Raw genomic sequence first — 56,335 nt, 5'->3', positions numbered from 1 at the left:
GGTCCTGCCCCACCGTGCCCACCAGATCGGCCAGTTCACGCGGCTTGTGGGTGCGGGTGTCCCGCCCGCCCACCGTGACCCGGCCGCCCAGCACCCCGCCCGTGAAGTGCGGCACGAGCCCCGAGACCGTACCGAGAAACGTCGACTTGCCGACCCCCGACGGCCCGACGAGCAGCACCAACTCCCCTTCCGGGACCGCGAGATCGACACCGGAGAGGGTGGGCCGGTCCGTCCCGTCGTACCGCACGGAGACCTGCTCGAACCTGATCACGCCTGCTCCTTGCCGCGAGGGTCGTGTTCTTCGGGGCCGCGTGGGGACGGCGGTACGGGGGCGGCCAGCGCGGGCACCAGCCCGATCAGCACAGCCCCCGCCGGCCACAGCGGCAGCACGGGCGCGGTCAGCGGGACGACGCCGGGGTGCAGCGCCTCCGGATCGACCGAGCCCGCCCAGATCATCGCGGCCGCCACCACCGCTCCCGACCCCGCCACCAGCCAGGCCCGCACCCCCCACCGGTCCGGCCGGTAGCGGGTCCGCACCGAGCGCCGCCCGCCCAGCCGCAGCCCCGCCATCGCCGCGACGAGCCCCGCCAGCAGAACGGGCAGCCCGTACACGGCCCCCTGCGCGGCGAGCAGCCCGTACGTCCCGGCGCACACCCCGAGCAGCCCGCCGAGGGTGAGCACGTCCGTGGTGTGGCGGACGGCGGGCGGGACCTGGGCGGTACGCCCGTACCCCCGCGCGTCCATCGACGCGGCCACCGCCACCGACCGCTCCAACGCCCCTTCCAGCACCGGCAGTCCGATCTGCGCGACCGCCTTGACGCCACCGGTCGGCCGCCCCCGCAGCCGCCGCGCGGTCCGCAGCCGGACCACATCGGCGACCATGTTCGGGGCGAACGTCATCGCGACGACGACGGCGACCCCGACCTCGTACAGCGCACCGGGCAGGGACTTCAGCAGCCGGGCCGGGTTGGCGAGCGAGTTGGCCGCGCCGACGCAGATCAGCAGGGTGGCCAGCTTCATCCCGTCGTAGAGCGAGAAGACCAGCTGCTCCGCCGTGACCCGGCCACCGATCCGCACCCCCTGCGCCCAGTCGGGCATCGGCGCCTCGGGCAGCGTCAGCACGGTGTGCGAGCCCGGGATCTGCGAGCCGAGGAAGACGGAGAAGACCAGGCGCAGGGCCACGACGAAGAGGCCGAGCTTGATGAACGCCCCGTACGAGCGGGCCCAGGGTGCGTCCGTGCGCCGGGCCGCCACCACATATCCGGCCACGCCGACCAGCAGGCCGAGCAGCAGGGGGTTGGTGGTCCGGGAGGCGGCGGTGGCCAGCCCCAGAGCCCACAGCCACCACGCTCCGGCGGGCAGCGCGTTGGAGCGGCCCGCCTCGGGCGCGTGCAGGGCACGGCGGAGCAGCCGGGCCGTCCCCGGGGAGCGGGTCATCGGCGCCGGCGGGCCTGGAACACGGCGGCGACGCCGAGGAGCAGGACGGCGCCGATCCCGAGGAGGAGACCGGCGGAGGGGCCGCCGCCGCTGCCGCTCCCGTCGTCCGTTGCCGGGGCGGAGGAGGGGGAGGGGGCGTCGGTGGGCTTCCCGCTGCCGTCACCGTCCCCGGAGACCTGCTCGCCGCAGCCCGTCTTCGGGTAGCCCGAGATCGCGCAGATCATCGCGCTGCTGTCGTACCGCAGCGGCTTCGCCACCGAGGCGAGCGCCTCCGCGCTGCTGGCGTCCGGGGCGACCTGGGCGCAGGCGGTGCGCGGCGCGGGCGGCCTCTCCCCGTCCGGGGCGTCCTCCGCCGTACCGGGGTCGATCACCAGGGCGACCCGCTTGGCGCCGTCCTTCGCCGGGGTGGAGGCGCAGATCGCTCCGAAGTCGGGGGCGTGGCGCGGCCGGTGGGCATCGGCGGAGTCCTCGCTGACGGCGAACCGGAAGCCCTGGACCGTACCGTCGTCGGGGCGCACGAGGGACGGGCCCTGGGTGGCGTACGCCCAGCTCTTGCCGTCGCTCTCCCAGAAGGACCAGTAGCGATACCCGGCGGCCTGCGCCCCACCGGCCCCGAGCAGGGTGCCCGAGGCGGCGAGGAGGACGGCGAGGAGCGCGGCGACCGGACTCCGGAGCAGCGCCGACGAGGTGCGTGTCACGGCTGCTGCTTCTTCCGGCGCATGCTGAGCAGGAGGCCGATGCCCGCGCCGAAGAGCAGACCGAGGCCGATCAGCCACCCCACGCCGAGCCCGCCGTCGTCGCTCTCGGTGCCGCTGGAGGGCTGCGGACCGGTCGGCGTCGGGGAGGGGGCGGCGGTCGCGGCGGGGGCGGGGCCGGTCGTGTTGAGCTGCTTGACCAGGTCGACCCCGCCGAAGCTGCGGGCGTCGGTGCCGGTGGCGTGCGCGGCGAAGATCAGCTGCGCGGTGGCGGCGGGACCGCCCTGCTGCGCCCAGCCCTTGGAGTTCTTCTCCAGCCACGCCACCGAGGCGGCGGCCTTGTCCTTGTGGCCGGAGGCGGCGAGGGAGACGACCGCGTCCGCCGTGTTGCCGAAGTCGGGCTGCGGCTCGCTCGCCTCGGCGCCCGGCATCGGCGGCTGCTCCAGGTAGGGGGAGGCGGCCAGGGTCGCGGCGAGGTAGTGGGCGCCGTTCTGCGCGCTCTGCTCGGCGGTAAGGCCGTCGCCCTTGGTGCAGGCCGGGTCCTTCACCGCGTTGGCGTTGCCGATGGCCATGCCCTTGCCGAGCAGCCCGAGCACGGCGGCGGCCGAGGCGTCGTCGTTGGCGACGAGCTCGCCCTTCTTACCGGGCTGGTAGGCGAAGGCGCCGCCGTCCTTCTTCCCGCACGGGATGGCGAGGGCCTGGAGCGCGGTGTACGGGGTCTTGCCGTCGGCGGTGGTGAGCTCGCTGACCGGGACACCCGTACGGGCGAGGGCGCCGATCACGACGGCGGTGGAGTTGGCGTCGCTGGGGCTGCCCGGGTTGTACCCCCAGCCGCCGTCGTCGTTCTGGACGGACTTCAGCCAGTCGGCGCCGTTGTCGGCGGCGTCACGGTGCTGGCCCAGCTCCACGATGGCCTGGACGGCGGCGGCCGTGGCGTTGGTGTCCATCACGGTCGAGGCGTCGCACGCCACGGAGGCGTCGGGCCGGAAGGAGGTGAACGCGCCGCTGTCGCACTGCTGCTCCACCAGCCAGTCCACGGACTGCTTCGCCGGCGTGACGTACTCGATCTTCTGCGCGAGGAAGGCCAGCGACTGCCGCCACACCCCGTCGTACGTGGGGTCCGTCGTCCCGTAGAGCCCGAGCGGCAGCTTGGCCGACGGGGACGGGCTCGGTGCGGCGACCGCGAGGGGTGCGACCGCGACGGGTGCGGCCGCGCCCAGAAGAACGGCGGTGGTCGCGAGCGCGGCTGCGCTGCGGCGTACGGTCATGGCGGGCTGTGCCTCTCCTGCGGGGGCCGGCGCTCCCGGGCGCACGAGGGCACCGGGCTCCGGCCCCGTAAACCTCGACGGTGCCGGTCACCGGGGTTCCGGTGACCCTGGCCACCGGGTTCCCGATGGCCCTGGGGCCCGTGGTCACACTGCCCCTGGCCGCTCACGCTCCGCGGACAGGGCGCTCCGGCTGCCGTCGGGCGGACGGTTCGGACGGTTCACGGCCGGGGCCGGCGCCGGTTCGCACCGACTTTCCCCTGTGCGGGCATGATGACGACCTGCCCACTCTACCGGGCCGTAGCGCTCCGCCCCGGGGCGGCAGACCGCGGGAGTCGTCCGGAGGGAGCAGCGCGCGGGCTCCTCCCCGTGGACGCACGCGGCGTGGGTGACCGGGTGGGGGTCACGCCGAGATGTGTGTGAGCGGGCGTGGGCGACACCGCCATGTACGTGACCGGGTACGCGTCACACCGCCCTGTACGTGACCGGCTCGCTGCCGGGCACAGCCTCCGCGCGCCCGAGCTTCACGAGCCGCCGCAGATGGGACTCGGCCTCCGACACCGCGATGGACCGCGAACCGTGCGGGATCTGCTCCCAGGGCCGGTTCCACTCCATCCGCTCGGCCAGCTGCCACGGGGTCAGCGGGGTGGCGAGCAGGGCGAGCAGCCCGGTGAGCCGCTCCTCGTGGTGGTCCAGCAGCTCCCGCACGCGTCCGCCCGCATCGGTGAACGCGTGCTGGTGGGCGGGCAGCACCTCGGCCACCCCGAGCCGCCCGATCCGCTCCAGGGAGGCGAGGTAGTCGCCGAGCGGATCGGTGACGGCGGTGTCGTCCGGGTCCTCGTACAGCCCGATGTGCGGGCTGATCCCGGGCAGCAGATGGTCCCCGGAGAACAGCCGCCCGTGCCCCGGCAGGTCCGCCGGATGCCGCTCCTCCAGATGGAGGCAGACATGGCCCGGGGTGTGGCCGGGGGTCCAGACGGCCCGCAGCCGCCGCCCGGCGAGGGGGAGCAGCTCTCCGGGCACGATCTCCCGGTCCGGGAGGGCGGCGCGCAGCCCGGGCAGGGTCCGCAGCCGCCCGCCGGTCCGGGCGGCGATCAGCGGGGCGAGGTGGTCGTCGGGGGCGCCGACGGCGGCGAGCTTGCGGGTGAGGTAGCCGAGCCAGGTGCCGGGCTCGGCCTCCCGGGTACGCCGGACGATCGCGGTGTCCGCCTCGTGCATCGCGATCCAGGCCCCGGACGCCTCGCGGACCTGGCCGGAGAGGCCGTGGTGGTCGGGGTGGTGGTGGGTGATGACGACGCCGTGGATGTCGGTGACGGAGGTGGAGAGGGCGGTGAGCCCGGCGACGAGCGTGTCCCAGGAGGCCGGGTCGTCCCAGCCGGTGTCGATGAGGACGGGTCCCCGGTCGGTGTCGACGAGGTGGACCAGGGTGTGGCCGAGAGGGTTGTCCGGGATGGGGACCTTGATGCTGTGGACGCCCCCGCCGTGGTCGGCCACGTGGGCCACCTGCGTCACCTGAGTCATGGGCTCCCCATCTCTGCTCGGCGGCGGCGCGAACTGCCCCCACTCTAACGAGAACTCGTTCCATTGGTAGCCCGGGCCGACCATATCGCCGCCTCTCGGGTACGGTCCACGCCGTGGACTCCTGGAACGGGAACTGGTATCAGTTCTGACGAGCAGTCAGTTGCGGTGCACGGGTTCGCTTCGCGGGAGGCAACGGCCATGACGGAACGTACGGAGCTGGTGGAGCACGGACAGCTGTTCATCGGCGGCGAGTTCACCGATCCGCTCTCCACCGAGGTCATCGAGGTGATCTCCCCGCACACCGAACAGGTCATCGGCCGTGTGCCGCACGCCTCCGAGGCCGACGTGGACCAGGCGGTCGCCGCCGCCCGCCACGCCTTCGACGAGGGCCCGTGGCCCCGGATGACGCTGGACGAGCGGATCGCGGTGATCACCCGGATCAAGGACGCCTTCGCCGTGTGGCACGAGGAGTTCGCGCGCCTGATCAGCGTCCAGAACGGCACCCCGTACAGCGCGAGCGTGATGGTGCAGGCGCTGGCCGCGATGATGGTCTGGGACTCGGCGATCACGGTGGCGCGCACGTTCCCCTACGAGGAGCGCCGCGACGGAGTCCTGGGCCCGCTGCTGGTGCGCCGCGAACCGGTCGGAGTGGTGGCCGCCATCGTCCCGTGGAACGTCCCGCAGTTCACGGCGGCGGCGAAGCTGGCCCCCGCGCTGCTGGCGGGATGCACGGCCGTCCTGAAGGTGTCGCCCGAAACTCCTCTGGACGCCTATCTGCTGGCGGAGATCGTGGCGGAGGCGGGGCTGCCGGAGGGCGTCCTCTCCATCCTCCCGGCCGACCGCGAGGTGAGCGAGTACCTGGTGGGCCACCGGGACGTGGACAAGGTCTCCTTCACCGGCTCGGTCGCCGCCGGGCGGCGCGTGATGGAGGTGGCCTCGCGCAACCTGACCCGCGTCACCCTGGAGCTGGGCGGCAAGTCGGCGGCGGTGATCCTCCCCGACGCGGACCTGGAGGCGGCGGTCGCGGGCATCGTCCCCTTCGCCTGGATGATCAACGGTCAGGCGTGCGTGGCCCAGACGCGCATCCTGGTCCCGCGCTCCCGCTACGACGAGATGGCGGAGGCGTTCGCGGCGGCGGCGGGCGCACTCCGCGTGGGCGACCCCCTGGACCCGGCCACCGAACTGGGCCCCCTGGTGGCGCGACGCCAGCAACAGCGCTCCCTGGACTACATCAGGCTGGGCCAGGAGGAAGGCGCCAAGATCCTCACGGGCGGCAACGTACCGGCCTCCCAGGAGCGCGGCTGGTACGTCGAGCCCACCCTCTTCGGCTCGGTGGACAACTCCATGCGCATCGCCCGCGAGGAGATCTTCGGCCCGGTGATCTGCCTGATCCCGTACGCCGACGAGGCCGAGGCCGTCCGCATCGCCGACGACTCCCCGTACGGCCTCAGCGGCAGCGTCTGGACCGCGGACACCGAACGCGGCATCGACGTGGCCCGCCGCGTCCGCACCGGCACGTACAGCGTGAACACCTTCAGCCTCGACATGCTCGGCCCCTTCGGCGGCTACAAGAACTCCGGCCTGGGCCGCGAGTTCGGCCCCGAGGGGTACGGCGAGTTCTTCGAGCACAAGATGATCCACCTCCCCGCCGGCTACCGGGAGGCATGATGGGCGACCGCTGGCACGTGGAGGTCGACCGCTCCGTCTGCATCGGCTCCGGCATGTGCGTCAACCACGCCCCGGACGCCTTCCAGCTGGACACCGCCCGCCAGTCCCACCCCCGCGAAGAGGACCGCGACGCCGGCGAACAGGTCCTCGCGGCGGCGGAGGGCTGCCCGGTGGAGGCGATCACGCTGACACTGGTGGGGTCGGGTGAGGTGGTCTTCCCGCCGGAGGAGTGACGGGCGCCCGGTACGCCGGAACGCGGCCGTCCGGCCGTCCGGCCGACGGGAGCCGGGCGACCCCCGCCGGGCGACCTCCCACCTGGCGGCTCCGGCCGAGCGCGACGCCCCGTTCCGCCGGCTCAGAGCGCCGGCTCGCCCTCCGCCTTGCGAAGGAGGGTATCCGGTGCCCGCCGCAGCGCGCGGATGGCCGGGACGCTGAGCATGACGGCCAGCAGGACGCACGACATGACCGAGGAGAAGATCAGCACCTCGTTCGCGCCGAACATGTCGGCCGCCGGGCCGGCCAGCGCGCGACCGAGCGGGATGACCATGATGGAACCGGCGACGTCATAGGCGGAGACGCGGCTCAGGACCGTCAGCGGGATGTGCGACTGGACGCTCGTCGCCCACATGACGCCCCAGAAGGCGAAGCCGTACCCCGCGATGACATGGGCGATCGCCGTGGCCTCGAAGGACCACTCCAGCGCCGGGGCCAAGGGGTTGAGCGCGAAGCAGAGCATGGCCAGGGCGCCCGCGACGAGGGGGCGCCGCGGGCGGACCCGCATCCCGATCAGGCCGCCGATGATCGTGCCCGCGCCGTCGGCGGAGGCGATCCAGCCGTAGCCGTTCGCCCCGTGCTGCTCGATCATCAGCGCCGCACCCAGCGGAAGCGCGGGGCCGAACACGAACAGGCCGTAGACGGACCAGACCGCGATGACGCCCCACAGCCACTGACGGGACCGGAACTCCTGCCACCCGGTCGCGAGCCTGCGCCACATCGGCGCGTCGCCCTCGTCCCGCTCCGTGTGCAGCTTCCGCAGGGGCAGCAGCACCGCCGCGCTGAGGGCGTAGGCCGCCGCGATGACCAGGTACGACCCCGAGACCTGCCAGTACGCGACGAGCAGACCCGCGAGGCCGGGGCCCAGCAGGGTGCTCAGGGCCTCGGATATGCGCAGCAGCGCGTTGGCCTTCTGGATGTCCTTCGCCACCCGGGGGACCATGCTCGCCATCCCGGGCTGGAACATCGCCGTGGCGGCCCCGCTCAGCGCCATCAGCCCCATGATCTGCCACAGGGGCACGCTGTCCGAGGAGAAGAGCAGCACGGCCATCGTGAGCATGGCCGCCATCCGCGCCACGTCGGCGCAGATCATCATCACCTGCGGGGTGAAGCGGTCGGCCAGCACCCCGCCGAAGAGCACCAGCAGCACGATCGGGGTCATCCACGCGGCCAGCGCGTACCCGACGCCGCTCGCTCCGTGGCCCGCTCCCAGGACGGCTGTGGTGAGGGAGACCATGAGCATGCCGTCGGCCAGGAGCGAGGCGCTGCGGGCGGTGAAGAACAGCCGGAACCGGCCCGACCGCCAAGGACTGGGCAGCGGGTCCGGCTTCTGCTGGAGGGTCGTGTCGTCAACGCTCATGTCACACCTGCCGGCCGCGGCCGGTCCCTTCTTCGATGGTCTTCGTCCGACGCCAGGCACCGCTCCGGTCCGGGTCGGCCGGCGGGTCCGTGACGAGCACATAGCGGCCCGGCGCGAGGACGCCCGACCCGGCGGCGGGGATCAGGGCCGTCAGCGCCCGGTGGGCATCGGCGGGCGTCAACGGGGCGTCGCCGCGGGCGATGTAGGCCGTGAGGCCCGGTCCCGCGCCGTCCGCGTCCTCCGGTTCCGGCTCCTCGGCCACGTGCACCGGCAGCCCGCCCACCGCCTGGCCCAGGGCGTCCCGCACGGCCTCGGGCGAGACCCAGCAGCCGTCCAGCCGCAGCCATTCGGGGCCGCGTTCGGCGGGGCGGACCCCCGTCACCTCTGTCAGCGCCGCCATCGGCACGTCCCCGTCGGCCGCCGCCTCCAGCAACAGGACCAGCCCGGAGAGGAAGCCCTCCGCCTCCTCGGGGGTGAAGAGGGAGGGGGCGGCCCAGAGGGAGATGTGGAGCTCGGGGGCGGTCCGGTAGGTGAAGGCGAGCAGCCGGGTCGGCAGCGCCTGGGGCGGGCCCCATGTCAGCTCGTGCTCGACGGCGTCGTGGTCCTGCGTGTCGGTGCCCAGGAGCGGGGCGGGCAGTGCGCTCACGTCGTTGAAGACGACGTCCCGGCCGAAGTGGCTGCCGCGCTCGGCGGTGACCCGGCCGATCATCTCCCACAGGCGTACGGAGTCGAACTGGCTGTGCCGGTAGGCGTTGAGCACCGCGCCCCAGGTCCGGGCTACCAGGGCGTCGAAGGCCGGTACCCCGGTGTCCAGGTGGAGCAGCGCGTCCTGGGCGGTGGTGGTCACCGAACGGGCGACCCGGGGGTGGAACCGGTTGGCGGTGGGGACGGCGGTGACACAGCTGTCCTGGCCCGCCCGGTGGGCCACCAGGGCGCACCAGGCGGCCATCAGTACGGTTGCCTCGGGGTGCCCGGTGCGGCGGGCCGCTTCCGCGAGCGCCCGGCCGCCCCGGCGGGAGCGCAGCGTCAGCTGCCGGGCCTCCTCGTCAATTCCCGGGCGCCTGCCGCGCGGCTCGGCGAACATCTCCTGCGGACCGCTGCGGATGATCCGCTCCCAGTACCGCAGGGACGCCTCCGGCTTCCGCAGTCCGGCCGGGGAGGCCTCCACCGCGGCCAGGTCGACCGGGGGCAGGGAGGCGAGTTCGGGCAGCTCCTTGCCCGCGAGCAGTTCGCCGAACTCCTCCCGCAGGATGGCCAACGCGCTGCCGTCCGCCACCGCGTGGCTGCACGCCAGCGCCGCGTAGGCCGGCGCACCGGCCACGGTGAGCAGCGTGATCCGCAGCGGGAACTCCCGGTCCAGCGCGTAGCGCCCGGCCCGTGCCGCCCGCGCCACCGACTCGGCGTACTCCGCAGGGTCTCCGGGGAGTTCGGTGTGGTCGAGGACGGTCACCGTGAACGTGCCCTCCGCCGCCACGGCCTGCTCGACCGGCGCGGCCCCCGGCGGGTGCGGGAAGGTGGTGCGCAGCCCCTCGTGCCGTACGGCCAGGGCGCGCAGGGCGTCGGTCACGGCCTCCAGGGCGGTGCCCTCGGGGACCGGCCACACGTCGTGGATGTTGATGTGGGTGGGGTCGTCCCGCAGGATGCAGCGGATCATGTTGGCCTGGCCCATGGTGATCGGGCCGCGGCGCTCCTGGCCGCCCGTGTAGGCGACGGTGAGGGTACGCGGGGGGATCGGGTGCACGGTGTCCTCGGGGCGGGGGAGTTCATCGGTTCACGGACAGGCCCGCGTCGGCGCAGGCGCGGGTCAGCGCCGGCCAGTGGTCCAGCAGGAAGGCGAAGTCGGCCATGCCGTCGCGTACCTCGGCCGGCAGGCTCTCGCGGCGGGCGGCCAGGGCGTCGGCGACCTCCGCGTACCGGCCGCCCAGGCGCCGGTAGGCACGCTCCACGCCGTCGAGGCGCCGGGTGTCCTCCTCCGGGTCCCGCGCCAGGCTGTCCCGGACGAACTGCGCGACCAGGGCGGTCCGCAGCCGGTGCTCCCCGTCCAGCAGGGCGTCCCCGGCGGCCTTGGTCCGGGCGTGCACGTCGTTGAGGTAGGCCTTCGCCAGCAGGAACCGGGCGAAGCGCAGCTGGTAGGCGAGGAACCCCGCGTCCGTACGCCGTTCCTCCGTATGGAAGTTGACGATGTGCCGGTTGTGCTCGACGCCGGGCAGCCGGGCGTCGTGGGCCAGGCCGAGCAGGAAGTAGTCGGTGCCGATGGTGTCCGTGGCGGGGGGCAGCGGGACCCGGCGGTAGACCTCGTGGTCCAGCGCGATGTTGCACATGTCCACCCGCGTCGGGCTGACGGGTGCGAGGAGGGTGCGGTCGCCGTCGAAGGCGGTGTCCCCGGCACCCCGGAAGGACTCCTCGACCAGATGGCCGCGCCAGATCGCGGGACAGTCGTCGGGGATCGAGAGGCCGACCAGCTCGCGGTAGACGTCCGGGTCGCGGCCGTGGATCTCCGCGATGTCCACCGACATCTCCCCCACGAAGGAGCCGCCGACGACCGCCACCGGACGGTCACCGGTCCCGGGCGCGATCCGGTGGCGGGTGGCCGGCTCCTTCACCTCGTCGGCGGCCCGGCCCAGGAAGGCGAGTTCCTGGTGGAGGGGGAAGACGGGGCGGCCGTCGAAGGTCTGGTAGCGGCTGTCGGAGTCCCGGCGGTGCACCGAGGTGCAGCCGAGCGCCTGGGCGATGAGGAACGCCCGGTCGGTGCAGGAGCCGTAGGAGACCCGGGAGGGCAGCAGCAGCTCCAGCAGCCGGTCCGGGTCGGCGGTCCCCGACCGGCCGATCGCCTCGCGCAGGATGCCGCGCTGACCGTCCTCGTCCAGGTGGTGGACGGCGACCCCGGGCGCCGGGGGCAGCGCGGCCACCGCCGCCCGGTGGGCGGCGAGCACCGGCGGGGGAGAGGAGTCCAGCACGAGGAACCGCACCTCGACGCCGAACTCCGCCGCCCCGTAGGCCGCTTCCTCGGCGACCGCCGCGATGGTGGCGGCGCACTCCCGGTGGGTGGGCAGGGTCAGGCAGATACGGCGCACGAAGGCTCCTCGGTCCCCGTGGCGGGCGCCGTGTCCTCGACCGGGTCCTGCCACGAGGCGAGCCCCAGCAGCCGGCTGCCCAGTGCGTTCAGCTCGGCCGTGGGGTAGCGCTTGGACTCGTGCAGCACCGGATCGCCGACCAGGGTGCGGTTCCAGCGCGGGGTGCGCAGGTGCCTCCAGGACTCGACCCGCGACTTCCGCAGCCGCTCGTGCTCCTCCAGCGCGGGCATCATCGACAGGTACTGCACGGCCCGTACGCCGCTCTCGGAGAGGTTGCGCGCCACGCCGTGGGCCAGCAGGCCGTTCCAGATCAGCAGGTCACCGGGGCGCAGATCCGGCCGTACGACGGGGAGTTCGTCCCGGTCGATGGCCGGACGCAGCGGGTCGCGGTCCTCGGGCTGGCCCACCTTCCAGGTCTCGAACTGCCGGAACAGCTCCGGGCAGCACTGGAAGCCGCCGGTCTCCGGCCGGGTGTCGTTGAGCGCGATGATGCCCTGCACCCGCTGCGGCGGCACGCCGATCGTGGTGTCGATGTCCCAGTGCAACTCGATGTCGAAACCCCGGTCGGTGGGGTCGATCAGCGCCCGGTCCCGGATGCCCCGGTTGGGCGGGTTGAGGTTGAGCCGGTCCAGGGTGACCCACAGCTCCTCGCAGTCCCAGACGTCGACGAAGGCGTCGTACACCCGCTGGGACTGCCGGTTGTCCCACAGCAGTTGGTGGTGGTACGCCTCGACGAAGCCGTAGATGAGCAGCTGCTGGTCCAGCTCGGAGCGCAGCGGCCGCTCCTCGTACCAGCTCTCCGGACGCCCGGGGTCCAGGCCCTGGAAGTCCCAGGTGAAGTCGAGCAGCCGGCCGGCGACCGCGGCGGGGACGGCTTCCCGGACGATGACGTAGCCGTAGGTCTGCCAGTGGGCGAAGTCCTCCTCGGAGAGGACTCTCAGCGGCCGGGACTTCTTCAGCTCCCGCAGGGTCGTCTGGGCCAGGTACGACTCACCGTCCGCGCTGAAGTACGGGATGTCCGAGGCGGCGCGGTGCAGGCGCGGCCGACGGCGAGGGGTGGGGGTCGTCATGGGGTTCATGGCAGGTTCTTCTCCTCGGCCGGCCTGTGCGGCGGCCCCGGGGAGGGGGCGCCGTGGTCGGCAGGACAGGTTGCAGCGCCGTGGCGGGAGGAGCCGTGACCACGTCGATCAGCAGGATTGGTCCAGACCGCCCGAACTGTCAAGTGCCATGCACATATGGGGATATGGGATGCGCTTATGCGTCTGCCCGGCCATGGATCGATACCTGGCGTTCGGTATTTTTGGTCTAGACAACAGGAGAGCGACAGGCCTACTGTCCACAGGTGCGGTCGGCGACGCGACGGGCCGTCGGCCCGCCCTTTCGCCTGCACTCCGACCGGTGACGGCCCCGCCCGGAAGGCCGGCGCCACGGCGGCGCGATCCCTTCGTCCCTGTGGGGTGCCCCGATCGCCGGCCTCCACCGAGAAAGACGCGGTTTCATGAACACATCCAGCATCACGGCCCTGCCGGGCATCGAGCTGAAGAGCCCCGGTGCCGGGCTGATCACGCTGGACCCGGTCCGCACCGCACTGCTGCGGGGCCTGGACGAGCTGCTGACCGGCCTGGCCGCGCGGCTCGCCGCCCCGAGGTCGTGGGGCCGCCGCTCCTGTCCGCCGAGGGGCTGGCGCGGCTGGACTTCTTCCGGAACTTCCCCCATCTCGGCGTCTCCGCCGGAAAGTTCGGCCCCGACACGCTGGACGGCCTGGCATCGGGCGGCTCGCCGCAGGGCCTCCCGCTGGACCCGACCGGCCACCTGCTGCCGTCCGCGACCTGTTACGGCCTGCTGCTCTCCCTGGAGGGCCAGGACGTCGGCGAGGACGGGCTGCGGCTCTCGGCGGTCGGCCGCTGCTTCCGCAACGAGACCCACTACGACGGACTCCGCCGCCTGTGGGGCTTCCACATGCGTGAGGTGATCTACCTGGGCACCAAGGACGGTGCGAGCGAACACCAGGAGCGCGGCGGGGAGTTCATCCAGGAGGTGGCCGGACGGCTGGGGCTGGACCTGACCCGGGCGGCCGCCGACGACCCGTTCTACGACAACGGCGGATCGCGCGCCCGCCTGATGGCCCTGGACCCGGTGAAGTTCGAGTACAGCGCCCCCGACGGCACGGCCATCGCCTCCGTGAACCGCCACCGCAACTTCTTCGGCGAGCGGCTGGGCATCGGCGCGGGCTCCCACGGGCCCGCGTACAGCTCCTGCGTGGCCTTCGGGATGGAGCGCTGGGTCCACGCGATGATCCTCGCCCACGGCTCCGCCGAGCAGGCTCTGGAGCGGCTCCGCGCCGCCGGATCCTGACGTCGGCCGCTCCGGCGGCCGACGACGCGACACCACCGGCCTCCACGGCCACTGCCGGGATTCCCGAAGTCACCAGTACCGCCGCCCCGGCCGGCGGAACAGCAAGAGGAGCGATCTCCCCATGGAACAAGTCATCGCGTGGCTCCACGAGAAGAACCCCGGACTCGACGGCCCCATCGCCGCCGACGAGGACCTCATCGAGGCCCGCCTCATCGATTCGATGGACTTCCTGGAGTTCATCGATCTCCTGGAGGAGATATCGGGCGCCACCATCGACCTCCAGGAGGTCACCATCGACGACTTCCGCACCCTCACGCGCGTCGGCGAGCGCTTCCTCGGCTCCGCCGGTCTCGCGGAGGCGGCGGCGGAGTGAGCGGCCGACGGTGACCCGCCCGCCTGCGCCGTACGGGCAGGACCCGGCCACCGTCGTCCTGGTGGCCACCACCGCGGAGGTGCTGTCCTGCCGGGAGGTGGACGAGGCCATGCTGGCCCCGTGGGAACGCCGTCGGCTGGCGGGCATCCGGGTGCCGGCCCGGCGCGACGACGTGGTGGCGGCCCGGCTGCTGCTGCGGCTGGCCGTCTCCCGGGCCACCGGGCTGCCGCCCGGGGAGGCGGAGCCGGCCCAGCGCTGCCCCGGCTGCGGTCAGGAGGGGCACGGGCGGCCGTACCTCCCGGGCCGCCCCGGCCTGGGCGTCAGCTACAGCCACGCCGACGGTCTGGTGGCGGCGGTGGCCGGGCCCGCGCCGGTCGGCATCGACGTGGAGCCGCTGACCCGGCGGCCGGGGCCCCTGTCCGTCCTGCGGCTGCTGCTGCCCGCGGCCGACGTGGAGGCCGCCTGCGCCGAGCCGGACCCCGGCCCCGCACTGCTGCGGCTGTGGGTCCGCCGCGAGGCCCGGTTCAAGGCCGGGGCCGACGACGTACGGCTGACCTCGTGGACGGACCGGCGGCGTGCGGCCGTGGTGGCCCTCGCCTGCCCGGTCCCCTCCCCGGCGTCGCTCGCCGGCGGGGAGCCCCTCAGCCCTGATCCGGACGGGCCCCGGCAGGGCTGTCCCGCCGCCTCGGCAGCGACTGGCTGACGAGCAGCAGGAGCATCCCGCCGAGCAGCAGCGCGTTCCCGCCGGCGGAGCGGGCCTGAGGGGAAGGGCTCGGCAGGGCCCCGAAGTACGTGAGGCTCTGCACGGCCAGGGTGGCGCCCATGAGCAGGACGCCGCATCCGTGAAGCCGGGGCCTCGTCACATGGCGGCGCGCGGTGGGCACGATCCAGCCTGTCCGGAGCGCGGCCGTCCCCATGGCGATCATCAGCAACCCCAGGAGCAGTCCTGCTCCCACTACCCACGCCATGGGGCCGATCCGCTCTCCTCGGTCAGGTCGATCAGGCGGCAGACCGTCTCGATGTCGATCTTGACCTGGGCGATCGACGCCCGGCCCGACAGCCAGGTGATCAGCGCCGAGTGCCAGGTGTGCTCGATGACCCGGACCGCCGAGAGCTGCTCCGGCGTCGGGTGCTCCAGGCCCATCGCGTCCAGGATGATCGCCGTCGTGAGGCGGGAGACCGTGTCCACCTCGGGGCTCACGCTGCGGTCCGCGAAGGTCAGGGCGCGGACCATGGCGTCCGCCAGGTGCGGTTCGCGCTGGAGGGCGCGGAAGGCGCGCATCAGCGTCTCGGCGACCCGCTGGGCCGCGTCGTCCCCGGCCGGGGGGCGCTTGCGGAGCGTGGTGTGCATGTGCTGGAGCTGGTCCTGCATGGTGGCGACCAGCAGGTGGATCTTGGAGGGGAAGTAGCGGTAGAGGGTGCCCAGGGCGACCCCGGCCGCCTCCGCCACCTCGCGCATCTGCACCGCCTCGAACCCGCCACGGCTGGCGAGTTGGGCGCTGGCGTGCAGGATGCGGCGGCGGCGGGCCTCCTGCCGCTCGGTGAGCGGCGGTGTCGCGCGGTCCGTCGGCGGCTGCGCCACCGGTCTGGCGTCCGCGGTCATGCCGCCCCCCTCCGCGATCCGTGAGTGGTCATGCTGTCCCCGTTCACGTTCCATGGCGTTGATCCCGCGCCCGGGCCGACGTACCGAATGCGTCCGGGCGCGCACAGCATGCCAGGGCGCCCGCCGTGGCGCGAATCACCTGTTCCGGACCTCACACCGTCGCTACCTGCCGGTAGATTCGATGCACGTCGAACGATGAAGTCTGGAACTTGTTCTAGATTAGCGCTACCGGTTACGCTCCGGCGAACACGCAGTCAGAAGGGGGCCGAGTGTGACCGCTGAGGCCATAGAGACGAGTCCCCGCACGGGCGACAGCAGCTCCTCCGACGGGGCCGGTGACCGGCCGCTGCGCATCGCGCTCCTCACGTACAAGGGCAACCCGTTCTGCGGTGGCCAGGGCGTCTACGTGCGCCACCTCGGGCGGGAGCTCGCGCGGCTGGGCCACAGCGTCGAGGTCATCGGCGCGCAGCCCTACCCCGTGCTGGACGAGGGCGTTCCGCTCACCGAGCTCCCCAGCCTCGACCTCTACCGGCAGCCCGACCCGTTCCGTACGCCGAAGTGGGGCGAGTACCGGGACTGGGTCGACCTGGCCGAGGTCGCCACCATGTGGACCGGCGGCTTCCCCGAACCGCTCACCTTCAGCCTCCGCGCCCGCCGCCATCTCCTGGCCAGGCGCGGCGAGTTCGACGTCGTCCACGACAACCAGACCCTCGGTTACGGGCTCCTCGGCGACCTCGGGGCCCCGCTCGTGACGACGATCCACCACCCCATCACCGTGGACCGCAGACTCGACCTGGCGGCCGCCACCAGCCGCCGCCGACGCGCCTCCGTACGCCGCTGGTACGCCTTCACCCGGATGCAGAAGCGCGTCGCCCGCAAGCTGGACACCGTCCTCACCGTCTCCGGCTCCTCCCGTGCCGAGATCGTCGAGGACCTCGGCGTACGCGCGGACCGGATCAGCGTCGTCCACATCGGCGCCGACACCGGCCTCTGGTCGCCCGACCCCTCGGTCGCCGAGGTGCCGGGCCGCATCGTCACCACCTCCAGCGCCGACGTCCCCCTCAAGGGCCTGGTCCACCTCGTCGACGCGCTCGCCAAGCTCCGTACGGAGAACCCCGCCGCCCACCTCGTCGTCGTCGGCAAGCGGGCCGAGGACGGGCCGGTCGCCCGGGCCATCGAGCGGCACGGGCTCACCGACGCCGTCGAGTTCGTCAAGGGCATCAGCGACGCCGAGCTGGTCGGCCTGGTGCGCAGCGCCCAGGTCTCCTGTGTGCCGTCGCTGTACGAGGGGTTCTCGCTGCCCGCCGCCGAGGCCATGGCCACCGGCACCCCCTCGTCGCCACCACCGGCGGAGCGATCCCCGAGGTCTCCGGCCGCGACGGGGAGAGCTGCCTCGCCGTGCCCCCGGGGGACGCGGACGCGCTGGCCGGGGCGCTCGCCCGGCTGCTCGCCGACCCTGAGCTGCGCGCCCGGCTGGGCGCGGCGGGCCGGGAGCGGGTACTGGCCAACTTCACCTGGGCCCGGGCGGCCGCCGGAACGGCCGAGCTGTACCGTCAGGCGATCGCCGTCCGCGAAGCCGCGGCCCGCAGGTGACGGCGATGCCGTGTCCCGGCGGCCGTAACCCGCTTTCCTGAACCCGTACCTCCGACCTCGAAGGCAGGCCCTCGTGCTGACCGTCGACTTCACCCGCTTCCCGCTCGCCGCAGGCGACCGAGTGCTCGACCTGGGCTGCGGTGCCGGCCGGCATGCCTTCGAGTGTTACCGGCGCGGCGCGCAGGTCGTCGCCCTGGACCAGAACGCCGAGGAGATCCGCGAGGTCGCCAAGTGGTTCGCGGCGATGAAGGAGGCCGGTGAGGCCCCCGAGGGTGCCACCGCCACCGCGATGGAGGGTGACGCCCTCAACCTGCCGTTCCCCGACGACTCCTTCGACGTCGTGATCATCTCCGAGGTCATGGAGCACATCCCGGACGACAAGGGCGTCCTCGCCGAGATGGTCCGGGTCCTCAAGCCAGGCGGCCGCATCGCCGTCACCGTCCCGCGCTACGGCCCCGAGAAGATCTGCTGGACCCTCTCCGACGCGTACCACGAGGTCGAGGGCGGGCACATCCGCATCTACAAGGCCGACCAGCTCCTCGCCCGCATACGCGAGGCCGGGCTCAAGCCGTACGGCACCCACCACGCCCACGCCCTGCACTCGCCCTACTGGTGGCTGAAGTGCGCCTTCGGCGTCGACAACGACAAGGCGCTGCCGGTGCGGGCGTACCACAAGCTCCTGGTCTGGGACATCATGAAGAAGCCGCTCGCCACCCGGGTCGCCGAGCAGCTGCTCAACCCGGTCGTCGGCAAGAGCTTCGTCGCGTACGCCACCAAGCCGCACCTTCCGAAGGCCGAGGCGTGAGCACTCCCGAACAGACCGAGCACCTTGTCCTTCCCGGGGTCCTGACCGCCGCCGAGGCCGCCGAGACCGTCGCCGCGCTCCTGGCCGTACAGCGCGAGGACGGGGCGCTGCCCTGGTTCCGGGGCCACCACCTCGACCCGTGGGACCACACCGAGGCCGCGATGGCGCTGGACGCGGCAGGCGAGCACGAGGCGGCGGCGCGCGCCTACGACTGGCTGGCCCGCCACCAGAACGGCGACGGTTCCTGGTACGCCGCCTACCACGACGGCGACCCGCGACAGCCGACCGACCTCAGCCGTGAGACCAACTTCTGCGCGTACGTGGCCGTCGGTGTCTGGCACCACTATCTCGCCACCGGGGACGACGCGTTCGTCGACCGGATGTGGCCCACGGTCTTCGCGGCGATCGAGTTCGTGCTCCGGCTCCAGCAGCCCGGCGGGCAGATCGGCTGGAAGCGGGAGGCGGACGGGACGGCCGTGAACGACGCGCTGCTGACCGGCTCGTCCTCCGTCCACCAGGCGCTGCGCTGTGCGCTGGCCATCGCCGAGCGGCGCGAAGAGCCGCAGCCGGACTGGGAGTTGGCGACCGGGGCGCTGGCCCACGCGATCCGCGACCACCCCGAGCGCTTCCTCGACAAGAACCGCTACTCGATGGACTGGTACTACCCGGTCCTCGGCGGCGCCGTCACCGGGGCCGAGGCCACCGCCCGTATCCAGGAGGGCTGGGACCGCTTCGTCGTCCCCGGCCTCGGGGTGCGCTGTGTGCTGCCCAACCCCTGGGTCACCGGCGGCGAGAGCTGCGAACTCGCCCTCGCCCTCTGGGTGACCGGGGAATCGGACCGGGCCCTGGAGATCCTCCAGTCGATCCAGCACCTGCGCGCCGAGGGCGGGCTGTACTGGACGGGATACGTCTTCGAGGGCAACAAGGCCTTCTGGCCCGAGGAGCTCACCACCTGGACGGCGGGCTCCCTCCTGCTGGCGGTGGCCGCACTCGGGGGGACGAGGCGACCACCGCGGTCTTCTCCGGGGAGCGGCTGCCGGTCGGCCTGGAGCCGGACTGCTGCCGGTAGCCGGTAGGCGCTGACCGTTGGTGCGGCCGGCCCGCCGTCAGCGGCGGATCCGGCCGGCGATGGCGTGCCCGATGAACAGGTAGACCACGGCCGCGAGACCGTAACCGGCCACGACCCGCGCCCATGCCGCGTCGAACGTGAACAGGTCGTACGACCAGCCCGCCAGCCAGGTGGCCGCGTCGTGCACCCACTGCACGAAGTCGTTGCCCCGGTTGGCGTCCAGCAGGTACATCAGGATCCAGAGAATGATGATGAAGGCCAGGATGTCGGCCACGACGGCGATGATCCTCGCCGCTGAACTGCTGCCAGAAGAACGGGTTCTGTAGGACATGGGGTCCTGGTTACCGCTTTACCCTCAGTGAAACCCGAATGGCGGTACCGGGTGGCGGGCCGTGCGGGGCCGGGCGAGTCTGACCGGGAGTGCCGAGGTTCGTCACTCCCCGTGACGCGCCCTGCCCGGGAGGCCGCTGTGACCCGTTCCGTACCGATCCGTCGCCCGCTGGTGGCGCTCCTGCTCGCCTGCGCCGTCCTGGTCTCCGCCACCGCGTGCGGTGACTCCGGTGATTCCGGCAGCGCGACCGGTACGGGGGTGCGCACCGGTGCGAGTGCCTCCGCGTCCGCCCCCGCCGCCAGCCCGTCCGCCTCCACCGAGAAGCAGCGGCTGGCCAAGACCCGCTTCGTGGCCAACGCGGGGCTCGCGGCCGGGGCGACGTACCAGTGGATCGTGAAGCCGTACCGGGCCGGGACCTTCAAGAAGGGGGCCGAGGGGCGCCGCTTCGCCCTCGTCAAGGCCGGGCTCGCGGGCGGGTTCGCGTACAACCGGCTCAAGGCGGCCGCGGAGAACGCCAAGGGCGACCCGCTGCTGTCGAAGGCCGTCGCCCCGCTGACGGCCGGGATCGAGTCGCTCAAGGGGATGGCCACCAAGCTCCGCGACGGGAAGGCGGGCGAGGGGGACATCGGGGCCTTCGAGAGCGTCATCGACAGCATCAAGAACGCAGGGAAGGACGCGGGCGCCGAGGTGAAGGAGAAGGTCCCCTCGACCTCGCAGCTGACCGGATAGCGGTTGCCCGGTGGCTGCCGCCCCGCGGTCGGTTATCGAGGTGACCCGCTTCCGCGGCCCGGTTAGGGTCCCGGGCATGACGCTTCTTCCGTACGGCCGTTACTGCGACGAGGTCCTGGCCCAGACCGACGCCCTGCGCGCGACGCTCAGGGGCGCGGACCTCGCCTCGACCGTCCCCACCTGCCCCGACTGGAACCTGCGGGAGCTGGCCGTGCATGTCGGCGGCGCCCACCGCTGGGTCGGCGAGATCGTGCGCGGGCGGGCCGCCGCGGACGTTCCGGAGGAGAAGGTTCCGGGGTTCGAGGGGCCCGGGACCGACGACCCGGACGCGCTGGACGGCTGGCTCGCCGATGGGGCGGCCGCCACCGTCGCCGCGCTGCGGGAGGCGGGGCCGGACGCCGAGGTGTGGACCTGGGCGTGGGAGCGGCGTACGGCGTTCTGGGCGCGGCGCATGACGCACGAGACGGCGGTGCACCGGGCGGACGCGGCGCTCGCCGCGCGGGTCCCCTACACGGTCGACCCCGAGGTGGCCGCCGACACCATCGACGAATGGCTGCGGATCGTCTCCTTCGCCCAGGAGGGCGGCGACCCGGAGGCGGACGAACTGCGTGGCGGCGGGCGCTCGTTGCACCTGCACGCCACCGACGTACCGGGTGCGGAGTGGCTGATCGAGTTCGGCGAGGACCGCTTCACCTGGCGGCACGCGCACGAGAAGGCGACGGTCGCCCTGCGCGGCCCGCTCACCGACCTGATGCTCGTCTTCAACCGCCGCCTGGAGCCGGCGAGTGAGCGGGTGGAGGTGCTCGGCGACGCGGAGCTGCTGGACTTCTGGCTGGACCGGTCGTCGTTCGGGTGAGCCCGGCCGGCTAGGCGTTCAGCTCGGCCAGCACCCGCAGCGTGTGCGGGTCCGGGGCGGTGAGCAGGAGGTCGGTCACCGGGCCCTTGCGCCACTCCGCCAGCTTCTCCGCGATCCGGGCGCGCGGGCCGATCAGGGAGATCTCGTCGGCGAAGGTGTCCGGGACCGCCTGGATCGCCTCCTCCTTGCGGCCCTGGAGGAAGAGGTCCTGGATGCGCCGGGCCTCCTCCTCGAACCCCATCCGCCCCATCAGGTCCGCGTGGAAGTTGCGGGCCGCGTGGCCCATCCCGCCGATGTAGAAGCCGAGCATCGCCTTCACCGGCAGCAGCCCCTCCGCCACGTCGTCGCAGACGTGTGCCCGGGCCATCGGGGCGATCATGAAGCCCTCGCTGAGTCCGGCGAGCGATGCCTCGTACACGTCCGTGCGGTGCGGGGACCAGTACAGCGGGAGCCAGCCGTCCGCGATCTCCACCGTCTGCGCGATGTTCTTCGGGCCCTCCGCGCCCAGCAGGATCGGCAGCGAGGACCGCAGCGGGTGCGTGATGGGCTTGAGCGGTTTGCCGAGGCCGGTGGCGTCCGGGCCGGTGTACGGGTGGGAGTGGAAGCGGCCCGCCACCTCCACCGGGCCCTGCCGGGCCAGCACGCGGCGGATCACCTCGACGTACTCGCGGGTCGCGGTGAGGGGGCTCCTCGGGAACGGGCGGCCGTACCACCCCTCCACCACCTGCGGCCCGGACAGGCCGAGGCCGAGGAGCAGCCGGCCGCCCGAGAGGTGGTCCAGGGTCAGCGCGTGCATGGCCGTGGCCGTCGGCGTACGGGCCGCCATCTGCGCGATGTCCGTACCCAGCCGGATCCGCGAGGTGTGGGCGGCGATCCAGGTCAGCGGGGTGAAGGCGTCCGAGCCCCACGCCTCCGCCGTCCACACCGAACCGTAGCCGAGCCGCTCCGCCTCCTGGGCGAGGGCGAGATGGCCGGGGTCCGGGCCGCGGCCCCAGTATCCGAGTGCCAGTCCGAGCCGCATTCCGTTGCCTCCGGTTCCGTTGCCTCCGGCCGCAGGTGACGGTCCGTCAGACGAGGAGCGTGCGGGACGGACTGTACGGCAGCGGCCCCCCGCCCGGAAGGGCGAGGGGCCGCGGGTGTCACGCGTGCGGGATCAGCCGCGCTGGATGCCCGTCGTGTCCTGGAGCACACCGCGACGGCCGTCCTGCGTCTGGGCGATGAGGCCCTGACCGCGCTGCTCCACCGCGAGGTACCAGGTGCCCGGCGCCAGCTCGGCGATCGGGTTCGGCGCGCCGTCCTCGCCGTACAGCGGGCGGGCCACCGGAACGGCGAACCAGAACGGGGTGAAGTCGCCCGCCGGAGCCGCGCCGCCCTGCGGGGCGGCCTGCTGGGCGTGGGCCTGCGCCGGGTCGGCCTGACCGGGCTGACCCGGCTGGCCACCGGTCTGCGCACCCGGGTAGCCGTAGCCCTGGCTCGGCTGGCCGCCGTAGGGCTGCTGCTGGCCGCCCGGGTAGCCGTAGCCCTGGCCGGGCTGGCCACCGTGCGGCGGCTGCACGGCCTGCGCCGGCTTCGGGGCGCCGACGAGCGGGGCCTTCAGCGCGGGAACCAGCGGGCCGGCGACCGCACCGGCGGCGAGCACGATGGCCGCCAGCAGGCCGAGGATCAGGCCGGCGCCGGCACTGTTGACGTCGATGATCGTCCAGAACGCGGTCCACAGCGCGAAGACGGTGAACGCGGCCCCGAACTGGCCGAGGTCGAGCCCGGCGACCTTACGGCCCGGCATCATGCGGCTCACGATCAACAGTGCCGCGCCGATGATTCCGGCGAGGTAGACGCTCATCAGGAGTCCGAGGGAGTCCCAGGCGTTCGTGTTGAAACGGGAGCAGTCCACACCGGCGGGGCAGTCGTAGTTGGCGAGGTTGAGGAAAGAGGCGATGAACAGCACGACCGCTGCTCCGATCACCACGCCGTCGCCTCGAGTGAGGGAGCGGATATTCACGTGAAGGTCCTTAGTCGGTCGTCTCGTCGGGGCGGTCGTCGCTGCCGCCTGTTCGGCGGGCACGGCATGAAGCTCGGGGGTGGCTCCCCATCGTACGGATGAATCTATCGTCTGACCGGGCGGGTTGTGCCCGTGCCCGCTTCTTGAACAGTTATCCCCCCAATATCCCCGCAGGCCCGCCCCTCCCGGCTGGGCCCCCGCCCCTCCCCGGCCGGGCGGACCGGGCCGTCAGGAGGTCAGGACTACCCCGTCAGGTGGTCGGCGATGCCGTCCGCCATTCCCTGGGCCGCCTTCTGGCGCCAACTCGCGTCGGTGAGCAGGGCCGCGTCCTTCGGGTCACGCATATTGCCGCATTCCACGAAGACTTTGGGCACGGTCGACAGATTCAGTCCGCCGAGATCATCGCGGGTGTCCAGTCCGGTACCGCCGCCGATGTAATTGGAAGGCGCGCTTCCGGTCGTGCGGACGAGATGCCCGGCGATACGGGCCCCGAGGTCGGCCGAACTCTTCACGATCTTCGAAGTGTCCGCCCCGCCGCCCTCCACCGCTGCGGGCAGGATCACATGGAAGCCCCGGTTGCCCACCGCCGAGCCGTCCGCGTGCACCGAGACCACCGCGTCGGCCTTCGCCTCGTTGCCGATCCGGGCCCGCTCGTCGATGCAGGGCCCGAACGGCCGGTCGTCGTCGTGCGTCAGCAGGACCCGGGCCCCCGCGCCTGGAGCAGCTCCCGCAGCCGGTGCGACACATCGAGGGTGAACAGGGCCTCCGCGTAACCGGCGTTCGTGGACGTACCGGTCGTATCGCACTCCTTGCGGCCCGTGCCGATGTCGACCTGTCGGTTGATCTCCACGGAGTGCTCACGGTTACGGGGGTTGTGGCCCGGGTCGATCACCACGGTCCGGCCGGTCAGGGGCCCTGGGGGAGCGGCTCGGTGGGGGAGGCCTTCGCGCCCGGCGTCGCGGAGACGGAACCGGAAGGAGAAGCGGAACCGGAAGCGGCGGCGTCCGTGCCCTTCCCGTTCGTCGTGTCCGGGCTCTCGCCGCCGCCGCATCCGGTGGCGGTCGTCAGGCAGAGCGCGGCCAGTGCGGAGGCCACGAGGAGCGGCCGGGCGCGGCGGGTGGGGGGAACGCTGTCGTCGTACGGCACGCGGCGATGCTATCCGTACGGGGGTGGCGTACCCGGGTACGCCTCAGACACCCGCGCCCGTGCGTCGCAGCACCCGCAGCGAGTCCGTCACGGAGACCTCGGTGAACGCGCCCGAGGCCAGCGCCCGCCGGTACACGCGGTACGGGGCCTGTCCGCCGTCGGCCGGGTCGGGGAACACGTCGTGGATCACCAGGAGGCCGCCCTCGGCGACATGCGGGGCCCAGCCCTCGTAGTCGGCGTTCGCGTGCTCGTCGGTGTGCCCGCCGTCGATGAAGACCAGGCCCAGCGGCCCGGCCCAGACGGCGGCGACCTGCGGGGAGCGGCCGACGAGCGCCACCACGTGCTCCTCCAGCCCGGCCCGGCGCAGGGTGCGGCGGAACGTCGGCAGGGTGTCCATCAGCCCGACCTCGGGGTCCACCACGCTCGGGTCGTGGTACTCCCAGCCCGGCTGCTGCTCCTCGCTGCCCCGGTGGTGGTCCACGGTGAGCGCGCCGACCCCGGCCGCCCGGGCCGCGTCGGCCAGCAGGATCGTGGAGCGGCCGCAGTACGTGCCCACCTCCAGCAGGGGCAGCCCCAGCGCCCCGGCCTCGGTGGCGGCCGCGTACAGGGCGAGCCCCTCGTGGGCCGGCATGAAGCCCTTGGCGGCCTCGAACGCGGCGAGCACTTCCGGGGAGGGCGCGGGCGCGGTCACGGGGTTCCTCCAGGTGGGACGGGTTCTGCTGACGACGGCGCCCCATCGTGCCGTACGGTCCGGGCCGCGCTTCCGGCGGGGGCGGGAGCGGGCGCCGGGGCCGCGCTGCTCGCCAGCAGCACCGGGTGGCCCGACGGCCGCTGCGAGGGCAGGAACGCCGCCAGCGCCAGGCCCACCAGCACCGCGCCCATGGCGATCAGGAACGAGATCCGGAACCCCTCCATCGACGGGACCCGGACCGAGCCCGTCGTCACCGAGGTGTTGGCCAGCACCATGCCGATGACCGCACTCGACACCGACGTACCGATGGACCGCATCAGGGTGTTGAGGCCGTTGGCCGCACCGGTCTCCGACGGGTCGACGGCGCCGATGATCAGGGCGGGCAGCGAGGAGTAGGCGAGGCCGATCCCGGCGCCCAGCACGACCGCGATCAGCACGGTCTGCCAGGCGGCGCTGAGCAGTCCGAGCCCGGCCCCGTAACCGATCGCGATGACCAGCATCCCCAGCATCAGCGTGGTCTTGGGGCCCCGGCGGGCCGAGATCCGGGCGTAGAGCGGGGCGACGAACATCATCGTCACGCCCAGTGGTGCCACGCAGAGCCCGGCGACCACCATGGACTGCCCGAGGCCGTAACCGGTCGAGGTGGGGAGCTGGAGCAGCTGCGGCAGGACCAGGGAGACCGCGTAGAAGGCGACGCCGACCATGATCGAGGCGAGGTTGGTGAGCAGCACCTCGCGGCGGGCGGTGGTGCGCAGGTCGACCAGGGGCGCCGGGGTGCGCAGTTCGAACAGGCCCCACGTCACCAGGACCGTGACGGAGGCCGCGAGCAGGCCGAGGGTGAGGGCCGAGGTCCAGCCCCAGTCGCCGCCCTTGGTGACCGGCAGGAGAAGGAGGACCAGGCCGAGCGAGAGGCCGAGGGCGCCGACGAAGTCGAAGGTCCCGGGGGCGCGGAGCGGGGGTTCGGGGACGAGCGCGTACGTCAGTGCCATCGCGAGCACGCCGAGCCCGGCCGAGCCGAGGAAGAGCGCGTGCCAGTCGGCGTGCTGGGCGACCAGCGCGGCGGCGGGCAGCGCGAGGCCGCCGCCCACCCCGATCGACGAGCTCATGAGGGCCATCGCCGAGCCGAGCTTCTCGCGCGGCAGCTCGTCGCGCATGATCCCGATGCCGAGCGGGATGGCGCCCATGGCGAAGCCCTGGAGCGCGCGCCCGGTGATCATCACGACCAGGTCGTCGGTGGACGCGCAGACCAGCGAGCCGATCACCATGACGGCGAGCGAGGCGAGCAGCATCCGGCGCTTGCCGTGGAGGTCGCCGAGCCGGCCCATGATCGGGGTCGAGACGGCGCCCGCGAGCAGGGTCGCCGTCATCACCCAGGTGGCGTTGGCCGGGTCGGTGTCCAGCAGGACCGGCAGGTCCTTGATGACCGGGACGAGCAGGGTCTGCATGACCGCGACGGTGATCCCCGCGAAGGCGAGGACCGGCACGATGGGGGCGGAGCGCGTCTTCGGCGGCTCGGGGAGCTCCCCTGCGTGCCGTATCTGTTTCGTCCGTCGCATCCGTGGGGCCTCCCGGGCAGCCGTCACCACCCGGGCTCCCCCCAAGTGTGTGCATGGTGAACGCTTCCCCGGCGCGCCCTATTCCGGTTCGGGCTCCCCATGTCCTGACGTGCCGTCAGGACTTTCGCCGCGAGCCCTTCCGTCGAAATGAAACGTGTTCTACTCTTGCCGCCGTTCCAGTGGCTGCGACCGGCGAGGATGCGCATGGGCATCGGCACAGGTATCGGCACCGGCATCGGGATCACCGAGGAGCACCGCGCGCTGGCGCACTCCGTACGGGGGTGGCTTGCGCGGGCCGTCCCGCCCGGCGAGGTGCGCAAGCTCCTGGACGCGGGGAGCCCGGCTCCGTGCGGGGTGCGCCCCGCGTACTGGGAGGCGCTCGCCGGGCAGGGGCTGACCGGGATCCAGCTGCCCGAGGGGTGCGGGGCGGGGGCGGCGGCCTCCTGGACCTCGCCGTGGTCCTGGAGGAGGCGGCCTACGGGTCGCTGCCGGGGCCGTACCTCGCGACCGTGCTGACGGGGGCTGTGGTGCGGCGAGCGGCGGGGGCCGGGGCCGGCGACCTGCTCCGGGGCCTCGCCGCCGGGGAGCGTACCGCCGCTCTCGCCCTCACCCCCGGCACCCTCACCGCCACCCCGGCCGAGGGCGGCCACCGTCTCGACGGGGCCGCCCCGCCCGTCCTCTCCGGCGAGGCGGCCGACCTGCTGCTCCTGCCCGCCGCCGATCCGTCCGGCGGGGTGCTCTGGTTCCTCGTGGACGCCGGGGCCGAGGGGCTCACCGTGCGCCCGCACCGCAGCGTCGACCCGACCCGGCCGACTGCGGAGGTGCGGGCCGACGCCGTCCTCGTACCGGAGCTCCGGGCCCTGCCCCTCGACTCCGCGCTCGTCCGCGACCTGGCCGCCGTCCTCCTCGCCGCCGACGCCTGCGGGACCGCCGCCCGGATCCTGGACACGGCCGCCGAACACGCCCGCGTGCGTGAGCAGTTCGGGCGGCCCATCGGGGCGTTCCAGGCCGTCAAGCACCTCTGCGCCGACATGCTGGTCCGCCTCGAACAGGCCCGCGCCCTGACCTGGGACGCGGCCCGCGCCGCCGACGAGGAGGCCGCTGTCCCGGGGGCCCGCGCCGGTGGAGGGGCCGCCCGGTCCGCCGACGAGGCCGCCCGGTCCGACGGCGGGCAGCACCACGTTCGCGGGCTCACCGCCGCCCTCGCCGCCGCCACCGCGCCGGAGGCCGCGTACAGCTGCGCCAAGGACGCCATCCAGATCCTCGGCGGCATCGGCTTCACCTGGGAGCACGACGCCCACCTCCAGCTGCGCCGGGCCGTCCTCGCCCGCCAGCTCCTCGGCCCCGCCGACACCCACCGGCTGCGCGCCGCCCGCCTCGCCGAAGCGGGCGCCCGCCGCGAACTCGCCCTGGAGCTCCCGCCCGAGGCCGCCCGCCACCGAGCCGAGGCCCGCCCCCACCTCGCCGCTGCCCGGGGCCTGCCGCCCCGCGAGGCCCGCCGCGCCCTCGCCGCCACCGGTTACGCCGCCCCGCACCTCCCGGCCCCGTACGGACTGGGTGCGGGCCCCGTACAACAGCTGGCCATCCAGCAGGAGTTGCGGGAGCAGTCCATCCGGCTCAGCGACCTCTCCATCGCCACCTGGGTCGTGCCCTCGCTCATCGCGTACGGGACCCAGGCGCAGCGCGAGCGCTATCTGCCGGCCACCCTGCGTGGCGACCTCCAGTGGTGCCAGCTCTTCTCCGAGCCCGGCGCCGGGTCGGATCTCGCCGCCCTGCGCACCCGGGCCGTACGGACCGACGAGGGGTGGCGGATCACCGGGCAGAAGGTCTGGACGAGCGCCGCCCGCACCGCCGACCACGGCATCCTGCTCGCCCGAACCGACCCGGACGCGCCCAAGCACCAGGGGCTGACCTACTTCCTGATCGACATGAAGAGGGCCCGGGGCATCGACATCCGGCCGCTGAAGGAGATCACCGGCGAATCCCTCTTCAACGAGGTCTACTTCGACGACGTGCTCCTGCCCGCCGACGCCGTCGTGGGCGAGGTCGGCGGCGGCTGGCGCGTCGCCCGCAACACGCTCGGCAACGAACGCGTCCACATGGCCGACCAGATGACCTTCGACAGCGGGCTGGAGATGCTGATCGCGCGCTCGGGCGGACTCGACGACCCCACCCGGGCGCGTATCGGCGCACTCGCCGCCGAGGCCCACGCCCTCGCCTGCGTCGGGCTGCGCACCACACTCCAGCAGGTCTCCGGCCTCGAACCGGGCGCCGGGGCCTCGGTGCGCAAGCTCGTCCAGACCGTCCACCAGCAGAAGGTCGCCGAACTCACCCTCGAACTCCTCGGCCCGGCAGGCGCGGTGGACGAACCGGCGGCCGGGGAGCGGGCCCTGCACGGCTTCCTGATGTCCCGCTGTCTGACCATCGCGGGCGGCACCACCCAGATCCAGCTCAACGTCGTCGCCGAGCGGATTCTCGGCCTGCCCCGGGACTGACCACGGGGACGTAGAAGAGGAGTCGGAAGATGAAGGCGTACATCGTCGGCGTCGGCATGACAAAGTTCGAGAAGCCCGAGACCCGCGACCGGGGTTACGGCGACATGGTCCGCGAGGCGGGCACCGCCGCGCTCCAGGACGCGGGCGTCCGCTACGACCAGGTCGAACAGGCCCCTGTCGGCTACTGCTTCCAGCCCTCCACCGCCGGACAGCGGGCCGTCTACGAGCTGGGGCTCACCGGCATCCCCGTCTACAACGTCAACAACAACTGCGCCACCGGCTCCACCGCCCTGATGCTGGCCCGGCAGTTCGTCGAGGGCGGCACCAGCGACTGCGTCCTCGCCGTCGGCTTCGAGAAGATGGCGCGCGGCTCGCTGGGCGGCGGCACGGAAGGCGGCGGTGACCTCGCCTCCTCGCCCGTCGCCCGGCACTACGGGATCATGGCCGCCGCCCATGGCTTCGAGATGTCGCCGCCCACCGCGCAGATCTTCGGCAACGCGGCCCGCGAGCACATGCAGCGGTACGGGACCACGCCCGCGCAGCTCGCGGCGGTCGGGGCCAAGAACCACCGGCACTCGGTGCACAACCCGTACGCCCAGTTCCAGGACCCGTACACGGTGGAGGAGGTCCTCGCCGCCCGTACCGTCCACGACCCCCTCACCAAACTCCAGTGCTCGCCCACCTCCGACGGGGCGGCGGCGGCCGTGGTCGTCTCCGAGCGGTTCGTCGAGGCGCACGGTCTGGGGGAGCGGGCCGTGGAGATCGCCGCCCAGGCCATGACCACCGACACCGACGCCTCGTTCGCCTCCGGCACCTGCGTCGACGCGGTCGGCGCCCCGATGTCCCGGGCCGCCGCCCGGCAGGTCTACGAGAGCTCCGGCCTCGGCCCCGGCGACCTCGACGTGATCGAACTGCACGACTGCTTCTCCATCAACGAGCTGCTCACCTACGAGGCGCTCGGCCTCTGCGGCGAGGGGGAGTCGGGCAAGCTCGTGGAGTCCGGGGCGACCACGTACGGCGGGCGGTGGGTGGTCAACCCGTCGGGCGGGCTGATCTCCAAGGGGCACCCGCTGGGCGCGACCGGGATCGCCCAGGCCGCCGAGCTGACCTGGCAGCTGCGCGGCGAGGCGGGCCCGCGCCAGGTCCCGGGCGCCCGCACCGGCCTCGCCCACAACATCGGGCTGGGCGGGGCGGCGGTGGTGACGCTGCTGCGGCGCGGCTGAACCGCGCCACGGCGGCGTCAGCTCCGGGTGTCCCGGTCCTCCTCGCCGCCGTTCGCACGGGCCGCGGCGGCGCGGCGAAGGCGGTGGTGGCGGGAGGTCGGGGAGTTGCCCATCTCCTCGCCGACCATGACGCGTACGGCGTCGCGCATGCCGTGCAGCCCCTCACTGCGCTTGGGTCCGCCGCCGGGGTCGACGCGCAGCTCCCGCAGCAGGGACCAGCACAGGAAGAGCATCACCACGACGAAGGGCAGCGCCACCAGGATCGTCGCGCTCTGGAGCGACTCCAGCCCGCCGGCCACCAGCAGAGCCGCCGCGACCGCCGCCATGAGCAGCCCCCAGGTGACGACGAGCCAGCGCCTGGGGTGCAGGGCGCCCCTGCTGGTCAGCGACCCCATGACCAGGGACGCGGAGTCCGCGCTGGTGACGAAGTACATCATGATCAGGATCATCGCGACCCAGGCCGTCACCGTGCTGAGCGGCAGGGCGTCGAGCATCGCGAACAGGGTCGCCTCCGTCCCTTCCTTCGACTTCTCGGCCATGTCGACCACCCCGGTCTCGGCGAGGCGGATACCGGTCCCGCCGAGCACCACGAACCACAGGGCGGTCGCACCGCTCGGCACCAGCAGCACGGCGAGCAGGAACTCGCGGATCGTGCGGCCCTTGGAGATACGGGCGATGAAGGTGCCGACGAAGGGGGCCCAGGACAGCCACCAGGCCCAGTAGAAGATCGTCCACATCCCCAGCCAGCTCTCGCCGCCGAAGGCGCCGGTGCGCGAGGCCATGGGGAGGAGCTGGTCCAGGTAGCCGCCGACCGAGGACGGCAGCACATCCATGAGGTAGACGGTCGGACCCGCGACGAAGACGAAGACCATGAGGGCCGCGGCGATGACGAGATTGATCGAGCTGAGCCACTTCACGCCGCCGTGCAGGCCGGTGAAGGCGGAGATCACGAAGGCCGCGCTGAGTACGGCGATGATCACCAGCTGGACGCCGGTGCTCTGGTCGAGACCGGCCGTCAGATCGAGCCCGATGGCGATCTGGAGAGCGCCGAGCCCCAGGCTCGTCGCGGTGCCGAAGACGGTGGCGAAGACGGCGAGCAGGTCCAGGACCTTGCCGAAGACGCCGTTGGCCCGGCGCGCGCCGATGAGGGGGACGAACACGGCGCTCAACCGGTTGCCCCGGCCCTGGCGGAAGCTCGCGTACCCCAGCGCCAGGCCCACGATCCCGTAGATCGCCCAGGGAGTCAGGGTCCAGTGGAAGAAGGAGTACTCCATGGCGGCGCTCGCCGCCCCGGCCGTCTGCGGTTCCGCACCGCTGGAGGGCGGCGGGCTCAAGTAGTGCGCGACCGGCTCCCCGACGCCGTAGAAGATCAGCCCGATCCCCATGCCGGCGCTGAACATCATGGCGATCCAGGAGAAGTTGGAGAACTCCGGAGGGGAGTCGTCCCTGCTCAGCCGGATGGTGCCGAAGCGGCTGAAGGCGATCATGAGGCACAGCACCAGGAAGACGTCGGCGGCGATGACGAAGAGCCACGCGAAGTTGGAGAGCACCCAGGGCAGGGCCGCGTCCGACGCGCTCTCGAAGGAGTGCTTCCCGAAGGCCGCCCAGAGCACGATCCCGATGATGCCCAACGCCCCGATCGCCACCACCACGCGGTCCGGTGAGGAGTCCGTTCCCGGGCCGGGGCCGTCGTCGGATTCCGCCGGATCGTGGGGGGAGTGGCCGGGGGGCGGTGGGGCGTTCTCCGTACTCATAGCGCACCACTATGGTGGTTGATGCGGAGATATGGGGGATATGCCGCGCCGCCGCCCGGGATCGACGTCCGTGGACCCGGGATCCGGGACCGGTGTCCGTGGGCCGGGGCTCCGGGATCGACGGCCGTGGTCCGGGGTCCCGGGACCGACGTCCATGGTCCAGGGCTCCGGGCCCGAGACCTGGGACTCATGCCCGATGTACGGGCCGCGCCCCACCTGCGACCATGACCTTCATGTCCGACGTCACCGCCCCCGCCCCCGTCCCGCCGGCCGCCTCCCGTATACGGCCCGGCGCCTGGGCCGTCGTCCTCGCCGCCTGCACCGGGCAGTTCCTCGTCGTCCTCGATGTCTCCGTGGTCAATGTGGCGCTGCCCTCCATGCAAGCCGACCTGGGGCTGAGCCACGGCGCGCTCCAATGGGTCGTCAACGCCTACTCGATCGCCTTCGCCGGGTTCATGCTGCTGGGCGGGCGGGCCGCCGACATCTACGGGCGCAAGCGGATGTTCCTCGTCGGTCTCGGCGTCTTCACCGCCGCCTCCCTCGCGGGCGGCCTCGCGCAGGAGGGCTGGCAGCTCCTCGCGGCCCGGGGGCGCAGGGTCTCGGGGCCGCCGTCCTCGCCCCCGCCACGCTCACCATCCTCACCGCCGCCGTACCCGAGGGTCCCGCCCGGACCAAGGCGATAGCGACCTGGATGGCGGTCGGCGCTGGCGGCGGCGCGGCCGGCGGGCTCATCGGCGGGGTCCTCACCGACGCCTTCTCCTGGCGCTGGGTCCTCCTCATCAACGTGCCCGTCGGCGCCCTCGTCCTGGCCGCCGCCGCCCTGTGGATCACCGAGGGCCGGGCGGGCGACCGCCGCCGCATCGACCTGCTGGGCGCCGTCCTCGTCACCGCGGGCCTCGCCACCGCCGCGTACGGCATCGTCCAGACCGAGGCCGAGGGCTGGACGGCCGCCGCCACCCTCGTGCCGCTGCTGTCGGGAGTGGTGCTGCTGGCCGCGTTCGTCCTGGTCGAGGCGCGGACGCCGGTCCCGCTGATCCCGCTGCGGGTGTTCGGCGTACGGGCCGTCTCCTCGGCCAACGTGTCGATGTTCCTCATGGGGTCGGCGACCTTCTCCATGTGGTATTTCATGACCGTCTACGCCCAGAACGTGCTGGGCTATTCGCCCTTGCAGGCCGGGCTCGCCCTGATGCCGACCTCGGCCGCCGTCATCATCGGCTCCAAGGCCGCGCCCCGGATCATGGGGCGTACGGGAGCCAAGAGCCTCGCCGTCGGCGGGGTGCTGATCACCGCCGCCGGATTCGGCTGGCAGTCCACCATGGGCGTCGACGGCTCCTACCTCACCGCGATCATGTTCCCCGGCGTCCTGATGATGGCCGGTGCCGGGCTCGCCTCCACCCCGCTGGCCACTCTCGCCACCTCCGGCGCGGCCGCCGGGGACGCCGGACTCGTCTCCGGCCTGGTCAACACCTCCCGCACCATGGGCGGCGCCCTCGGCCTCGCGGTGCTCTCCACGGTCGCCGCCGCCCGTACGGCGGGCTCCGTCGACCCGGCCGAGGTCACCGCCGGGTATGCCGCGGCTTTCCGTACGGCGTGCGGGGTGCTGCTGGTCGGGGCCCTGGTGATGCTGGCGTGGCTGCCGAACCACCGGACACCCCGCGTACGGCAGGAGCAGGCGGCGAAGGTGAAGGCGCAGGAGCGGGTCTGACCAACCGCGCTCGGGCACCAGTCATCTGACGCAGTGTCAGCAGTCTTCCCAACGTCCGGGGGCTGCGTTATACATGGGCCATCGGCTAGAACGCGTTCTAGGACGGCGCGCCCTGCCGGTCCCCGCGCGGCCTCGGTGCGGTCGGCGGTGCGGACAGCCGCACCGAGGTCTCCACCGTCGGTCTCCCACCGTCAAGGAGCGGCTTCGCCATGCCCATCGATGCCCCAGCGGCCCTCGCCGCCGACCCCCGCCGAGCCGAGATCGCCTGGAACCACAAGGACGTCCAGCTCTACCACCTGGGCCTCGGCGCGGGGACCCCCGCCACCGACCCGGACGAGCTGCGCTACACCCTGGAGTCCCGGCTCCAGGTACTGCCGAGCTTCGCCACCGTCGCGGGCGCCGGAACGGCCGCGTTCGGCGGGATGGGCGCGCCCGGGATCGACGTGGACCTCGCCGCCGTCCTGCACGGCGGGCAGACCGTCCGTGTGCACCGGCCGATCCCCGTCACCGGCCGGGCCGTGCAGACCTCGAAGGTCGCGGCGGTGTACGACAAGGGCAAGGCCGCCGTCATCGTGCTCCGTACCGAGGCGAGCGACGACGACGGTCCGCTCTGGACCAACGACGCCCAGATCTTCGTACGGGGAGAGGGCGGCTTCGGCGGCGAACGCGGCCCCGCCGACCGGCTCGCCGTCCCCGACCGGGCCCCCGACCGCACGGTGGAGCGTCCGATCCGCGAGGACCAGGCGCTGCTCTACCGGCTCTCCGGGGACTGGAACCCGCTCCACGCGGACCCCGCCTTCGCCAAGCTCGGGGGCTTCGACCGGCCGATCCTGCACGGGCTGTGCACGTACGGCATGACCCTGAAGGCCGTCACCGACACCCTGCTGGACGGCGACGTCTCCCGGATCACCGCCTACCGCACCCGCTTCGCCGGAGTGGTCTTCCCCGGCGAGTCCCTCCGCATCCGGATGTGGACGGGGGAGGACGGCCGCGTCCAGGTGACGGTCACCGCCGCCGAGCGGGACGACGCCCCGGTCCTCGCCGACACGCTCGTCGAACACTCCTGAACCCAGCAGCACTCATTCTTGGCAGCCGATTCGAGGGGAGCCCCACCCATGCGCGCAGCCGTACTGCACGAGACAGGCCAGGAGAAGCTGGAAGTCCTCGACGACGTCGAGGCGGTGGGGTTCGGCCCCGGAAAGGTCAAGCTCCGCATCCGGGCCACCGGGCTCTGCCACTCCGACGTCTCCGCGATGAGCGGCATCCTCCCGCAGCCCGCCCCCTTCATCCCCGGTCACGAGGGCGCGGGCGAGGTCGTCGAGGTCGGGGACGGGGTGAGCGGCCTCAGCGCCGGTGACCGGGTCCTCGTCTGCTGGCTGCCCGCCTGCGGGGCCTGTCCGTCCTGCAAGCGCGGCCAGACCCAGCTCTGCCTGGCGGGCTTCATGAACGCGGGCACCCCCAACTTCAGGCGCCCCGGCGGCGATGTCTTCGGCTTCGCGGGCACCGGTACCTTCACCGAGGAGGTCGTCGTCGGCGCGGGCTGCGCGGTACCGATCCCCGACGACGTCCCCTTCGAGATCGCGGCCCTCATCGGCTGCGGGGTCACCACCGGCCTCGGCGCCGCCATCAACACGGCCGAGGTGGAGGCCGGTTCGTCGGTCGCCGTGATCGGCTGCGGTGGCGTCGGCATCTCCACCATCCAGGGGGCGCGCGTCCAGGGCGCCGCCCAGATCGTCGCCGTCGACCCGGTCGCCTCCCGCCGCGAGGCCGCCCTCCGCTTCGGCGCCACCGAGGCCGTCGCCCCCGACGGGCTGGCCGACGCCCAGCAGCGCATCACCGGCGGCGAGGGCTTCGACTACGTCTTCGAGGTCGTCGGCAAGTCCGCCACCGCCCGCACCGCCTACGAGCAGACCCGGCGCGGCGGCACCCTCTGCGTGGTCGGCGCCGGGGCGATGGACGACCACTTCCAGGTCAACATGTTCGAGCTGTTCTTCGACGAGAAGCGCATCCTCCCCTCGATGTACGGCGGCGGGGACGTGCTGCGCTCCTACGAGCGGGCCATCGCGCTCTGGCGGGCGGGCCGGATCGACCTGGAGTCGATGATCACCCACCGGGTCCGGTTGGAGGAGGTCAACGACGCCCTGGACCAGATGCGGACCGGCGAGTCGCTGCGTACCTGCATCGAACTCTGAACCCGGCCCCGGAACAACGACGTTGAGGAATGCCATGTCACTTCCCCTCCCGCTGGACGGGCTGTCCGCGATCGTCACCGGCGCCGGCCGTGGCCTGGGCCGCGCCGAGGCCCTCGAACTGGCCCGGCTCGGCGCGGCCGTCGTCGTCAACGACTACGGGCAGCCCGGCCGCGACGGCTCGGGCGAGGCGTCGGCCACCCCCGCCGAGGAGGTCGCCGCCGAGATCCGCGCGGCGGGCGGCCGGGCGACCGCCCACCTCGGAGACGTGTCCGACCACGAACAGGCCCGGGAACTGGTGGAGCTGGCGGTCGCCGCCTACGGGAAGCTGGACATCCTGGTCAACAACGCGGGCATCCTGCGCGACCGGATGATCTTCTCGATGAGCGAGGACGAGTGGGACGCGGTCATCCGGGTCCACCTCAAGGGCCACTTCAACACCACGCACTTCGCCGCCGCCCACTGGCGCTCCCGCTCCAAGGAGGCGGGCGGCCCGGTGTACGGGCGGATCGTCAACACCTCGTCGGAGGCGTACCTCGCGGGCTCCGCCGGGCAGCCCAACTACGCGGCGGCCAAGGGCGGCATCGTCGGCCTCACCACCTCCACCGCCCTCGCTCTGACCAAGTACGGCGTCACCGTCAACGCCATCTGCCCGCGCGCCCGGACCCGGATGACCGAGGACGTGTTCGCGGGCTTCCAGGAACCGGCCGACGGCACCCTCGACGCACTGGCCCCCGAGCATGTGTCCCCGCTCGTGGGCTATCTCGCCTCACCGGCCGCCGCCGGGGTCAACGGGCAGCTGCTCGTCGTCCACGGGGGCATGGTCGCGATCGTCGAACGGCCCAGGGTGGCGGCCACGTTCGACGCGGCGAAGGAGACGTTCACCTTCGCCGAGCTGGACGAGCTGATCACCCCGTACTACGCGGACCGGCCCCGCGGCGAGACGTTCGCGGCGGCCGAGGTGCTGGGCCTCAAGCGGGAGCAGGGGGCATGAGAGGGGCCCGGTACGGCCGACCAGCCGTACCGGGCCCCTCCCCTCGCTGTGCCGCCGCTCAGGCCGCCCTGGCCTTCTCCTGGGCGGGCCGGCGGTGGCGCCCGTGCGGCTGCACCGACGTGTTCTCCATCGACGCACCCCCTCGGTGCTTTCCGGAACCGCCGGTCACCTCCGCGTCGCCCCCCGGCGTGCGCGGCGTGTTCGTGTCGGTGCGGGTCTCAGACATGTGGGAAGTCACCCCGTTGTGATCGCTTACTTGTGTCGCACGTACGTATGCGCGTGTACGTGTGTCGCGTGTTCGTGTCTCCGGGCCCCGCAGGCGCGCCGTCCGATGCGGTCACCGTCGGCGTCCGCCCGGTACGGCTGCGTAGCCCGGGCACCGAGTTTAGTCAGGCGACGCCGCCCGGTGCAGAGGCGCCTGCCCCAACGGAACCGGCTTACACACCACAGGAGGGGTGATGGCCGCGGACGGTTCCGTTCCGCCCGCTCCGCCCGTCTCCGGAGGCGGTTCCTCGTCGCCCGGCGCCTCGCACAGCGCCACACCGCAGGGCGTCGAGGCGTTCGCGTACGGCAGGTGAAGTACGCCGTCCCGGCTCCAGTAACCGGCCCCCGCCGACCAGCCCTCCGGCGCCGCGAACTGGTGCAGCCGCCGCCCCTGCGGACGCCAGATCCCCACCCAGCTCCCGGCCGCCCCGTCGATCCGCAGCGCGACGGCGCAGCTCTCCGGCATCAGCATCTGGCCCGGCTGCACCGCGAACGGTGTCACCGCCACATCCGCCGGGCGCAGGCACTCCGGGAAGCGCACCGGCAGGCAGCTGCCGAGGACGCCCCAGCCGAGCCGGTCGTGGCCCGGCGCGTCCGAGCGGATCAGCAGCAGCCCGCTGTCCGCGTCGGCCAGCAGCAGCCGGTCGTCGCTCGAAGGGGTGATCTGGAGCAGGGGGCTCACCTCCCCGTTCCGCTCCAGGTCCACGGCGACCGCCTTCACCGGCCCGCCGCCCGGCAGCTGCCGGTCAAGGGCCAGCATCCGGCCCGCCCGGTCCAGCCAGACCCCGCCCGAGCAGTGCCCGGGGATCTCCGCGACCAGCTCGGGCCCGAAGGCGCCGCCGGCCACCAGCCAGAGCAGCGAGGAGTGGTCGCCCGGGGAGAGGGCGTACACGCTGGTGCCGTCCGGCGAGGGCGGCAGCAGCGCCATTTCGTCGCACTCGACCGCGCCGAGGGCGAGTTCGCCGGTGGCGGGCCCGGTCGGGTAGAGCAGCGAGAACATCTGGCGGTCCGCCACCCGCCGCCGGATCAGCACCCGCCCGTCGGCGAGCGGCGCCACCTGGGCGTCCGGCTCCTCGGGCTGGTTGAGCGGCAGCGGTACGGCGTAGGGCTCGGGCCCGTCCAGCGTCCAGCGCTCCGGGTACCAGGCCCGCTGCTCGCCCGGTGCGCCGGGCGCAGCCGTCAGCCGGGCCCCGTACGCACCGTCCGCGGTGAGCGTGAAGGCCCCCGGGGCGCGGGGCGCACCGCTCCAGGCCCCGGCGGCGGGCTCGGCCGGAACCGCCCCGACCGGTTCCCCCGGCTCGGCCGGAACCACGGGTTCCTCCGGCTCGCCGGACTCCGCAGGACCGGGGTCCGCCGTCGTGGCGGCCCCGGCGGGTCCACCTTCGATGGCACAGGCAGTCATGGACTCGTCACCTCCGGCTACGAAAGCTAGTTTTCGCACGTCCAGCCGGACAACACGTGCCACCTCACTTCACGCATAAGGGTGGCGATGCCCGGATTCTCCTGAAGTGGAGGGGGTGGGTGTGCTGGTGGGGGTGGCCGCGCCTATGGTTAGGCAGCCCTAACCAAACAGGCGTGCCCCCACGCACGTACGCGCAGCAGCAGGAGCAAGTGATGTCCCTTCGGCCCCGCGGTACCGCCGCAGTCGCCCTGGCGGTCGCCGCCGCCCTCTCCCTCTCGGCCTGCGGGGGCGGGGGCGGCGGGGACGCGGACGGGAAGGGTGCGGACGGCGACAGGAAGGCGGCCGTCGCCACCGGTGGCAAGGACTTCGCGGACGCGGCGAGGAAGACGGCGGCGTACGGCACCGAGGCCGAGCCCGGTGAGTTCCCCCGTACCGTCACCCACGCCATGGGGAAGAGCGAGATCAAGGCGGCCCCGAAGCGTGTGGTCGTCCTCGACGTCGGCGAGTTCGACAACGTCGTTTCGCTCGGCCTGAAGCCTGTCGGCTACGCGCCCAGCGAGGGCGACGCGGCCATCCCCTCCTACCTGGAGAAGGGCGCGGGGAGCCCGAAGAGCGTCGGCACGATCAACAGCCTCAACCTGGAGGCGATCGCGGGCCTGAAGCCCGACCTGATCCTCGGCAGCCAGCTGCGGGCGGCCGACAAGTACGACGAGCTGTCCAAGATCGCCCCGACCGTGTTCTCCATCCGCCCGGGCTTCACCTGGAAGGAGAACTACCTCCTCAACGCGGCCGCCCTGGACCGCACCGAGCGGGCGCACTCGGCGCTGGCCGCGTACCAGGCGAAGGCGGAGAAGCTCGGCGAGGACATCGGCGCCGACAAGCCGACCGTCTCGATGGTCCGCTACATGCCCGACCGCCTCCGCCTCTACGCCAAGGCGTCGTTCATCGGCACGATCCTGGAGGACGTCGGCCTGCCCCGCCCGAAGAACCAGCAGATCGACGACCTCGCCACCGAGATCAGCCCGGAGCGGATCGACGAGGCGGCCGCCGACTGGATCTTCACCGGCGTCTACGGCGACGCGAAGGCGACCCAGCGCGACACCGCGCAGTCCAATCCGCTGTGGAAGAAGCTGGACGCGGTGAAGGAGGGCCGGGCCAAGGACGTCTCCGACGAGACCTGGTACCTGGGGCTCGGCGTCACCGCCGCCGGCCTTGTCCTCGACGATCTCCGCGCTGACCTGGTGAAGTAGCCGCCTCCGCGCGGGCCTGGTGAAGTGACGGGCCGCCCCGGTGCGGTGACGGGCCGACCTGCTGAAGTAACGATTCGTGTCCGGCCGCCGGTCCTGGCGTACAGGTCCGGCGGTCAGGGGCGGCGGACCACGCCGGACAGGTAGCCTTTCCCCCGTGCCCCGTCTGTCTGAAGTCATCGCCGCCCTCGACGCCCTCTGGCCCCCCGAGCGGGCCGAGGGATGGGACGCGGTCGGCACGGTCTGCGGAGACCCGGACGCCGAGGTCGACCGGGTGCTGTTCGCCGTCGACCCCGTCCACGCGATCGCCGACGAGGCCCTGGAGCTCGGCGCCCAGCTGATCGTCACCCACCACCCGCTCTATCTGCGTGGCACGACGACGGTCGCGGCCGACACCTTCAAGGGCAAGGTCGTCCACACCCTCATCAAGCACGGCATCGCGCTCCACGTCGCGCACACCAACGCCGACACCGCCGACCCGGGCGTCTCCGACGCGCTGGCCGGCGCCCTGGACCTGCGCGTCACCGGACCCCTCGTACCGGACCCCACCGACCCCCACGGGCGGCGCGGACTCGGCCGGATCTGCGAGCTGGACCACCCCGAGACCCTGGCCGCCTTCGCCGCCCGGGCCGCCGCCCGGCTCCCCGCCACCGCGCAGGGCATCCGGCTGGCCGGCGACCCGGAGGCGCCCGTGCGTACCGTCGCCGTCAGCGGCGGCTCCGGCGACAGCCTCTTCGACGCCGTGCGCGCCGCCGGTGTCGACGCCTTCCTCACCGCCGATCTGCGCCACCACCCGGCGTCCGAGGCCGTGCAGCACTCGCCGCTCGGCCTGGTCGACGCCGCGCACTGGGCCACCGAGTGGCCCTGGTGCGAGCAGGCGGCCGCGCAACTCGACGCGCTTTCCGACCGCCACGGATGGGACCTGCGGGTCCATGTCTCGACGCGGGTCACCGACCCCTGGACCACCCACCATTCCTCTGGAGCCCCCAACTGAACGCCGCGCCCGCCGACCAGATCCGACTCCTCGACGTCCAGGCCCTCGACGTACGTCTCGCCCAGCTCTCCCACAAGCGCACCTCGCTGCCGGAGCACGCCGAGATCGAGCAGCTCAGCAGCGACCTCGCCCAGCTGCGTGACCTGCTGGTCGCCTCCACCACCGAGGAGAGCGACACCACCCGCGAGCAGACCAAGGCCGAGCAGGACGTCGACCAGGTGCGCCAGCGCGCCGTCCGCGACCAGCAGCGGCTGGACTCCGGCGCGGTCTCCTCGCCCAAGGACCTGGAGAGCCTCCAGCGCGAGATCACCTCGCTCGCCAAGCGCCAGGGAGACCTGGAGGACGTCGTCCTGGAGATCATGGAGCGCCGCGAGGCCGCCCAGGAGCGGGTCGCCGAACTGACCGAGCGGGTCGCCGCCGTCCAGGCCAAGGTCGACGACGCCACCGCCCGCCGGGACGCCGCCACCGCCGAGCTGGACGCCGAGATCGCCACGGTGACCAAGGACCGCCAGGTCGTCGCCGAGGTGATCCCCGCCGACCTGATGAAGCTGTACGACAAGCTCCGCGCCCAGCAGGGCGGGGTCGGCGCCGCCCGCCTCTACCAGCGCCGCTGCGAGGGCTGCCGCCTGGAGCTGAACATGGCCGAGGTCAACGACGTGAAGGCCGCGGCCCCGGAGACGGTCCTGCGCTGCGAGAACTGCCACCGCATCCTGGTCCGCACCTCGGAGTCGGGCCTGTAATGAGTGCTGTCCGCCGGCTGGTGGTGGAGGCCGACGGCGGCTCCCGGGGCAACCCGGGGCCCGCCGGTTACGGTGCGGTCGTCATCGACGCGGCCACCGGCGAGACGCTCGCCGAGGCCGCCGAGTACATCGGCGTCGCGACCAACAACGTCGCCGAGTACCGGGGCCTGATCGCCGGTCTGACGGCCGCGAAGGCGCTGTTCCCGGACGCGGTCCCGGAGATCCTTGTCCGGATGGACTCCAAGCTGGTGGTGGAGCAGATGTCGGGGCGCTGGAAGATCAAGCACCCCGACATGAAGCCGCTGGCGGCCCGCGCCGCCGCACTCCTGCCGCCGTCCTCGGTGACGTACGAGTGGATCCCGCGCGCGCAGAACAAGCACGCGGACCGGCTCGCCAACGAGGCGATGGACGCGGGCCGCGACGGCCGCCGCTGGGAGGCGTCGGCCTCCACGGCCGAGCTGGACGCCCCCGCCCGCACCCCGCTGCCGGACCGGGGACCGCCCGGCGACGCGGTGGCGGGCGCGGCGAAGGCCCGGGCGGCGCTGGCGGCGTCGCGGGGCGGGCCGGACGCCGGGACGCTGTTCGAGGTGGACGCCGGTGCCGCCGCTTCGGAGGAGCCGGAGCCCACGGACGTCACGGCTGCCCCCAGGTCGGCTGGGCCGCCGCCCCCGATCTCGGCGCACCCGCCACCTTCGTCCTGCTCCGGCACGGCGAGACGCTGCTCACCCCGAGAAGCGGTTCTCCGGCAGCGGCGGCACCGACCCCGAACTCTCGGCCGTCGGCCGCGACCAGGCCGCCCGGGCCGCCGCGCACTTCGCCGCGCTCGGCACGGTCCAGGAGATCGTCAGCTCGCCGCTGCGCCGCTGCCGCGAGACGGCGGCTGCCGTCGCCGAACGCCTCGGCCTGGACGTCCGCATCGACGACGGCCTGCGCGAGACGGACTTCGGTGCGTGGGAGGGGCTGACCTTCGGTGAGGTACGCGAGCGGTACGGGGACGACCTGACCGCCTGGCTCGCCGACCCGGAGACCGCGCCGACGGGCGGCGGCGAGAGCTTCGCCGCGGTCGCCGAGCGGGTCGCGGCCACCCGGGACCGCCTCGCCGCCCGGTACGCGGGCCGCACGGCTCTGCTGGTCACCCACGTGACCCCGATCAAGACGCTGGTCCGGCTGGCGCTGGAGGCTCCGGCGCAGGCGATGTTCCGGATGGAGCTGTCGGCGGCCTCGATCTCGACCGTCGCCTACTACGGGGACGGCAACGCCTCCGTACGCCTGCTGAACGACACGTCGCACCTGCGTTAGCGGGAACAGTGCCCACGATGACCTGGCGGAGGGGCGGTCAGGCCCCGAGCGTGGCCGCCTCCGCCGCCAGCCGGGCCACCCGGTCCCAGTCCTTCGCCGCGATCGCGTCGCCCGGCACCATCCAACTGCCGCCCACGCAGGCGACGTTCGGCAGGGCGAGGTAGGAGGGTGCGGAGTCGGGCGAGATGCCGCCGGTCGGGCAGAAACGGGCCTGGGGGAGCGGGGCGGAGAGCGCCTTGAGATAGGCGGTGCCGCCCGCTGCCTCGGCGGGGAAGAACTTCATGTCGCTCACCCCGCGCTCCAGCAGGGCCACCACCTCGGAGGTGGTCGAGACGCCGGGCAGGAACGGCACCCCGGACTCCCGCATCGCCTCCAGCACCGCGTCCGTCCACCCCGGACTGACCAGGAACCCGGCTCCCGCGTCGACGGTGTCCCGCACATGCCGCGGCGAGATGACCGTGCCCGCGCCGACGACCGCGCCCGGCACCTCGGCGGCGATGGCCCGGATCGACTCCAGGGCGGCGGCCGTCCGCAGGGTCACCTCGATCGCCGGGAGCCCGCCCGCCACCAGCGCCCGCGCCAGCGGCACCGCGTCGGCGGCGTCATGCAGGACGACGACGGGGATGACGGGGGCGAGGTCCAGTACGGAGGTGTCGGAAGGCGCGACGGGCGACGGCGAGGAGGAGGTCATGGGCCCTATCCTGCCGCGCCGCCAGCGATATCTGCAACGCCCGTTGCGCAGGGTGCAACAGGGTTAGTGGATCTCCGTCACCACCACATCGAGTGACCACGGCCGCCCGGCCCGGGCAGGGGCCTCGGCCTCGACCACGTAGCCGAGGTCCCGCAACGCGTCCACCAGCCGCTCCGGGTCCTTCGGCCGCGCCCCCGCCATCAGCAGGTCGCGCACCATCCGCCCCTTGGTCGCCTTGTTGAAGTGGCTGACGACGGACCGCTTCTCCACCCCGTCCACGATCTGCGACTGGAGCACCCGCACACTCGCCGTACGCGCGGCCACCTCGCCCTTCGGCTTCCAGGCCGCCGCGTAGGCGGAGGACCGCAGATCCAGGACGAGCCCGTCCCCGGCGGCCTCGGGCATGACGGCTTCCATGGGTTCGCGCCAGTACGCGCCGAGCGCGCCGAGGCCGGGGAGCTTCACACCCATCGAACAGCGGTACGGCGGAATCCGGTCACCGATCCGGACCGCGCCCCAGAGCCCGGAGAAGACCAGCAGCGACTTCGCGGCGCGGCGGCGGGCGTCCGCGTCCAGGGAGGCCAGGTCGAGGGCGTCGTACAGGACCCCCGTGTACAGCTCCCCGGCCGGCCGGGTCCCGGCGGTCCGCAGCCCGGCGTTCTTCCCCACCTCACCCCGCAGCCCCACACTCAGCCCGAGCACCTCACGGGCCTTCTCCTCGTCCGCCTGGCAGAGGCCGACCAGCTCGTCCAGGACCGCCGCCCGGCCCTCGGCGAGACCCGGCAGCGACAGCGACTCCGGCTTCAGGGGAGCCCCGCGCCCCGAGGCGGCCTTTCCTTCGGAGGGCGGCAACAGCACGAGCACGGCGGTTCTCCTTCGTACGCACGGCAAGCGGCCCCGGCGGGCGTGCGGGCACTCCGGGTCCTCGGCAAGGGTACGGGGGCGGGGTGGGGGGTTCCCTACGGTGCCGGGCCCCGGCCACCCGCACGGCGACCGCCACGGGACGGCCCCGGATGCCACCCGCCCCCGCCCGGCCTGCGCTCGGTCCATGCCCCGCCGCTGCCACGCCCGTGGCGGTATCCCGCTCCACCTGCTCATCGACAGGGACGAGGGCTCGGTGACGCTCTTCAGCGACCCGGAGGACGCCGACCACCGCCAGCACCTCACGATCCCGTACGGCAAACCGCTCCCGCTCCCCGAGCCCTTCGCCTTCGACCTGGAGACCGGGGACCTCGGCTGAGCTGCCGATACGGCCCGGTAGGATGGCGGTACGGCAGACGAGCCGTGCGGACGGCCGCGTGAGGATCCTTCGGGACCCCTCCCGAGGAACGTCCGGGCTCCACAGGGCAGGGTGGTGGCTAACGGCCACCCGGGGTGACCCGCGGGACAGTGCCACAGAAAACAGACCGCCCGGGACTCCGGTCCCGGGTAAGGGTGAAACGGTGGTGTAAGAGACCACCAGCGCCTGAGGTGACTCAGGCGGCTAGGTAAACCCCACCCGGAGCAAGGTCAAGAGGGGGCGTTCCAGGACAGGAACGGTCCTGCGTGAACGTTCGAGGGCGGCTCGCCCGAGTTCACGGGTAGACCGCACGAGGCCGGCAGCAATGCCGGTCCTAGATGGATGGCCGTCTCCCCGGCCGCCGCGAGGCGACCGGGCGACAGAACCCGGCGTACAGCGCGACTCGTCTGCCGGTGAGCCACAGGGGCCTCCGGCCAGGTTTTTCACCTGGCCGGAGGCTCCTTCTCGTTCGGCGGGTCCGTCGGCCAGCGGTCCGTCAGCTCCTCCGCGTACACCTGCGAGAGCGGCTGCGGGCCCACGTACTGCTGGCAGTTGCACTGGCCGGCCTCGTAGCGCAGGGGCTTCTTGTTCTCGTCCCAGGCCGTCGGGACCTCGACCTGCTCATGGCACCGACCCCGCTTGTCGTGCTTGGCCAGGTGGTGGGTGCAGCCGCACACCGGCTCCGGCGACTTGTGTGCGGCCTCCAGTGCGAGGCGCTCCTGCTTCGCCGCCTCCAGCAGTTCCAGTCTCCGTTCGTGCCGGTTGCGCAGGGCGGTGCGGGCGGTGTCGGCCGCCCAGGCGAAGCCACCGGTCCAGAAAAGGATCAGAATCCACCAGATCCAGTGCATCGCGGTCTTCCTCCCCGCGTGCCCCCTGGCCTCCCGGCGCACGCCATTCCACCTGCGCCCCGGCCCTCGGCATGATCTGCTGCCCGCGGCCATTGTTCCCCACCTGTCCGGGCGAGGACATAGCGGGCCCGGGACCGGGGTCCTGGTTCACCCACGTCGTGCTGCCGACCGGCGCCGCGGTCCGGGTCGCCGAGCAGGATCAGGGTGGTGAGCCGGACGTCCTCCACCGCTGGAGCCCGTGAGTCCGTGAGGCCGCCGTGGTGGCGGGTCAGATGACCGGCGGGCGGCCCAGCCTCGTCATCCGCCATACCGTCGACCACCGCATCGGGCGCCGCTCGCCGCACGGGGTGCGGACGCCCTCCGCGAAGCCGCCCGCCCAGGCGCGCAGGCCCTTCGCGTCGCGGGTGCGGGCCAGGGTGAGCAGGGTCCAGGTGGAGAGATAGACCGGGACCAGGGGGAGGGGCAGGTTGCGCCGGGCGAGCCAGACGCGGTTGCGGGCCGTCATCCGGTAGTAGACCGCGTGCCGGGCCGGGCTCGTCTTCGGGTGCTGGAGCAGCAGCTCGGGGTCGTACTCCACCCTCCAGCCCGCGTCCAGCGCCCGCCAGGCCAGGTCCGTCTCCTCGTGCGTGAAGAAGAACTCCGCGGGCCACAGGCCCGTCTGCGCCAGCATCTTCATGGAGAACGCGTGGCCGCCGCCGAGGAAGGCCGTCACCGGGCCGCCCCGCATCGGGTCGCCCGCCCGCAGCCGCGGCACATGGCGGCGCTGGGTCTCGCCGTGCTCGTCGGCGATCCGGAAGCCGACGATGCCGAGCCGGTCGTCGGCGGCGAAGTGGTCCCGGACCCGGCGGAAGACGTCCTTGTCGACCAGGAGCCCGTCGTCGTCCAGCTCGATCACCACGTCCACGTCACCGATCTCGGCGAGCCTGCGCAGCCCCTCGTTCCGGCCGCCCGGGCAGCCCAGGTTCTCCGGCAGCTCGATGGTGGTCACCCCGCCGTCGAGGTCCTTCAGCCCGGGGGTGGCGGTGTAGTCGGGGAGCTCCGTCCCGTTGCCGATGATCACGAGCCGGGTGGGCCGGACGTCCTGCATCGCGACCGACGCCAGCAGCGCCTCGACCGCCTGCGGGCGGTCCCCCATGGTCACGATGGATACGCCGATGCGTGGTGCGGACAAGTTCGGTACTCCTGGAGCTCGGCTGCCGTGCGGCTGCTGGTCGGCAGCGGTGCCCGCGATCGTAACGCCTCGGTGTTCAGTCCTTGGTTACCGCCCGGCCATCCGGCCTTCCGTCACTGTTCAGCAGCCCGTACACGGCCATGTCGCGTCGCTCGTCGCCCACCTGCTGCCAGCCGCGCAGCAGCCCCTCGCGGCGGAAGCCGACATGCTCGGCGATCCGTGCGGACGCGGTGTTCCACGGCTCGATGAAGAGCTGGAGGCGGGGGACGCCCAGGTCGTGCAGGGCCCAGTCCGTCACCGTACGCAGGGCGGCGCGGGTGACCCCCTGGCCGCGGCCGGCGGCGACCATCCAGAAGCCGATCGAGGCCCGGCCCTCCGGCAGCTCCCGCAGCCAGAGCCCGATGGAGCCCACCGGGCGCCGGTCCCGGGAGCGGACGATGGCGAACGGGTACCCGGCACCCGAGGCCGCCCGGTCCCACTGCCTGCGGACGAACGCCTCGGCGGCCTTGTCCGAGTAGCGGGACGGGATCGTCGTGATGAGGGGGATGTACGGGTCCTGCGCGGCCTCGCGCACCAGGGGCAGATCGCTCATCTCCCAGGGGCGCAGCCCGAAGTCCGGGCCCGCGGACATGCTGGGGACCGTCAGGTGGCCGGGGCCGGGCGGGACGTCGGTATCCGCCTCGGTCCCGGCCTCCGCGTCCGCTTCGGGACCGGGGCCGCGGGCGGTGCCGGGATCGGCCCACGGTCCGGGGCCGGACCCGGTGTGCGTCTCGGTGCCGGAGTCGGCTCGCGGCCCGGAGCCGGGGGCACGGGCGGGCTCGGGCTTCGCGTCAGGCTTGCGGTCAGCCATGCCCGTATCCTCCCGCGATCGGCGCGGTTCCGCCCCTCGGCCCGCCGGACCCCGACCGGCTTCACGGTGCCCGAACGGGCGTCGATAAAGTGCTGGAATGATATTCAGCAAGGCCGGGTTCGGGGGAGCGGTCGCGGACTTCGAGGCCGCGGCGGTGGCCCAGGACGCGAAACGGTCCGGTAAGGCGTTCGTCCGGTTGCAGGAGACCTTCGGGCAGGCCAAGGAAGCGGAGCTGCTGAACGGCGGCCGGCGCCTCGCCGCCGTACTGGAACAGGTTCCGCCCGGCCCCCGTGCCGTCGTCGCCGTCCTCGTCGGGGCCTGCGTGGAGCGGGGGGCGGACGCCGAGCGGTGCGCCCCGGGCGTGCGGGCCGGGCTGCGGGCGGCACTTGAGGGCGCCGCCGCGTTCGCCGAGGCGTGGGCGGCCACCGGCGGCGGGCCCTTCCCCGTACCGGACGCCGGTGAGCCGGGCGAGGAGATCGTCGGGAGGGCCGGGTTCGACGCGGCGGTCGGCTGGTGGACGCTGCGGCAGTGGGAGATGGCGGCCGTCGCGCTGCTCAACCACCGGGCCGTACGCGCGGGGTCGGCGGCGGCGACCGGAGCGAGCTGCTGCGCCTGCTCGCCACCGTGGAGACGGCGTCCGGTCAGGAGTTCCGGTCCCTCGGCTACGCCCTCCGGGTCCTGGACGACGAACCCCTCATCGCCCTCCACCGCACGAGCGGCACCGGCTACGCCCTGCGCTTCTTCGGCGTCGGCGACAACTTCCAGCTGCACACCCTGCTCGCCGACGCCCTCATCGGCGGCGGCCATGTGGAGGGCTACGCCCCCTCGCCGCAGGAGGCCGCCGTCTGCCGGGAGACCCCGGGGCAGGTCGACACCGTCGGCTCCTTCGACCTGACCGCGCCGGACGGCGGCCGGCTCTGGAACGAGGGGAACCCCGACGAGATCCCCCTCGTCGACGGCGTACGCCTGCTGGTGCTGGACGAGCCGTCCTACCGGCAGTCCTGGCCCGCGGGCCGCTTCTTCCCGGGCATGCGCGGTGACGTCATCCTGGAGCGCGCCCTCGAACCGGAGGAGACCGAGCGCTGGTTCGCCCACGTGGCCCCGGCCAAGGAGCTCACCAGCTGACCCCGGTCCGTTCCGTACGGATCAGTCGGTCAGCTGATCAGTGGATCGACGGATCAGCTGATCAAGGGATCAGCGGATCAACCGATCCTGGTTCCCGTTCCGCTTACCCTGACCCGGTCGTCCCCCGCGCGCAGCTCCACCGTGAGGGTGCCGGGGCGGCCCATGTCCGCGCCCTGGTGCAGGGTCAGGACGGCGGCGGCCTCCGGGACGAGCCCCAGCTCGCGTACGTACGCCCCGAACGCGGCCGCCGCCGCTCCGGTCGCCGGGTCCTCGACCACCCCGCCCACCGGGAACGGGTCCCGGACGTGGAAGACCTCCGGCGCCTCGCGCCACACCAGTTGCAGCGTCGTCAGGTCGATCCGGCGCATCAGCGCCTCCAGCCGGGCGAAGTCGTACGCCAGCTCCGCCAGCCGTTCACGGGTCGCGGCGGCCAGCACCAGGTGCCGGGCGCCGGCGTAGGCGATCCGGGGCGGCAGCGCGGGGTCGAGAGCGGCGGCCGGCCAGTCCAGGGCCGCCAGCGCCTCCGCGAGGTCCGCCGCGTCGACCTCCGTGACGTACGGGACCACGCTGGTCAAGGTGGCCCGCAGCTCCCCGTCCTCCCGGACCACGGTGACCGGCACCTGACCCGCCGCCGTGGCGAACTCCAGCGCGCCCGGCCCGTCCCGTTCCGCCAGCGCGATGGCCGTGGCGACCGTGGCGTGGCCGCAGAACGGCACCTCGGCCTTGGGGCTGAAGTAGCGGATCGTGTACGCGCCTTCGCCGGTCCGCTCCGTCAGGAACGCCGTCTCGCTGTATCCCAGCTCCGCGGCGACGGCGAGCATCCGCTCCTCGTCCAGCCCCGACGCGTCCAGCACGACCCCGGCCGGGTTCCCGCCCTCGGGGTCGGCGGAGAAGGCGGTGTAGCGCAGGACCTCGGGGCCGTGGCCGTGATCATGTGTCATGGAGCAGTCCAACCCCGGCGCCGCTCCCGGCATTCCCGCCCGGCTCCTCACCGTACGGCTGCCGCGGTCCCCCCGAACCGCGGCAGCCTCAGCCGGCACGGTGACCGTCAGTGGCAGTTCTTGATGCCCTTGTTCGCCGCGGTCGACTTCCCCCAGGAGCAGGAGTCCTGGAGCTTGCCGTTCGGCTTGATCAGCCGGGCCTTGTCGCCGGTGTTGTTCCAGACGTACCAGCCCCGGTTCCAGTGCACGGTGCCCGATACGTCCTTGCCCTTGCCGGTGCGGAGCTTGACGGTCTTGCCCGCGCCGATGGTGTAGCTGCCGAAGGTGTAGGTGAAGCCGTTGTTGTCCTTCACCGTGTAGCCCTTGAGCTGCACCTTCTTCTTGCCGTTGTTGTGGATGTTCACCCACTCGGCGTTCAGGGACTTCTTCGACCCGTCGTCCTTGCCGGGGCCGTCGTACTGGATGGTGCCGAAGTGCAGCCCGCCCTGGTGGGCGGCCGCCGAGGCCGGTGCCGCCGTGGCGAGGAGCGAGCCGGCCAGTGCGGTGGCGGCGGCCAGGGCGATCGGCGCAGCGGTGCGTATGCGCATGCGGTGTTCCTTCTGTGTCGTTCTGGTGAAGGTGTAACGAGATGCGATCATACGGTCAGTACGCGCTTGCTCACCCCTGAGTGAGGAAATCCGCAAAGTCGGTCTCCTGGCGCCAAGTTCGGGCAGAAACGGTCACACCCGAAGCGCCACGCGGCGCCGCCGCCTCAGCCCCGTCCCACGTACGGCATGTTCGTCGCCATCACCGTCAGGAACGGGATGTTCGCCTCCAGCGGCAGCTCCGCCATGTGCACCACGGTCCGTGCCACATCGGCCGCCGCCATCACCGGCTCCACCGCCAGCTCCCCGTTGGCCTGGAGGGCGCCGGTCTGCATCCGCTCGGTCATCTCGGTCGCCGCGTTGCCGATGTCGATCTGGCCGCAGGCGATCCGGTACGGCCGCCCGTCCAGCGACAGGGACTTCGTCAGCCCGGTGATCGCGTGCTTGGTCGCCGTGTAGGCGACCGAGTCCGGGCGCGGAGCATGGGCCGAGACGGAGCCGTTGTTGATGATCCGGCCGCCCTGCGGGTCCTGCTCCCTCATCAGCCGGTACGCCGCCTGCGCGCAGAGGAACGCCCCGGTCAGGTTCACGTCCACCACCGCCCGCCAGTCCGCCGCCGCGAGCTCCTCCAGCGGTACGCCGCCGGGGCCGAAGGTGCCCGCGTTGTTGAACAGCAGGTCCAGCCGGCCGAACCGCTCCCGTACGGCGCTGAAGAGCGCGGCCACCTCGTCCTCGTCGGTCACGTCCGTGGTGACGCACAGCGCCTCCGGGGCCCCGGCCGCGGCGGCCGTCTCCGCCAGCGGCTCCGCCCGCCGCCCCGCCAGCGCGAGCGACCACCCCGCATGCGCCAGGGCGAGCGCGACGGCCCGCCCGATTCCCGAACCGGCACCCGTGACAACAGCGACTCGTCGATCAGTGTTCATGGCCCGGCAGCGTACGGGAGAGATCGGTGCACAGGGCACGCGGTGCTCATCGACCCGCCATGCGGATGTTGTGCACGCGACAACGGCGCGTCGCGCACCGGCGGTGCGCTGGATTCCGACAGCATCCGGCAGCATCCGGCAAGCGAGGGGCATATGACAGCCGCACAGAACTTCATGGCGCCCGGCCAGGGTGTCCGATCCGCTCAGAACGTCCGCGCCACCGAAACTCCCATCCCCACCGAAACAGCCATTCCCACCGCCACCGTCGTTCCCGCCGCCCGGTTATCCCGTCCGGGAGGTCTCGACCGCCGCCGTCTGCTCACCGGGGCGGGAGCCGTCGCCGCGCTCGCCTTCTCGATGAACCTGCCCGCGACCGGCACGGCGAGCGCCGCCGAGCTGGACGCCCGCAGGATCGCCGAGAACCCCTTCACCCTCGGCGTCGCCTCCGGCGACCCGCTCCCCGGCTCCGTCCTCATCTGGACCCGGCTCGCCCCGCGCCCGTACGAGCCCGCAGGCGGGCTCCCGGCGGCCCGCGTCCAGGTGAGCTGGGAGCTCGCCCACGACGAGGCCTTCCGCCGGATCGTGCGGCGCGGATCGGTCACCGCCCACGCGGAGTTCGCCCACAGCGTCCGCGCCGACGTCCAGGGCCTGGACTCCGGCCGCGCCTACTACTACCGCTTCCGCACCGGCAGCTGGACCAGCCCGACCGGCCGCACCCGCACCGCACCCGCCGCCGGAACCCGTAACAGCTCCCTCACCCTGGCCGCCGTCTCCTGCCAGGCGTACCACGACGGGTACTTCACCGCCTACCGCCACCTGGCGGCCCAGGACGTCGACGTGGTCTTCCACCTCGGGGACTACCTCTACGAGTACGCCGTCAACGCCACCGGCGGCGCCCGCAACTACACCGACCGCACCCTCCCGGCGCACTACAACCGCGAGACCATGACCCTGGAGGACTACCGGATGCGGTACGCCCTCTACAAGGCCGACCCGGACCTGCGCGCCGCGCACGCCGCCCACCCCTTCGTCGTCACCTGGGACGACCACGAGACCGAGAACAACTACGCGGGCGACACCCCCGAGAACGACGTGCCGCCGGAGGAGTTCCTGCTGCGCCGGGCCGCCGCGTACCGCGCGTACTGGGAGAACCAGCCCCTGCGCACCCCGCAGCGTCCCACCGGCCCCGACATGCGGCTCTACCGGCGCCTGACCTTCGGGCGGCTCGCCCAGTTCGACATCCTCGACACCCGCCAGTACCGCAGCGACCAGGCGTACGGGGACGGCTGGCGCACCCCCGGACCGGAGTCCGAGGACCCCACGCGCACGATGACCGGGGCCGCCCAGGAGCGCTGGCTGATCGACGGCTGGCGAGCCTCCGGCGCCACCTGGAACGTCGTCCCGCAGCAGGTCGCGTTCGCGCAGCGGCGGGACGTCCCCACCGCCGCCTACAAGCTCTCCATGGACGCCTGGGACGGCTACCCGGCCTCCCGGCAGCGGGTGCTGGCGGGGGCCGAGTCCGCCGGGGTGGAGAACCTGATGGTCCTCACCGGTGACGTCCATGTCTCGTACGCCTTCGACCTGAAGAAGGACTTCGACGACCCGGCCTCCCGGACCGTCGGCACGGAGATCGTCACCACGTCCGTCTCCAGCGGCAGGAACGGCGCGGAGCGGCCCGCCAACTGGCAGAACCAGACCCGCGCCAACCCGCACATGAAGCACTACGACGGGCGGCGCGGCTACACGGTGGTCACGCTCACGGAGAGCGCGGCCCGCGCCGACTTCCGTACGGTGTCGGCCGTCACGACCCCCGGAGCGCCGGTCACCACCGCCGCCTCCTTCGTCACCGAGGCGGGGAACCCGGGGCTGAAACCGGCTTAGGACCCGTCCGGCGGATCCTCGCCGGACAGGCCCCGGGCGGACTCAGCGGTCCGCCGGGTAGCGGACGCCGATGCGGTCCCGTACCGCGTCGAGCGTCCGCATCACCGCGAGCGTGCCCTCCAGCGGTACGAGCGGGGACTCCGTCTCACCCGCCAGCACCGCGCGCGCCACCTCGGCAGCCTCGTACTGCATGCCCGACAGGCCCTGCGGACCGGGCCCCGAGGTGACCGTCTCCGGTTCCCTGCCCGGGCGGTGCAGCACGAAGTGGTCCGGGTGGAAGAAGTCGCGCGGCAGGTCGATCCGGCCCTCCGTGCCGATGACGGTGGCCGCCGTCGGGTGGTGGCCGACGATGGAGCAGGAGAGCAGCGCCGTCGCGCCCGATTCCCAGCCCAGCAGCATCCCCGTGTTCAGGTCGACGCCCTCGGGCGAGAGCAGCGCGCCGGCCTGGATCCGGTCCGGCTCGCCCAGCAGCAGGTGGGCGAAGGAGACCGGGTAGACACCGAGGTCCAGCAGCGCGCCGCCGCCGAGGTCCGGGTCGCGCAGCCGGTGGCCGGGGGCGAAGTCGCCAGCGAAGCCGAAGTCCGCCTGTACGGTACGGATCTCGCCGATCGCCCCGTCCCGCACCAGCTCGGTCAGCCGGCGGACCACCGGGTTGAGGTAGGTCCACATCGCCTCCATCAGGAAGAGGTTGTGGTCCCGGGCGAGCGCCACCAGCTCCATCGCCTCCCGGCTGTTGAGCGTGAACGCCTTCTCGCACAGCACATGCTTCCCGGCCTTCAGCGCGAGCGCGGTCGCCGCGTGGTGCGCCGAGTGCGGGGTGGCCACGTACACCACGTCCACCGCGTCGTCGGCGACCAGCTCCGCCCAGCTCCCGTAGGCCCGGGCGATCCCGTGGCGCTCGGCGAAGGCCCGCGCCGAGGCCTCCGTACGCGAGGCGACGGCCACCACCTCGGCGTCCGGCAGCGCCTGTACGTCCGCCGTGAAGGTCGCGGCTATGCCGCCCGTCGCCAGAACACCCCAGCGCACCGTCTCGCCCATGCCCGTGCCACCGCCGTAACAGAAGAGGTATCGACCACTCCGGCCGAGCTGAGAGCATAGATGTGGATTCAACGATGTGGAGACGAGAAATGCCGGACAGCGGCGGCAGCCGGGCCCAGCGAGAACACATACCCACCTCCGGGACCGGTCCCGGAACCGACAGCGCGCCGCTCACCCCGCACGGGGACGCCGGCGCCCTCTCCGTCGACCCGGGCGCCCCGCAGGTCACCGCCCCCGCCGGTCTTCCGGCGGCCCCGGAGGCGGGCGGCCTCACCGCCCCCGCCGTCAAGGCGGCCCGGCGCACCGGGTTCCTGGTCACCATGGTCCTCGGCGGGCTCACCGCCCTGCCGCCGCTCTCCATGGACATGTACCTCCCGGCGCTCCCCGCCGTCACCGACTCCCTCGCCGCCCCCGCCGCCACCATCCAGCTGACGCTGACCGCGTGCCTGGCCGGGATGGCGCTCGGCCAGCTCGTCGTCGGACCGATGAGCGACCGGTGGGGCCGCCGCAGGCCGCTGCTGCTCGGCATGGTCGTCTATGTCATCGCCACCGCGATCTGCGCGCTCGCCCCCTCCGCCGAACTCCTCATCGGCTTCCGGCTCCTCCAGGGGCTCGCGGGCGCCGCGGGCATCGTGATCGCCCGGGCGGTGGTGCGCGACCTCTACGACGGCGTGGAGATGGCCCGGTTCTTCTCCACCCTGATGCTGATCTCCGGCGTCGCCCCGATCATCGCCCCGCTGATCGGCGGGCAGGTGATGCGCTTCACCGACTGGCGCGGCATCTTCGTCGTCCTGACCGGCGTCGGCATCGTGCTCACCCTCGTCGTATGGAAGTGGCTGCACGAGACCCTGCCGCCCGGCAGCCGCCACACCGGCGGGGTCGGCGAGGCCCTGCGCACGATGCGCGCGCTGCTCGCGGACCGGGTCTTCACCGGCTACATGATCACCGGCGGGCTCGCCTTCGCCGTCCTGTTCGCGTACATCTCCGCCTCCCCCTTCGTCGTGCAGGAGATCTACGGGGCCTCCCCGCAGACCTTCAGCCTGCTCTTCGGCCTCAACTCGATCGGCCTGATCGCCGTCGGCCAGATCAACGGCAAGCTGCTGGTGGGCCGGATCAGCCTGGACAAGGTGCTCGGCTTCGGCCTCGCCGTCATCGTGCTGGCGGCGGTGGCGCTGCTGCTCATGACCACGGGCGTGTTCGGCGAGGTGGGGCTCCTCCCCGTCGCGGCCGGGCTCTTCGTGCTGATGTCGGCGATGGGTGTCGCCATGCCCAACACCAACGCCCAGGCCCTGATGCGCACCAAGCACGCGGCGGGCTCGGCCTCCGCGCTGCTCGGCACGTCCTCGTTCCTGATCGGGGCGATCGCCTCGCCGCTGGTCGGCATCGCGGGCGAGGACACGGCCGTCCCGATGGCGGTCGTGCAGGTGGTGTGCGCGGTGGCGGCGGTGGGCTGCTTCCTGGGGCTGTGCCGGCCGTGGCAGCGGGCGGGCCAGGGCACTCTCTAGGCCCGCCCCGGGCCCGGGCGCTCTCCGGATCCGGCGCAGGGACAGGCCACGCCCCACGCCCGGCCCGGGGTTCAGTCGGTGCGCGGGTACCCGATCAGATGCGTCCGCTCCTGCCGGTCCGTCCAGCGGAACACCCCGACCCCGGTCGTCTCCATCCCCGGCAGCCGGGCGTTGCGCGACAGCTGCTCGGTCGTCCAGTTCGCGAGGTCCACCGCGACCGGCAGCCCGCCCCCGGAGAGCACCTCCGGGGCGTCGCGCGCGTTCTCGGCCCCGTACGCGATGCCGTCGTCCGTCACCGTGGCCAGCGTCAGATGGCTGGAGCCGTCCGCCGCCTCGAAGCAGTGGCCCTGGCCCGTCGCCAGGTCGAAGGCCAGGTTCCCGGCGATCAGGTGGTCGCCCGAGGGGGAGAGGACCGCCTGCGGGTAGCGCCCCGGCTTTATGGCGGGCCGATGGCACTCCACCGAGACCAGCGGCTTGCCGGTCGCCGCGTCGTGCACCGTCCACAGCTCATGGGTGGCCGCCCGCTCGGCCTTCTTCCCCAGGGCCCACTTCGCCAGCACCCGGTCCGCCGTCACCGACGTCACCACACCGCTGCCCTTGTCGGTGCCCTTGGGCGCCACGTTCCGGCTGAACCAGCCGCCACGCACCCAGAACTCCCGCGCCCCGCCGACGAGGAGCCCCGCCGCCGTCTGCCCGTACACCTCGGTGAGCTGCTTGCAGGCCGGGCAGCGCCTGGGGTACTTCAGCTCGTCCGCGCTCAGTTCGGAGACCGTGCCCGTGACCGGGTCGACCAG

At 73.1% G+C, this 56,335-nt stretch carries 45 protein-coding genes, 1 other RNA gene and 9 pseudogenes (2 of these 55 only partly in view); 25 read left to right on the top strand and 30 right to left on the bottom strand.

Going from position 1 to position 56,335, the window contains the following annotated elements:
- The 5 genes from D6270_RS08735 to D6270_RS08715 all read right to left on the bottom strand — a co-directional run.
- Nucleotides 1-271, bottom strand: partial view of an ABC transporter ATP-binding protein gene (locus tag D6270_RS08735; RefSeq protein WP_109165933.1) — the 5' portion only. The gene continues 1,439 nt to the left of window position 1, outside the view; the window shows 271 of its 1,710 coding nt (coding positions 1-271); the start codon lies at nt 269-271; its stop codon lies beyond the left edge, outside the window.
- On the bottom strand, nt 268-1,437 hold the full coding sequence (locus D6270_RS08730) for an energy-coupling factor transporter transmembrane component T (RefSeq protein ID WP_109165934.1): 1,170 nt from the start codon (nt 1,435-1,437) through the stop codon (nt 268-270). The genes D6270_RS08735 and D6270_RS08730 overlap by 4 nt, the downstream gene beginning before the upstream one ends.
- Entirely contained in the window at nt 1,434-2,135 is a 702-nt protein-coding gene (locus D6270_RS08725; protein ID WP_204117141.1) for an SCO2322 family protein, read from the bottom strand. The genes D6270_RS08730 and D6270_RS08725 overlap by 4 nt, the downstream gene beginning before the upstream one ends.
- A complete protein-coding gene (locus tag D6270_RS08720) occupies nt 2,132-3,400 on the bottom strand; it encodes an SCO2321 family membrane protein (RefSeq protein WP_109165935.1) in 1,269 nt (422 codons plus the stop codon). The genes D6270_RS08725 and D6270_RS08720 overlap by 4 nt, the downstream gene beginning before the upstream one ends.
- Before the next feature lie 462 nt (nt 3,401-3,862).
- Nucleotides 3,863-4,918 carry a Strvi_7410 family MBL fold metallo-hydrolase gene (locus D6270_RS08715; RefSeq protein WP_109165936.1) on the bottom strand — a complete coding sequence of 352 codons (1,056 nt, stop codon included), beginning with the start codon at nt 4,916-4,918 and terminating at the stop codon, nt 3,863-3,865.
- Between the two features lie 198 nt (nt 4,919-5,116).
- On the opposite strand from D6270_RS08715, the gene D6270_RS08710 reads away from it, so the two are divergent.
- On the top strand, nt 5,117-6,586 hold the full coding sequence (locus tag D6270_RS08710; RefSeq protein ID WP_109165937.1) for an aldehyde dehydrogenase: 1,470 nt from the start codon (nt 5,117-5,119) through the stop codon (nt 6,584-6,586).
- Nucleotides 6,586-6,819, top strand: coding sequence for a ferredoxin (locus D6270_RS08705; RefSeq protein WP_202418355.1), 234 nt, complete (start codon nt 6,586-6,588; stop codon nt 6,817-6,819). The genes D6270_RS08710 and D6270_RS08705 overlap by 1 nt, the downstream gene beginning before the upstream one ends.
- A gap of 122 nt (nt 6,820-6,941) precedes the next feature.
- Here the strand turns inward: D6270_RS08705 and D6270_RS08700 are convergent, their stop codons facing one another.
- The 4 genes from D6270_RS08700 to D6270_RS08685 all read right to left on the bottom strand — a co-directional run bounded on the left by D6270_RS08700 (nt 6,942) and on the right by D6270_RS08685 (nt 12,363).
- Nucleotides 6,942-8,219, bottom strand: a complete 1,278-nt coding sequence (locus D6270_RS08700) for an MFS transporter (protein WP_109165939.1) — start codon at nt 8,217-8,219, stop codon at nt 6,942-6,944.
- Between the two features lies 1 nt (nt 8,220).
- Nucleotides 8,221-9,888: a condensation domain-containing protein gene (locus tag D6270_RS08695; RefSeq protein WP_225977030.1), complete on the bottom strand. Its 1,668-nt coding sequence runs from the start codon at nt 9,886-9,888 to the stop codon at nt 8,221-8,223.
- 94 nt (nt 9,889-9,982) lie between these two features.
- Nucleotides 9,983-11,293, bottom strand: a complete 1,311-nt coding sequence (locus D6270_RS08690; protein ID WP_109165941.1) for a DUF6271 family protein — start codon at nt 11,291-11,293, stop codon at nt 9,983-9,985.
- Entirely contained in the window at nt 11,275-12,363 is a 1,089-nt protein-coding gene (locus D6270_RS08685) for a phytanoyl-CoA dioxygenase family protein (RefSeq protein ID WP_204117223.1), read from the bottom strand. The genes D6270_RS08690 and D6270_RS08685 overlap by 19 nt, the downstream gene beginning before the upstream one ends.
- A 428-nt stretch (nt 12,364-12,791) precedes the next feature.
- Between D6270_RS08685 and D6270_RS08680 the strand changes: the two are divergent.
- The 3 genes and pseudogenes from D6270_RS08680 to D6270_RS08670 all read left to right on the top strand — a co-directional run bounded on the left by D6270_RS08680 (nt 12,792) and on the right by D6270_RS08670 (nt 14,724).
- Nucleotides 12,792-13,648: pseudogene (locus D6270_RS08680) on the top strand (hypothetical protein).
- A 121-nt stretch (nt 13,649-13,769) separates the two neighbouring features.
- The gene (locus tag D6270_RS08675) at nt 13,770-14,021 is read left to right on the top strand and encodes an acetyl xylan esterase (RefSeq protein ID WP_109165944.1); all 252 of its coding nucleotides are present in this window, start codon (nt 13,770-13,772) and stop codon (nt 14,019-14,021) included.
- Nucleotides 14,022-14,031: 10 nt separating this feature from the next.
- Complete coding sequence (locus tag D6270_RS08670) at nt 14,032-14,724, top strand: 4'-phosphopantetheinyl transferase family protein (protein ID WP_225976796.1); 693 nt, start codon at nt 14,032-14,034, stop codon at nt 14,722-14,724.
- Here D6270_RS08670 and D6270_RS08665 read toward each other — a convergent pair.
- Both D6270_RS08665 and D6270_RS08660 read right to left on the bottom strand, forming a co-directional pair.
- Nucleotides 14,663-14,989 (bottom strand): hypothetical protein, encoded by a 327-nt coding sequence (locus D6270_RS08665; protein WP_225976795.1) that lies wholly within the window; start codon nt 14,987-14,989, stop codon nt 14,663-14,665. The genes D6270_RS08670 and D6270_RS08665 overlap by 62 nt on opposite strands.
- On the bottom strand, nt 14,977-15,624 hold the full coding sequence (locus D6270_RS08660) for a TetR family transcriptional regulator (RefSeq protein ID WP_109165945.1): 648 nt from the start codon (nt 15,622-15,624) through the stop codon (nt 14,977-14,979). Before D6270_RS08660 ends, D6270_RS08665 begins: the two co-directional genes overlap by 13 nt.
- A gap of 271 nt (nt 15,625-15,895) precedes the next feature.
- Between D6270_RS08660 and D6270_RS08655 the strand changes: the two are divergent.
- The 3 genes and pseudogenes from D6270_RS08655 (at nt 15,896) to D6270_RS08645 (ending at nt 19,091) form a co-directional block, all read left to right on the top strand.
- Nucleotides 15,896-17,217: pseudogene (locus D6270_RS08655) on the top strand (glycosyltransferase family 4 protein).
- Between the two features lie 73 nt (nt 17,218-17,290).
- Entirely contained in the window at nt 17,291-18,022 is a 732-nt protein-coding gene (locus D6270_RS08650) for a class I SAM-dependent methyltransferase (RefSeq protein ID WP_109165947.1), read from the top strand.
- Nucleotides 18,019-19,091, top strand: a pseudogene (locus D6270_RS08645) (prenyltransferase). The gene D6270_RS08650 and the pseudogene D6270_RS08645 overlap by 4 nt, the downstream one beginning before the upstream one ends.
- 37 nt (nt 19,092-19,128) lie before the next feature.
- On the opposite strand, the gene D6270_RS08640 reads toward D6270_RS08645, so the two are convergent.
- Nucleotides 19,129-19,422, bottom strand: coding sequence for a hypothetical protein (locus tag D6270_RS08640; RefSeq protein ID WP_015608233.1), 294 nt, complete (start codon nt 19,420-19,422; stop codon nt 19,129-19,131).
- Nucleotides 19,423-19,560: 138 nt separating this feature from the next.
- Between D6270_RS08640 and D6270_RS08635 the strand changes: the two genes are divergently transcribed.
- Entirely contained in the window at nt 19,561-20,151 is a 591-nt protein-coding gene (locus tag D6270_RS08635) for a hypothetical protein (protein ID WP_109165949.1), read from the top strand.
- A gap of 76 nt (nt 20,152-20,227) precedes the next feature.
- A complete protein-coding gene (locus tag D6270_RS08630) occupies nt 20,228-21,007 on the top strand; it encodes a maleylpyruvate isomerase family mycothiol-dependent enzyme (protein WP_109165950.1) in 780 nt (259 codons plus the stop codon).
- A gap of 10 nt (nt 21,008-21,017) precedes the next feature.
- Here D6270_RS08630 and D6270_RS08625 read toward each other — a convergent pair whose 3' ends face one another.
- From D6270_RS08625 to D6270_RS08605, 5 genes and pseudogenes are all read right to left on the bottom strand, one after another.
- On the bottom strand, nt 21,018-22,028 hold the full coding sequence (locus tag D6270_RS08625; protein ID WP_109165951.1) for an LLM class F420-dependent oxidoreductase: 1,011 nt from the start codon (nt 22,026-22,028) through the stop codon (nt 21,018-21,020).
- A gap of 132 nt (nt 22,029-22,160) precedes the next feature.
- Nucleotides 22,161-22,973 carry a DUF5336 domain-containing protein gene (locus tag D6270_RS08620; RefSeq protein ID WP_225976794.1) on the bottom strand — a complete coding sequence of 271 codons (813 nt, stop codon included), beginning with the start codon at nt 22,971-22,973 and terminating at the stop codon, nt 22,161-22,163.
- Between the two features lie 275 nt (nt 22,974-23,248).
- A pseudogene (locus D6270_RS08615) lies at nt 23,249-24,152 on the bottom strand (N-acetylmuramoyl-L-alanine amidase).
- 43 nt (nt 24,153-24,195) lie between these two features.
- The gene (locus D6270_RS08610) at nt 24,196-24,783 is read right to left on the bottom strand and encodes a class I SAM-dependent methyltransferase (RefSeq protein ID WP_202418483.1); all 588 of its coding nucleotides are present in this window, start codon (nt 24,781-24,783) and stop codon (nt 24,196-24,198) included.
- Between the two features lie 56 nt (nt 24,784-24,839).
- Entirely contained in the window at nt 24,840-26,399 is a 1,560-nt protein-coding gene (locus D6270_RS08605) for an MFS transporter (RefSeq protein WP_109165955.1), read from the bottom strand.
- Between the two features lie 198 nt (nt 26,400-26,597).
- On the opposite strand from D6270_RS08605, the pseudogene D6270_RS08600 reads away from it, so the two are divergent.
- Nucleotides 26,598-28,894, top strand: a pseudogene (locus D6270_RS08600) (acyl-CoA dehydrogenase).
- A gap of 29 nt (nt 28,895-28,923) precedes the next feature.
- Nucleotides 28,924-30,117 (top strand): lipid-transfer protein, encoded by a 1,194-nt coding sequence (locus D6270_RS08595; RefSeq protein ID WP_109165956.1) that lies wholly within the window; start codon nt 28,924-28,926, stop codon nt 30,115-30,117.
- A gap of 17 nt (nt 30,118-30,134) precedes the next feature.
- On the opposite strand, the gene D6270_RS08590 is transcribed toward D6270_RS08595, so the two are convergent.
- Nucleotides 30,135-31,871: a BCCT family transporter gene (locus tag D6270_RS08590; RefSeq protein WP_109165957.1), complete on the bottom strand. Its 1,737-nt coding sequence runs from the start codon at nt 31,869-31,871 to the stop codon at nt 30,135-30,137.
- A gap of 224 nt (nt 31,872-32,095) precedes the next feature.
- Between D6270_RS08590 and D6270_RS08585 the strand changes: the two are divergent.
- From D6270_RS08585 to D6270_RS08570, 4 genes and pseudogenes are all read left to right on the top strand, one after another.
- Nucleotides 32,096-33,576: pseudogene (locus tag D6270_RS08585) on the top strand (MFS transporter).
- A 209-nt stretch (nt 33,577-33,785) separates the two neighbouring features.
- Nucleotides 33,786-34,643 carry an enoyl-CoA hydratase ChsH3 gene (locus tag D6270_RS08580; RefSeq protein WP_109165959.1) on the top strand — a complete coding sequence of 286 codons (858 nt, stop codon included), beginning with the start codon at nt 33,786-33,788 and terminating at the stop codon, nt 34,641-34,643.
- Between the two features lie 48 nt (nt 34,644-34,691).
- Complete coding sequence (locus D6270_RS08575) at nt 34,692-35,768, top strand: Zn-dependent alcohol dehydrogenase (RefSeq protein ID WP_109165960.1); 1,077 nt, start codon at nt 34,692-34,694, stop codon at nt 35,766-35,768.
- Between the two features lie 34 nt (nt 35,769-35,802).
- The gene (locus D6270_RS08570; protein WP_109165961.1) at nt 35,803-36,759 is read left to right on the top strand and encodes a 3-oxoacyl-ACP reductase; all 957 of its coding nucleotides are present in this window, start codon (nt 35,803-35,805) and stop codon (nt 36,757-36,759) included.
- A 58-nt stretch (nt 36,760-36,817) separates the two neighbouring features.
- On the opposite strand, the gene D6270_RS32475 is transcribed toward D6270_RS08570, so the two are convergent.
- A complete protein-coding gene (locus tag D6270_RS32475; RefSeq protein WP_158650488.1) occupies nt 36,818-36,985 on the bottom strand; it encodes a hypothetical protein in 168 nt (55 codons plus the stop codon).
- A 159-nt stretch (nt 36,986-37,144) separates the two neighbouring features.
- Complete coding sequence (locus D6270_RS08565) at nt 37,145-38,425, bottom strand: hypothetical protein (protein ID WP_109165962.1); 1,281 nt, start codon at nt 38,423-38,425, stop codon at nt 37,145-37,147.
- 212 nt (nt 38,426-38,637) lie between these two features.
- Between D6270_RS08565 and D6270_RS08560 the strand changes: the two genes are divergently transcribed.
- From D6270_RS08560 to D6270_RS08545, 4 genes and pseudogenes are all read left to right on the top strand, one after another.
- Complete coding sequence (locus tag D6270_RS08560; protein WP_109165963.1) at nt 38,638-39,675, top strand: ABC transporter substrate-binding protein; 1,038 nt, start codon at nt 38,638-38,640, stop codon at nt 39,673-39,675.
- 154 nt (nt 39,676-39,829) lie between these two features.
- A complete protein-coding gene (locus D6270_RS08555; protein WP_109165964.1) occupies nt 39,830-40,666 on the top strand; it encodes a Nif3-like dinuclear metal center hexameric protein in 837 nt (278 codons plus the stop codon).
- Nucleotides 40,663-41,406, top strand: coding sequence for a zinc ribbon domain-containing protein (locus D6270_RS08550; protein WP_202418485.1), 744 nt, complete (start codon nt 40,663-40,665; stop codon nt 41,404-41,406). The genes D6270_RS08555 and D6270_RS08550 overlap by 4 nt, the downstream gene beginning before the upstream one ends.
- A pseudogene (locus tag D6270_RS08545) lies at nt 41,406-42,705 on the top strand (bifunctional RNase H/acid phosphatase). The gene D6270_RS08550 and the pseudogene D6270_RS08545 overlap by 1 nt, the downstream one beginning before the upstream one ends.
- A gap of 37 nt (nt 42,706-42,742) precedes the next feature.
- Here the strand turns inward: D6270_RS08545 and D6270_RS08540 are convergent.
- Both D6270_RS08540 and yaaA read right to left on the bottom strand, forming a co-directional pair.
- Nucleotides 42,743-43,396 (bottom strand): bifunctional 4-hydroxy-2-oxoglutarate aldolase/2-dehydro-3-deoxy-phosphogluconate aldolase, encoded by a 654-nt coding sequence (locus tag D6270_RS08540; protein WP_109165967.1) that lies wholly within the window; start codon nt 43,394-43,396, stop codon nt 42,743-42,745.
- Between the two features lie 63 nt (nt 43,397-43,459).
- Complete coding sequence (yaaA, locus tag D6270_RS08535; RefSeq protein WP_109165968.1) at nt 43,460-44,260, bottom strand: peroxide stress protein YaaA; 801 nt, start codon at nt 44,258-44,260, stop codon at nt 43,460-43,462.
- A gap of 184 nt (nt 44,261-44,444) precedes the next feature.
- On the opposite strand from yaaA, the pseudogene D6270_RS08530 reads away from it, so the two are divergent.
- A pseudogene (locus D6270_RS08530) lies at nt 44,445-44,636 on the top strand (Uma2 family endonuclease); the annotation flags it as partial.
- Nucleotides 44,637-44,674: 38 nt separating this feature from the next.
- Nucleotides 44,675-45,085, top strand: an RNA gene (rnpB, locus tag D6270_RS08525) — RNase P RNA component class A.
- 33 nt (nt 45,086-45,118) lie between these two features.
- Here rnpB and D6270_RS08520 read toward each other — a convergent pair.
- The 3 genes from D6270_RS08520 to D6270_RS08510 all read right to left on the bottom strand — a co-directional run bounded on the left by D6270_RS08520 (nt 45,119) and on the right by D6270_RS08510 (nt 47,325).
- The gene (locus D6270_RS08520) at nt 45,119-45,523 is read right to left on the bottom strand and encodes a hypothetical protein (RefSeq protein ID WP_109165969.1); all 405 of its coding nucleotides are present in this window, start codon (nt 45,521-45,523) and stop codon (nt 45,119-45,121) included.
- Between the two features lie 268 nt (nt 45,524-45,791).
- Complete coding sequence (locus tag D6270_RS08515) at nt 45,792-46,694, bottom strand: glycosyltransferase family 2 protein (RefSeq protein ID WP_109165970.1); 903 nt, start codon at nt 46,692-46,694, stop codon at nt 45,792-45,794.
- A gap of 76 nt (nt 46,695-46,770) precedes the next feature.
- A complete protein-coding gene (locus tag D6270_RS08510) occupies nt 46,771-47,325 on the bottom strand; it encodes a GNAT family N-acetyltransferase (protein ID WP_109167541.1) in 555 nt (184 codons plus the stop codon).
- 316 nt (nt 47,326-47,641) lie between these two features.
- Between D6270_RS08510 and D6270_RS08505 the strand changes: the two are divergent.
- Nucleotides 47,642-48,669 (top strand): annotated as a pseudogene (locus D6270_RS08505) (hypothetical protein).
- Nucleotides 48,670-48,746: 77 nt separating this feature from the next.
- On the opposite strand, the gene D6270_RS08500 reads toward D6270_RS08505, so the two are convergent.
- The 3 genes from D6270_RS08500 to D6270_RS08490 form a co-directional block, all read right to left on the bottom strand.
- A complete protein-coding gene (locus D6270_RS08500; RefSeq protein ID WP_109165972.1) occupies nt 48,747-49,610 on the bottom strand; it encodes a PhzF family phenazine biosynthesis protein in 864 nt (287 codons plus the stop codon).
- 107 nt (nt 49,611-49,717) lie between these two features.
- Nucleotides 49,718-50,197: a lamin tail domain-containing protein gene (locus D6270_RS08495; RefSeq protein ID WP_109165973.1), complete on the bottom strand. Its 480-nt coding sequence runs from the start codon at nt 50,195-50,197 to the stop codon at nt 49,718-49,720.
- Nucleotides 50,198-50,361: 164 nt separating this feature from the next.
- Nucleotides 50,362-51,117, bottom strand: coding sequence for an SDR family oxidoreductase (locus D6270_RS08490; RefSeq protein ID WP_109165974.1), 756 nt, complete (start codon nt 51,115-51,117; stop codon nt 50,362-50,364).
- A 153-nt stretch (nt 51,118-51,270) separates the two neighbouring features.
- On the opposite strand from D6270_RS08490, the gene D6270_RS08485 reads away from it, so the two are divergent.
- Nucleotides 51,271-52,998, top strand: coding sequence for an alkaline phosphatase D family protein (locus D6270_RS08485; RefSeq protein WP_204117142.1), 1,728 nt, complete (start codon nt 51,271-51,273; stop codon nt 52,996-52,998).
- Nucleotides 52,999-53,040: 42 nt separating this feature from the next.
- Here D6270_RS08485 and D6270_RS08480 read toward each other — a convergent pair whose 3' ends face one another.
- Nucleotides 53,041-54,036, bottom strand: a complete 996-nt coding sequence (locus D6270_RS08480) for a Gfo/Idh/MocA family protein (protein WP_109165975.1) — start codon at nt 54,034-54,036, stop codon at nt 53,041-53,043.
- An 89-nt stretch (nt 54,037-54,125) separates the two neighbouring features.
- Here D6270_RS08480 and D6270_RS08475 point away from each other — a divergent pair, with 89 nt between their 5' ends.
- Entirely contained in the window at nt 54,126-55,541 is a 1,416-nt protein-coding gene (locus tag D6270_RS08475; protein WP_109165976.1) for a multidrug effflux MFS transporter, read from the top strand.
- A 71-nt stretch (nt 55,542-55,612) separates the two neighbouring features.
- Here the strand turns inward: D6270_RS08475 and D6270_RS08470 are convergent, their stop codons facing one another.
- Nucleotides 55,613-56,335, bottom strand: partial view of a hypothetical protein gene (locus tag D6270_RS08470; protein ID WP_109165977.1) — the 3' portion only. The gene runs 597 nt beyond the window's last position; the window shows 723 of its 1,320 coding nt (coding positions 598-1,320); the start codon falls outside the window, past its right edge; it ends in the stop codon at nt 55,613-55,615.

Source organism: Streptomyces griseus subsp. griseus, from assembly GCF_003610995.1.
Lineage (GTDB): Bacteria > Actinomycetota > Actinomycetes > Streptomycetales > Streptomycetaceae > Streptomyces.
Note: the sequence above shows the minus strand (reverse complement) of the source record. Positions and strands in the feature narration are given on the sequence as shown.

Coding starts and splice junctions, on each gene's coding strand:
- D6270_RS08520 (WP_109165969.1), bottom strand. CDS start 45,523: ATGCACTGGATCTGGTGGATTCTGATCCTTTTCTGGACCGGTGGCTTC.
- D6270_RS08495 (WP_109165973.1), bottom strand. CDS start 50,197: ATGCGCATACGCACCGCTGCGCCGATCGCCCTGGCCGCCGCCACCGCA.
- D6270_RS08475 (WP_109165976.1), top strand. CDS start 54,126: ATGCCGGACAGCGGCGGCAGCCGGGCCCAGCGAGAACACATACCCACC.
- D6270_RS08575 (WP_109165960.1), top strand. CDS start 34,692: ATGCGCGCAGCCGTACTGCACGAGACAGGCCAGGAGAAGCTGGAAGTC.
- D6270_RS08570 (WP_109165961.1), top strand. CDS start 35,803: ATGTCACTTCCCCTCCCGCTGGACGGGCTGTCCGCGATCGTCACCGGC.
- D6270_RS08695 (WP_225977030.1), bottom strand. CDS start 9,888: ATGGGCCAGGCCAACATGATCCGCTGCATCCTGCGGGACGACCCCACC.
- D6270_RS08660 (WP_109165945.1), bottom strand. CDS start 15,624: ATGACCGCGGACGCCAGACCGGTGGCGCAGCCGCCGACGGACCGCGCG.
- D6270_RS08605 (WP_109165955.1), bottom strand. CDS start 26,399: ATGCGACGGACGAAACAGATACGGCACGCAGGGGAGCTCCCCGAGCCG.
- D6270_RS08705 (WP_202418355.1), top strand. CDS start 6,586: ATGGGCGACCGCTGGCACGTGGAGGTCGACCGCTCCGTCTGCATCGGC.
- D6270_RS08625 (WP_109165951.1), bottom strand. CDS start 22,028: ATGCGGCTCGGACTGGCACTCGGATACTGGGGCCGCGGCCCGGACCCC.
- D6270_RS08480 (WP_109165975.1), bottom strand. CDS start 54,036: ATGGGCGAGACGGTGCGCTGGGGTGTTCTGGCGACGGGCGGCATAGCC.
- D6270_RS08540 (WP_109165967.1), bottom strand. CDS start 43,396: ATGACCTCCTCCTCGCCGTCGCCCGTCGCGCCTTCCGACACCTCCGTA.
- D6270_RS08485 (WP_204117142.1), top strand. CDS start 51,271: ATGACAGCCGCACAGAACTTCATGGCGCCCGGCCAGGGTGTCCGATCC.
- D6270_RS08640 (WP_015608233.1), bottom strand. CDS start 19,422: ATGTCCTACAGAACCCGTTCTTCTGGCAGCAGTTCAGCGGCGAGGATC.
- D6270_RS08630 (WP_109165950.1), top strand. CDS start 20,228: ATGACGCTTCTTCCGTACGGCCGTTACTGCGACGAGGTCCTGGCCCAG.
- D6270_RS08580 (WP_109165959.1), top strand. CDS start 33,786: ATGCCCATCGATGCCCCAGCGGCCCTCGCCGCCGACCCCCGCCGAGCC.
- D6270_RS08510 (WP_109167541.1), bottom strand. CDS start 47,325: ATGTCCGCGGGCCCGGACTTCGGGCTGCGCCCCTGGGAGATGAGCGAT.
- D6270_RS08685 (WP_204117223.1), bottom strand. CDS start 12,363: ATGACGACCCCCACCCCTCGCCGTCGGCCGCGCCTGCACCGCGCCGCC.
- D6270_RS08500 (WP_109165972.1), bottom strand. CDS start 49,610: ATGACACATGATCACGGCCACGGCCCCGAGGTCCTGCGCTACACCGCC.
- D6270_RS08710 (WP_109165937.1), top strand. CDS start 5,117: ATGACGGAACGTACGGAGCTGGTGGAGCACGGACAGCTGTTCATCGGC.
- D6270_RS08715 (WP_109165936.1), bottom strand. CDS start 4,918: ATGACTCAGGTGACGCAGGTGGCCCACGTGGCCGACCACGGCGGGGGC.
- D6270_RS32475 (WP_158650488.1), bottom strand. CDS start 36,985: ATGTCTGAGACCCGCACCGACACGAACACGCCGCGCACGCCGGGGGGC.
- D6270_RS08665 (WP_225976795.1), bottom strand. CDS start 14,989: ATGGCGTGGGTAGTGGGAGCAGGACTGCTCCTGGGGTTGCTGATGATC.
- D6270_RS08610 (WP_202418483.1), bottom strand. CDS start 24,783: ATGCCGGCCCACGAGGGGCTCGCCCTGTACGCGGCCGCCACCGAGGCC.
- D6270_RS08675 (WP_109165944.1), top strand. CDS start 13,770: ATGGAACAAGTCATCGCGTGGCTCCACGAGAAGAACCCCGGACTCGAC.
- D6270_RS08490 (WP_109165974.1), bottom strand. CDS start 51,117: ATGAACACTGATCGACGAGTCGCTGTTGTCACGGGTGCCGGTTCGGGA.
- D6270_RS08700 (WP_109165939.1), bottom strand. CDS start 8,219: ATGAGCGTTGACGACACGACCCTCCAGCAGAAGCCGGACCCGCTGCCC.
- D6270_RS08560 (WP_109165963.1), top strand. CDS start 38,638: ATGTCCCTTCGGCCCCGCGGTACCGCCGCAGTCGCCCTGGCGGTCGCC.
- D6270_RS08720 (WP_109165935.1), bottom strand. CDS start 3,400: ATGACCGTACGCCGCAGCGCAGCCGCGCTCGCGACCACCGCCGTTCTT.
- D6270_RS08565 (WP_109165962.1), bottom strand. CDS start 38,425: ATGACTGCCTGTGCCATCGAAGGTGGACCCGCCGGGGCCGCCACGACG.
- D6270_RS08595 (WP_109165956.1), top strand. CDS start 28,924: ATGAAGGCGTACATCGTCGGCGTCGGCATGACAAAGTTCGAGAAGCCC.
- D6270_RS08730 (WP_109165934.1), bottom strand. CDS start 1,437: ATGACCCGCTCCCCGGGGACGGCCCGGCTGCTCCGCCGTGCCCTGCAC.
- D6270_RS08590 (WP_109165957.1), bottom strand. CDS start 31,871: ATGAGTACGGAGAACGCCCCACCGCCCCCCGGCCACTCCCCCCACGAT.